49 protein-coding genes, 1 tRNA gene and 2 pseudogenes (1 of these 52 only partly in view) are annotated in these 56,769 nt (G+C 73.1%); 29 read left to right on the forward strand and 23 right to left on the reverse strand.

The features are described 5' to 3' along the window. Window positions 1-8: 8 nt before the first annotated feature. Genes ACZ4W9_RS07185 through ACZ4W9_RS07195 form a run of 3 tightly spaced genes read right to left on the reverse strand, consistent with a single transcriptional unit; the run spans window position 9 to window position 2,865 of the window. On the reverse strand, window positions 9-917 hold the full coding sequence (locus ACZ4W9_RS07185; protein WP_467933771.1) for a LysR family transcriptional regulator: 909 nt from the start codon (window positions 915-917) through the stop codon (window positions 9-11). Between the two features lie 23 nt (window positions 918-940). Next, on the reverse strand, window positions 941-1,876 hold the full coding sequence (locus ACZ4W9_RS07190; protein WP_467933773.1) for a DMT family transporter: 936 nt from the start codon (window positions 1,874-1,876) through the stop codon (window positions 941-943). A gap of 41 nt (window positions 1,877-1,917) precedes the next feature. Next, window positions 1,918-2,865 carry an EamA family transporter gene (locus tag ACZ4W9_RS07195; protein WP_467933774.1) on the reverse strand — a complete coding sequence of 316 codons (948 nt, stop codon included), beginning with the start codon at window positions 2,863-2,865 and terminating at the stop codon, window positions 1,918-1,920. Between the two features lie 148 nt (window positions 2,866-3,013). Here ACZ4W9_RS07195 and ACZ4W9_RS07200 point away from each other — a divergent pair, with 148 nt between their 5' ends. Continuing rightward, on the forward strand, window positions 3,014-3,514 hold the full coding sequence (locus ACZ4W9_RS07200; protein WP_467933775.1) for a MarR family winged helix-turn-helix transcriptional regulator: 501 nt from the start codon (window positions 3,014-3,016) through the stop codon (window positions 3,512-3,514). Between the two features lie 184 nt (window positions 3,515-3,698). Here the strand turns inward: ACZ4W9_RS07200 and ACZ4W9_RS07205 are convergent, their stop codons facing one another. From ACZ4W9_RS07205 to ACZ4W9_RS07215, 3 genes are all read right to left on the reverse strand, one after another. Beyond that, window positions 3,699-3,980: a hypothetical protein gene (locus ACZ4W9_RS07205; RefSeq protein ID WP_467933776.1), complete on the reverse strand. Its 282-nt coding sequence runs from the start codon at window positions 3,978-3,980 to the stop codon at window positions 3,699-3,701. A gap of 109 nt (window positions 3,981-4,089) precedes the next feature. Next, window positions 4,090-6,195, reverse strand: coding sequence for a 4-alpha-glucanotransferase (gene malQ / locus ACZ4W9_RS07210; protein ID WP_467933778.1), 2,106 nt, complete (start codon window positions 6,193-6,195; stop codon window positions 4,090-4,092). After that, window positions 6,196-6,435 carry a hypothetical protein gene (locus ACZ4W9_RS07215; RefSeq protein WP_467933779.1) on the reverse strand — a complete coding sequence of 80 codons (240 nt, stop codon included), beginning with the start codon at window positions 6,433-6,435 and terminating at the stop codon, window positions 6,196-6,198. It abuts the gene before it with no gap. A 136-nt stretch (window positions 6,436-6,571) separates the two neighbouring features. Between ACZ4W9_RS07215 and ACZ4W9_RS07220 the strand changes: the two genes are divergently transcribed. Continuing rightward, the gene (locus ACZ4W9_RS07220; protein WP_467933780.1) at window positions 6,572-6,994 is read left to right on the forward strand and encodes a hypothetical protein; all 423 of its coding nucleotides are present in this window, start codon (window positions 6,572-6,574) and stop codon (window positions 6,992-6,994) included. 69 nt (window positions 6,995-7,063) lie between these two features. Here ACZ4W9_RS07220 and ACZ4W9_RS07225 read toward each other — a convergent pair whose 3' ends face one another. Continuing rightward, window positions 7,064-7,600: an HNH endonuclease gene (locus ACZ4W9_RS07225; RefSeq protein WP_318203521.1), complete on the reverse strand. Its 537-nt coding sequence runs from the start codon at window positions 7,598-7,600 to the stop codon at window positions 7,064-7,066. Between the two features lie 313 nt (window positions 7,601-7,913). Here ACZ4W9_RS07225 and ACZ4W9_RS07230 point away from each other — a divergent pair, with 313 nt between their 5' ends. The 14 genes from ACZ4W9_RS07230 to ACZ4W9_RS07295 all read left to right on the forward strand — a co-directional run bounded on the left by ACZ4W9_RS07230 (window position 7,914) and on the right by ACZ4W9_RS07295 (window position 27,149). Continuing rightward, window positions 7,914-9,026 carry a mechanosensitive ion channel family protein gene (locus ACZ4W9_RS07230; RefSeq protein ID WP_467933782.1) on the forward strand — a complete coding sequence of 371 codons (1,113 nt, stop codon included), beginning with the start codon at window positions 7,914-7,916 and terminating at the stop codon, window positions 9,024-9,026. A gap of 403 nt (window positions 9,027-9,429) precedes the next feature. Beyond that, window positions 9,430-10,641: an ROK family transcriptional regulator gene (locus ACZ4W9_RS07235; protein ID WP_467933783.1), complete on the forward strand. Its 1,212-nt coding sequence runs from the start codon at window positions 9,430-9,432 to the stop codon at window positions 10,639-10,641. 63 nt (window positions 10,642-10,704) lie between these two features. After that, window positions 10,705-12,051, forward strand: coding sequence for an ABC transporter substrate-binding protein (locus tag ACZ4W9_RS07240; protein ID WP_467933784.1), 1,347 nt, complete (start codon window positions 10,705-10,707; stop codon window positions 12,049-12,051). Beyond that, complete coding sequence (locus tag ACZ4W9_RS07245) at window positions 12,048-12,989, forward strand: carbohydrate ABC transporter permease (protein ID WP_467933786.1); 942 nt, start codon at window positions 12,048-12,050, stop codon at window positions 12,987-12,989. Before ACZ4W9_RS07240 ends, ACZ4W9_RS07245 begins: the two co-directional genes overlap by 4 nt. 3 nt (window positions 12,990-12,992) lie before the next feature. Beyond that, on the forward strand, window positions 12,993-13,826 hold the full coding sequence (locus tag ACZ4W9_RS07250) for a carbohydrate ABC transporter permease (protein WP_467933787.1): 834 nt from the start codon (window positions 12,993-12,995) through the stop codon (window positions 13,824-13,826). A gap of 7 nt (window positions 13,827-13,833) precedes the next feature. Then, a complete protein-coding gene (locus ACZ4W9_RS07255) occupies window positions 13,834-15,099 on the forward strand; it encodes a 6-phospho-beta-glucosidase (protein WP_467933789.1) in 1,266 nt (421 codons plus the stop codon). Further along, a complete protein-coding gene (locus ACZ4W9_RS07260; protein ID WP_467933790.1) occupies window positions 15,090-16,082 on the forward strand; it encodes an N-acetylglucosamine kinase in 993 nt (330 codons plus the stop codon). The genes ACZ4W9_RS07255 and ACZ4W9_RS07260 overlap by 10 nt, the downstream gene beginning before the upstream one ends. Window positions 16,083-16,262: 180 nt before the next feature. Continuing rightward, window positions 16,263-17,705, forward strand: coding sequence for a hypothetical protein (locus ACZ4W9_RS07265; protein ID WP_467933791.1), 1,443 nt, complete (start codon window positions 16,263-16,265; stop codon window positions 17,703-17,705). A 14-nt stretch (window positions 17,706-17,719) separates the two neighbouring features. Beyond that, a complete protein-coding gene (locus tag ACZ4W9_RS07270) occupies window positions 17,720-18,751 on the forward strand; it encodes a glutamate ABC transporter substrate-binding protein (RefSeq protein WP_467933793.1) in 1,032 nt (343 codons plus the stop codon). Between the two features lie 41 nt (window positions 18,752-18,792). Next, a complete protein-coding gene (locus tag ACZ4W9_RS07275; RefSeq protein WP_467933794.1) occupies window positions 18,793-20,073 on the forward strand; it encodes a hypothetical protein in 1,281 nt (426 codons plus the stop codon). After that, window positions 20,070-22,544: a serine/threonine-protein kinase gene (locus ACZ4W9_RS07280; RefSeq protein WP_467933795.1), complete on the forward strand. Its 2,475-nt coding sequence runs from the start codon at window positions 20,070-20,072 to the stop codon at window positions 22,542-22,544. The genes ACZ4W9_RS07275 and ACZ4W9_RS07280 overlap by 4 nt, the downstream gene beginning before the upstream one ends. Before the next feature lie 4 nt (window positions 22,545-22,548). Next, window positions 22,549-23,850, forward strand: a complete 1,302-nt coding sequence (locus ACZ4W9_RS07285) for a PP2C family serine/threonine-protein phosphatase (RefSeq protein WP_467933797.1) — start codon at window positions 22,549-22,551, stop codon at window positions 23,848-23,850. Between the two features lie 115 nt (window positions 23,851-23,965). Next, window positions 23,966-25,297 carry a vWA domain-containing protein gene (locus tag ACZ4W9_RS07290; RefSeq protein ID WP_467933798.1) on the forward strand — a complete coding sequence of 444 codons (1,332 nt, stop codon included), beginning with the start codon at window positions 23,966-23,968 and terminating at the stop codon, window positions 25,295-25,297. 58 nt (window positions 25,298-25,355) lie between these two features. After that, window positions 25,356-27,149: an FHA domain-containing protein gene (locus tag ACZ4W9_RS07295; protein ID WP_467933800.1), complete on the forward strand. Its 1,794-nt coding sequence runs from the start codon at window positions 25,356-25,358 to the stop codon at window positions 27,147-27,149. 3 nt (window positions 27,150-27,152) lie between these two features. Here the strand turns inward: ACZ4W9_RS07295 and ACZ4W9_RS07300 are convergent, their stop codons facing one another. Next, window positions 27,153-28,130 carry a methyltransferase domain-containing protein gene (locus ACZ4W9_RS07300; protein WP_467933801.1) on the reverse strand — a complete coding sequence of 326 codons (978 nt, stop codon included), beginning with the start codon at window positions 28,128-28,130 and terminating at the stop codon, window positions 27,153-27,155. An 85-nt stretch (window positions 28,131-28,215) separates the two neighbouring features. On the opposite strand from ACZ4W9_RS07300, the gene ACZ4W9_RS07305 reads away from it, so the two are divergent. Beyond that, window positions 28,216-28,620: a globin gene (locus ACZ4W9_RS07305; RefSeq protein ID WP_467933802.1), complete on the forward strand. Its 405-nt coding sequence runs from the start codon at window positions 28,216-28,218 to the stop codon at window positions 28,618-28,620. Window positions 28,621-28,644: 24 nt separating this feature from the next. Here ACZ4W9_RS07305 and ACZ4W9_RS07310 read toward each other — a convergent pair whose 3' ends face one another. From ACZ4W9_RS07310 to ettA, 3 genes are read right to left on the reverse strand one after another with little or no spacing between them, the layout of a single operon-like run. After that, window positions 28,645-29,325, reverse strand: coding sequence for a DUF8185 domain-containing protein (locus ACZ4W9_RS07310; RefSeq protein WP_467933803.1), 681 nt, complete (start codon window positions 29,323-29,325; stop codon window positions 28,645-28,647). Continuing rightward, a complete protein-coding gene (locus tag ACZ4W9_RS07315) occupies window positions 29,322-29,753 on the reverse strand; it encodes an acyl-CoA thioesterase (RefSeq protein ID WP_467933804.1) in 432 nt (143 codons plus the stop codon). Before ACZ4W9_RS07315 ends, ACZ4W9_RS07310 begins: the two co-directional genes overlap by 4 nt. 6 nt (window positions 29,754-29,759) lie before the next feature. Next, complete coding sequence (gene ettA, locus ACZ4W9_RS07320; protein WP_467933806.1) at window positions 29,760-31,424, reverse strand: energy-dependent translational throttle protein EttA; 1,665 nt, start codon at window positions 31,422-31,424, stop codon at window positions 29,760-29,762. 1,095 nt (window positions 31,425-32,519) lie between these two features. On the opposite strand from ettA, the gene ACZ4W9_RS07325 reads away from it, so the two are divergent. From ACZ4W9_RS07325 to ACZ4W9_RS07340, 4 genes are all read left to right on the forward strand, one after another. Beyond that, entirely contained in the window at window positions 32,520-33,806 is a 1,287-nt protein-coding gene (locus ACZ4W9_RS07325) for an AlbA family DNA-binding domain-containing protein (protein ID WP_467933807.1), read from the forward strand. Between the two features lie 380 nt (window positions 33,807-34,186). Next, window positions 34,187-35,017, forward strand: coding sequence for a hypothetical protein (locus tag ACZ4W9_RS07330; RefSeq protein WP_467933808.1), 831 nt, complete (start codon window positions 34,187-34,189; stop codon window positions 35,015-35,017). Then, window positions 35,014-35,244 (forward strand): hypothetical protein, encoded by a 231-nt coding sequence (locus tag ACZ4W9_RS07335; RefSeq protein ID WP_467933810.1) that lies wholly within the window; start codon window positions 35,014-35,016, stop codon window positions 35,242-35,244. The genes ACZ4W9_RS07330 and ACZ4W9_RS07335 overlap by 4 nt, the downstream gene beginning before the upstream one ends. A gap of 433 nt (window positions 35,245-35,677) precedes the next feature. Further along, window positions 35,678-36,490, forward strand: coding sequence for an IS5 family transposase (locus tag ACZ4W9_RS07340; protein ID WP_467933811.1), 813 nt, complete (start codon window positions 35,678-35,680; stop codon window positions 36,488-36,490). On the opposite strand, the gene ACZ4W9_RS07345 is transcribed toward ACZ4W9_RS07340, so the two are convergent. Both ACZ4W9_RS07345 and ACZ4W9_RS07350 read right to left on the reverse strand, forming a co-directional pair. Continuing rightward, the gene (locus ACZ4W9_RS07345) at window positions 36,426-36,959 is read right to left on the reverse strand and encodes a hypothetical protein (protein ID WP_467933812.1); all 534 of its coding nucleotides are present in this window, start codon (window positions 36,957-36,959) and stop codon (window positions 36,426-36,428) included. The two genes, ACZ4W9_RS07340 and ACZ4W9_RS07345, sit on opposite strands and share 65 nt — an antisense overlap. A gap of 221 nt (window positions 36,960-37,180) precedes the next feature. Beyond that, window positions 37,181-37,747, reverse strand: a complete 567-nt coding sequence (locus tag ACZ4W9_RS07350) for a Uma2 family endonuclease (protein ID WP_467933814.1) — start codon at window positions 37,745-37,747, stop codon at window positions 37,181-37,183. 487 nt (window positions 37,748-38,234) lie between these two features. Here ACZ4W9_RS07350 and ACZ4W9_RS07355 point away from each other — a divergent pair, with 487 nt between their 5' ends. After that, window positions 38,235-38,909, forward strand: coding sequence for a lytic polysaccharide monooxygenase auxiliary activity family 9 protein (locus ACZ4W9_RS07355; protein WP_467933815.1), 675 nt, complete (start codon window positions 38,235-38,237; stop codon window positions 38,907-38,909). 203 nt (window positions 38,910-39,112) lie between these two features. Beyond that, entirely contained in the window at window positions 39,113-40,306 is a 1,194-nt protein-coding gene (locus ACZ4W9_RS07360; RefSeq protein WP_467933816.1) for a cellulose-binding domain-containing protein, read from the forward strand. A 253-nt stretch (window positions 40,307-40,559) separates the two neighbouring features. On the opposite strand, the gene ACZ4W9_RS07365 is transcribed toward ACZ4W9_RS07360, so the two are convergent. The 4 genes from ACZ4W9_RS07365 to ACZ4W9_RS07380 form a co-directional block, all read right to left on the reverse strand. After that, the gene (locus ACZ4W9_RS07365; protein ID WP_467933947.1) at window positions 40,560-41,888 is read right to left on the reverse strand and encodes a TQXA domain-containing protein; all 1,329 of its coding nucleotides are present in this window, start codon (window positions 41,886-41,888) and stop codon (window positions 40,560-40,562) included. Window positions 41,889-42,249: 361 nt separating this feature from the next. Then, window positions 42,250-42,726 (reverse strand): single-stranded DNA-binding protein, encoded by a 477-nt coding sequence (locus tag ACZ4W9_RS07370; protein WP_467933818.1) that lies wholly within the window; start codon window positions 42,724-42,726, stop codon window positions 42,250-42,252. A 290-nt stretch (window positions 42,727-43,016) separates the two neighbouring features. Beyond that, on the reverse strand, window positions 43,017-45,530 hold the full coding sequence (locus tag ACZ4W9_RS07375; protein WP_467933819.1) for a GTPase: 2,514 nt from the start codon (window positions 45,528-45,530) through the stop codon (window positions 43,017-43,019). Window positions 45,531-45,533: 3 nt separating this feature from the next. Beyond that, a complete protein-coding gene (locus ACZ4W9_RS07380; protein WP_467933820.1) occupies window positions 45,534-47,132 on the reverse strand; it encodes a dynamin family protein in 1,599 nt (532 codons plus the stop codon). A gap of 330 nt (window positions 47,133-47,462) precedes the next feature. On the opposite strand from ACZ4W9_RS07380, the gene ACZ4W9_RS07385 reads away from it, so the two are divergent. Continuing rightward, a tRNA-Arg gene (locus ACZ4W9_RS07385) sits at window positions 47,463-47,538 on the forward strand. A 240-nt stretch (window positions 47,539-47,778) separates the two neighbouring features. On the opposite strand, the pseudogene ACZ4W9_RS07390 reads toward ACZ4W9_RS07385, so the two are convergent. Then, a pseudogene (locus tag ACZ4W9_RS07390) lies at window positions 47,779-48,212 on the reverse strand (transposase); the annotation flags it as partial. A 128-nt stretch (window positions 48,213-48,340) separates the two neighbouring features. Beyond that, on the reverse strand, window positions 48,341-48,577 hold the full coding sequence (locus tag ACZ4W9_RS07395) for a helix-turn-helix domain-containing protein (RefSeq protein ID WP_467933822.1): 237 nt from the start codon (window positions 48,575-48,577) through the stop codon (window positions 48,341-48,343). A 137-nt stretch (window positions 48,578-48,714) separates the two neighbouring features. Between ACZ4W9_RS07395 and ACZ4W9_RS07400 the strand changes: the two are divergent. The 4 genes and pseudogenes from ACZ4W9_RS07400 to ACZ4W9_RS07415 all read left to right on the forward strand — a co-directional run. After that, window positions 48,715-49,011 (forward strand): annotated as a pseudogene (locus ACZ4W9_RS07400) (MFS transporter); the annotation flags it as partial. Between the two features lie 1,438 nt (window positions 49,012-50,449). Continuing rightward, window positions 50,450-50,590 (forward strand): hypothetical protein, encoded by a 141-nt coding sequence (locus ACZ4W9_RS07405; protein WP_467933824.1) that lies wholly within the window; start codon window positions 50,450-50,452, stop codon window positions 50,588-50,590. After that, window positions 50,577-51,224 (forward strand): class F sortase, encoded by a 648-nt coding sequence (locus ACZ4W9_RS07410; protein ID WP_467933825.1) that lies wholly within the window; start codon window positions 50,577-50,579, stop codon window positions 51,222-51,224. The genes ACZ4W9_RS07405 and ACZ4W9_RS07410 overlap by 14 nt, the downstream gene beginning before the upstream one ends. Window positions 51,225-51,559: 335 nt before the next feature. Further along, window positions 51,560-51,727: a DUF317 domain-containing protein gene (locus ACZ4W9_RS07415; protein ID WP_467933948.1), complete on the forward strand. Its 168-nt coding sequence runs from the start codon at window positions 51,560-51,562 to the stop codon at window positions 51,725-51,727. Between the two features lie 614 nt (window positions 51,728-52,341). On the opposite strand, the gene ACZ4W9_RS07420 is transcribed toward ACZ4W9_RS07415, so the two are convergent. Then, complete coding sequence (locus ACZ4W9_RS07420; RefSeq protein ID WP_467933827.1) at window positions 52,342-52,611, reverse strand: hypothetical protein; 270 nt, start codon at window positions 52,609-52,611, stop codon at window positions 52,342-52,344. A 790-nt stretch (window positions 52,612-53,401) separates the two neighbouring features. Beyond that, window positions 53,402-53,683: a hypothetical protein gene (locus ACZ4W9_RS07425; RefSeq protein WP_467933828.1), complete on the reverse strand. Its 282-nt coding sequence runs from the start codon at window positions 53,681-53,683 to the stop codon at window positions 53,402-53,404. A gap of 794 nt (window positions 53,684-54,477) precedes the next feature. Here ACZ4W9_RS07425 and ACZ4W9_RS07430 point away from each other — a divergent pair. After that, the gene (locus ACZ4W9_RS07430) at window positions 54,478-54,768 is read left to right on the forward strand and encodes a hypothetical protein (RefSeq protein WP_467933829.1); all 291 of its coding nucleotides are present in this window, start codon (window positions 54,478-54,480) and stop codon (window positions 54,766-54,768) included. A 677-nt stretch (window positions 54,769-55,445) separates the two neighbouring features. Here ACZ4W9_RS07430 and ACZ4W9_RS07435 read toward each other — a convergent pair. Beyond that, window positions 55,446-56,312 carry a tyrosinase family protein gene (locus ACZ4W9_RS07435; protein ID WP_467933831.1) on the reverse strand — a complete coding sequence of 289 codons (867 nt, stop codon included), beginning with the start codon at window positions 56,310-56,312 and terminating at the stop codon, window positions 55,446-55,448. Continuing rightward, window positions 56,296-56,769, reverse strand: partial view of a tyrosinase family oxidase copper chaperone gene (locus tag ACZ4W9_RS07440; protein WP_467933832.1) — the 3' portion only. Its footprint extends 33 nt past the window's final position; only the last 474 of its 507 coding nucleotides appear in the window; its start codon lies off the right edge, out of view; its stop codon occupies window positions 56,296-56,298. Before ACZ4W9_RS07440 ends, ACZ4W9_RS07435 begins: the two co-directional genes overlap by 17 nt.

Raw genomic sequence — 56,769 nt, forward strand, 5'->3', positions numbered from 1 at the left:
TCGGGAGTTCAGCCCCGGCCGACCCGTCCGGCCGCCGCCGTCAGGGCGTTCAGGGTGTGGGTGAGGGCCCTGGAGGAGGTGGCGCCCTTGCGGACCGAGGCCGTGACGTGGCGGACCGGGCGGTTCGCGGTCAGTTCGCGGAGGGTCACGGCGGTGCGGGGGTCCGCCGCCGTCCTCGGGACGAGGGCGACGCCCATGCCCGCCTCCACCATGGCGAGGATCGCGGTCCAGCCGGAGGCCGAGTGGCCCTGGCGGGGGCTGAAGCCGGCCGCCTCGCAGGCACGGCGGGTGATGTCGGACCAGGGGCCGCTGCCGCCGTAGATCCAGGGTTCGGCGGCGAGGTCGGTGAGGGTCAGGCCGGGGGCCTCGGCGAGCGGGTGGTCCACGGGGAGGGCCACGTCCAGCGGGTCGGCGAGCAGCGGGACGTGGGTGAAGCGGGGGTCCGGGGCGCTCGGGGCCTTAGCCGCGAGGGACACGGCGAGGTCGACGTCCCCGGCGGCCAGCAGCCGGTACGCCTCGGCGGCCTCGGTCTCCCGGACGCGGACGCCCACTTGGGGGTGGGTGTCCCTGAGGGCCCGTACGGCGGGGACGACCAGGGCGGGGACGGCGGTCGGGATGGCGCCGACGCGGACCTCGCCGGCGTCGCCGTGCGCGTAGGCCGCCAGGGCCGCGTCCGCCCGCTCCAGCTGCTCGAACACCGGCTCCGTGTGGGCCAGCACCAGCCGGGCCGCGTCGGTGAGCCGGACCCGGCGGCCCCGCGCCTCCAGCAGGTCCACGCCGAGCTGGGCGGCGAGGCCGGTGAGCTGCTGGGACACCGCCGACGGGGTCATGTGCAGGGCCGCGGCCGTCGCGGTGACCGTGCCCCGTTCGCGCAGGGTGCGCAGAATCCGCAGCTTCCTCAGGTCCCACTCGCTCATGCGGCGGACGCTACACGGCGCCCTCAGCGGCGGGAGCCCGCGCCCAGCACCACCCCGGTCAGGATCAGCGCCAGGCACAACAGGCCCGTCGGGCCGGTGTGTTCGCCGAGCAGCGCCCAGGACAGCGCGGCGACACAGACCGGCTGGAGGTAGTAGACGATGCCGGCGCGGGTGGCGCCGATCAGGGCGACGGCCTTGTTCCAGGCGAAGAAGGCCAGCGCGGAGGAGGCCACGCCGACGTAGAGCAGGGGCAGGACCGTGCCGGGCACGGGGCGGAAGCCGCCCTGCACGGCGAGGCTCGCGGCCTGCGCGGGCAGCAGCAGCACCGCGCCGGCGAGGAACGTGGTGAACAGGAAGGCCGTGGGGTCGAGTTCGGCCGGCCGGCGGCGCAGCAGGGCGCTGTAGCCCGCGAAGCAGCAGGCGGCGGCCGGCATCCACAGGGTGCCCGGGGAGAAGTCCGCGCCGCCGCCGGCGACCAGCAGCACCACGCCCGCGCAGGCCAGGAGCAGCCCGGTGGTGCGCCGGGCGCCCAGCCGTACGCCGCCCAGCCGCTCGAACACGGCCATGAGCACCGGCGAGGCGGCCATGATCATGCCCATGGTGGCGGCCGGGGTGGTCAGGCCGGCCTGGTTGACGAGGGTGTTGTAGAGGGCGACGCCGAGGAGGGAGGCGAGCAGGACGTAGCGGGCGTGCAGCCGGAGGAGGTGGCGTTGCCGCCAGGCCCGCCGTGCGCCGAAGGGGGCGACGGCGAGCAGGGCGATCACCCACCGCCAGAAGGCGTGCTGGAGGGGCGGGACGCTGTCGTGCAGGCCGCGTGCGGTGACGAAGCTGCCGGACCAGACGACCGTGGCGAGCGCCGCGCAGGCGAGGCCGAGGAGCGGGGCGGCGGCCTGCCGGGAGCGGGGGGCGCGGGGCGCGGGGGCGGTGACGGGGGTGGTCTGGTGCGCGGCTGCGGGCACAGGGGGCCTTTCCGGGCGGGTCGGCGGGAGGAGGGGCGGTCCTACCGTCGCAGGGCCGGAACCATCAGGTCCATCGAATCTTTACGATCGTTCTTTTCAGTTTTCCTGAACAGACGGGGAGTTCCGCCGCCGCCCAGCTGTCCCGCCACCATCGCTCCGAACGCCAGCGCCATGCCCGCCGTCTGCACCGGGGTCAGCGCCTGGCCGAGGGCCGCCCAGCCGACGACCGCGGCGGTCAGCGGGGAGAGCGGGCCGAGGAATCCGGCCCGGGTGGCGGTGAGCCGGCCGATCCCGCGGAACCAGAGCCAGTAGGCGAGGGCGGTGTTGGCCAGGGCGAGGTAGAGGTAGCCGCCGACGGCCCGGCCGTCGAGGGCGGGCGGGGCGCCCTCGGCCAGCAGCGCGAGCGGCGCGATGAGCAGGCCGCCCGCGGTGAGCTGCCAGCCGGTGAGCGCCAGCGGCCCCACCCCCGCCGGGCGGCCCCAGCGCTTGGTCAGCACGGTGCCGGCCGCCATGGACACGGTGGAGGCGAGGGCCGCGAGGACGCCGACGAGGTCCAGCGCGCCGGCCCCCTTCAGCACGACGAGACTGACGCCGAGCGCGGCCACCAGCCCGGTGAGCAGCGTGCGCGGGGCCGGCCGCTGCCCGAGGAGCAGCGCCGAGAGGCCGACGACGAAGAGCGGACCGGCGGAGCCGACGACGGCGGCCATCCCGCCGGGCAGCCGGTAGGCCGCGACGAACAGGAGCGGGAAGAAGGCGCCGATGTTCAGCGCGCCGAGGACGGCCGCCTTCGCCCACCAGGTGCCGCGCGGCAGGACCCGGGTGGCGGCGAGCAGCAGCAGACCGGCGGGCAGGGCCCGCAGCAGAGCCGTGAACAGGGGGCGGTCCGGCGGCAGGAACTCGGTGGTGACCGCGTAGGTGGTGCCCCAGGAGACGGGGGCGAGCGCGGTGGCGGCTATGACGGCGGTCGTGCCGGGGGTGCGGAGGGCCATGGCGGGCCTTTCGGGAGGTCACGGCGCGGTGGCCGCGCGTGGACGAACCATCGGGCAGCTTGGGTAGCTGGTAAGTAGCTTAGCTCTAAGTTACTTAGTTGCAAGTGGCTTTCTTGCGGGCAAGCGGAAAGGGGCCGATACTCGGCCCATGCACGCACAGCCAGCCGACCCGGTCGACGCGATCATCGAACAGTGGGCGCGGGTGCGCCCGGAGCTGGACACCCGGGCGATGGAGGTGTTCGGCCGGATCTTCCGGATCTCCCGCGCGATGGGCGACCGGATGGAACGGGCGTACCGGCCCTACGGCATCACCCGGGGCGAGTTCGACGTCCTGGCCACCCTGCGCCGCTCCGGCGAGCCGTACACCCTGTCGCCGCGCGAGCTGTCGGCCACGCTCATGCTGACCACCGGCGGGACCACCGGCCGCCTGGACAAGCTGGAGCGCGCCGGGCTGCTGCGCCGCTCCCCCGACCCGCACGACCGGCGCGGTCTGAAGGTCACCCTCACCGAGGAGGGGCTGCGGCTGGTCGACGAGGCGGTGGACGCGGGCCTCGCCGAGGAGAGCGCGGCGCTGGCCGCCCTGGACCCGCAGCAGGCCGGCCACCTGGCCGGCCTGCTGCGCGAACTGCTCGCCACGACGGCCGAGTAGCCGGACCGGCCGCCTCCCGGGCGGCGGCCGGGCAGCCGGCCGCCGACCCGCGCGGGCGCCGGGGCGCCGGTCACCCCGGTACCGCGTACGCGAAAACGCCGGGGGCGCCGGTCTCACCCGGGTACGGCGTACGCGCGTAACCACGGGAGGACGGGCGCCCCCGGCGAACGAACCGGCGGGGCGGTCAGGCCTTGGCCCCGGCCCCGGGCTTCACGTTGATGTTGGACGAGGTGGTGTCCTTCCTGGCCCGCGACCTGTCCAGCACCATGACCAGGCCGGCGATCACCACGAACAGCACCAGCGGGAGGAAGACGTACAGGCCCAGCGTCTGGATGACGCTCAGGCCCGGGCCGGGGTCGTCACCGTCGTCGCGGGTCAGCGCGAGCGCGGGGGACGACATGAGCAGCATCATCAGCGTCGTACCGGCGGCCAGGGCGCCGGCGCGCAGGGCGTTGTTCTTGTCCACGCATTCAAGTTAGCGAACCGGGCCGAAGGCCGCGCGCCCGGGGTGCCTTACCGGCACGGGGTACGGGGACGGCGGCGTCCTCGTACCCCGCCCGGCGCGCCGCCGGACGTCAGCCCCGCCCCCGGTCCTCCGGCGTGCCGCCCTCCCTCAGCACGCCGAGCAATCCCAGCAGCCGCGGTGAGGCGACCAGTTCCTCCAGCGGGACCGGGCGGCCCTCGGAGTCGGCGAGCGGGAGACGCCAGTTCGGGTATTCGTCCCAGGTGCCGGGCAGGTTCTGCGGGCGGCGGTCGCCGGCGCCGTCCGGGAGCCAGACGCCGATCAGCCGGGCGGGGGTGCGCAGCAGGAAGCGGTGGACGGCGCGGATCTCCTCCTCCTCGTCGGAGCCGGGCGGCCCGGCCGCCGTCAGGTCCAGCAGGCCGAGGCTGCCCAGCAGGGCCAGCCACTCGGCCGCGTCGGCGCCGGCCTCGGCCCGTTCCTCGGCGGCCGGGCGGGTGAGCAGGCCGAGGCGGTCGCGCAGTTCGACGTGGTCGCCGGTGAGCCGGGCGGCGGTGGGCGGCAGATCGTGGGTGGTGGCGGTGGCCAGGCAGTCGACCCGCCAGCGCTCCGGCGGCAGCGGACGGCCGTCGCCCTCCCAGTCCCGTTCGAACCAGAGCACGGAGGTGCCGAGCACCCCGCGCCGCTGGAGCGCCTCGCGCACACCGGGCTCGACGGTGCCCAGGTCCTCGCCGATCACCACCGCCCCGGCGCGGGTGGCCTCCAGCGCGAGGACGGCGAGCATGGCGTCGGCGTCGTAGTGCACGTAGGTGCCCTCGGTGGGCGGGCTGCCCTCGGGGACCCACCACAGCCGGAACAGGCCCATGACGTGGTCGATGCGCAGGGCGCCGGCGTAGCGGAACAGGGCGCGCAGCAGCTCGCGGTAGGGCGCGTAACCGGTCTCCGCCAGCCGGTCGGGACGCCAGGGCGGCAGGCCCCAGTCCTGGCCGCGGGCGTTGAAGGCGTCCGGTGGGGCGCCCACGGACATGCCGGCGGCGAACACGTCCTGCTGGGCCCAGGCGTCGGCGCCGGCCGGGTGCACGCCGACGGCGAGGTCGTGCACGATCCCCACGGACATGCCGGCCTCCCGGGCGGCGCGCTGGGCGGCCCGGAGCTGGCCGTCGGTGAGCCAGGCCAGCCGGGCGTGGAACTCCACCCGGGCGGCGAGCGCGGACCTCGCCCGCGCGGTGCCGGCCGAGCGGGGGTCGCGCAGTGCGGCGGGCCAGGCACGCCAGTCGGGGCCGTGGACCTCGGCGAGGGCGCACCAGGTGGCGTGGTCGACGAGGGCCCGGCCGTGGGCGGCGCGGAAGGCGTCGTAGGCGGTCTGCCGGCCGGGAGCCAGGGGCACCTCCAGGACCGTCTCCAGCGCCTCCCGTTTCAGTTCCCACACGGCGTCCCGGTCGATGAGGGCGCCCTTGTCCAGCACGGTGGCGCGCAACCGCCCGGCCCGTTCCAGCAGCGCGCCGAGCCGCTCGCGGTCCCCGGCGTACGCGAACTCGGGGACGTCCTCGACCCGCAGGTGCACGGGGTCGGGGAAGCGGCGGGAGGAGGGGCGGTACGGGGACGGGTCGGTGGGGGCGCCGGGCACGGCCGCGTGCAACGGGTTGACCTGCACGAACCCGGCACCCGCGGTGCGTGACGCCCAGCCGGCCAGCTCGGCGAGGTCGGCGAGGTCGCCCATGCCCCAGGAGCGGTGGGACAGCAGGGAGTACAGCTGGACGAGGAGTCCGTACGAGCGGCCGGGCGGGGCGGGCAGCCGGTCGGGGGCGACGACGAGGTGGGCCTCGCCGGTGCGGCCGTCGGGGGTGGTGGCGGTCAGCCGGTGGACGCCGGGCGGGAGGTCCGCGAGGTCCTCCCGCTCCCGCCCGTCCTCCGCCCGGACGCGCAGCCGGGTGCCGGCGGGCAGGGCGGCGAGGGCGGCGGGCGGCTCGGCACCGGCCCAGCGGACCACGGTCGGCGGCAGCAGCCGCTCGCGCAGTGCGCGTTCCCGCTCGGCGAGGGCGGCGCGTACGGCGTCCGGGCCGGACGCGTCGACGCCCAGGGCGGCGAGGGCGGCGGTCACGGCGGCGGCGGGGACCGGGACCGTACGGTCCGGGGCGGGGCGGTAGGAGGTGGCGACCCCGTGCAGCCCGGCGAGCCGGGTGAGGTCGTCCGCCGGGTGTTCCTCGGACGCCGCGGCCATCTACAGCCCCGGCGCGCAGAAGTCCGGGACCGGGTCCGCCTCGCTGGTGAGCGGGGCGGCCTCGGCGAGCGGGGGCTCACTGGTCAGCGGCTCGGCGTCGGGCAGCGGCGGCTCGCTGGTCAGCGGGGTCTGCGCGCACGCGCTCTCCGCGCTGAAGACGCACACCGGGGCCTGGTCGGGCGGGGCGGACGGTGCCGCCACGGGTTTGGACGGGGCCGGGATCCTGAGGCGAGCGGCCACGGGGGCCTCCTTGTCGGTGCGGGTGCGAGGGCTCGGACGGGTTACGGCAGGCCTACCCCGTGAGCCCACGGCCACGCGCCCCGAATGACCGGCGCCCGGGTGATCCGGCCGCGGGCCGGTGATCGATAGAGGGGGTGTGAGACTGTTCCGCCCCATGGGGGGCCAGCGGGAGAAGGACGACGGACCCGGCGGGGACACGGCCCTGCTCCGGGCCGTCGCCCGGGGCGACGCGACGCCCCCGGTGGCCCCGGCCGTGCTCGGCCACGCCGGGACGTTCGGCCCGCCCGCCGTGCTCCGCAACACCCTCGGCTGCACGGGGGTCACCGCGACGGCGGCCGTGCTGCTGGGCGCCCGCCTGAGCTGGCTCCCCGCGTTCGCCTACGTCACCGCCGTCTACCTGGGCTCCGGCACCGCCCACGGCCGGGCGGCCACGGTCTGGGCCTGGCCGATGCAGCCGGGCGCGGAGCCGGGCGCCTGGGCGGCGGCGGTGACGGTGTTCGTCCTGGGCACGGCGCTGTACGCGGTCAGGGGCGCGCGTCCGGAGGGGCCCCGCGGCTGATCCGCCGGGCCGCCCGCCGACGAGCCACCGCCGCCGCGTTCCGTCGGCGCGAAACACAGGGGCCCGGATCTAGGCGGACACACCGTCGATCCGGGCCAGGGCGTCATCGGCGCCGTACGGTTGCAAGTACGGCAGCCAGCGCGGGTCCCGGTGCCCGGTGCCGATGATGCGCCAGGCCAGCCCGCTCGGCGGAGCCGGCTTGTGCCTCAGCCGCCAGCCCAGCTCGACGAGGTGGCGGTCGGCCTTGACGTGGTTGCAGCGGCGGCAGGAGGCCACCACGTTGTCCCAGACGTGCTTGCCCCCGCGGCTGCGCGGGATGACGTGGTCGACGCTGGTCGCGACGCCACCGCAGTACATGCACCGGCCCCCGTCGCGGGCGAAGAGCGCACGGCGGGTCAGCGGGACGGGCCCTCGGTAGGGAACCCGGACGAATCGTTTGAGCCGGACCACGCTGGGTGCGGGGAGGGTGACGGTCGCGCTGTGCATATAGGCGCCGGATTCCTCGAGGGAGACGGCCTTGTTCTCCAGGACGAGGACGAGCGCGCGGCGGAGCGGTACGACGCCGAGCGGCTCGTACGACGCGTTGAGGACCAGGACATGCGGCACGGGTGCCTCCTTGGGCGTCGGCGGCGCGTGGCTCGCGCCGGGACGATCTGCAGTCAGTCTCCCCTCATGCCTGGTGGAAGCGCCACCATGTCCCGGTAACGGGCTGGGAGTGTTTTCGACCACATCTGATTCATCCCCCGTTCCACGACCTGTTCAAGCCCGCGTGAGCCGTGTCTCTCCTGCGCGCCGGTCCCACGGAACGGCACGGGACACCCGGGATGCCCCGTTAGTGTGGTGGTTCCGTCCGCCCGGTGACCTTTCCGTGACCTTGCCCCCGCCGGTCCGGACCGCGCAGCACCTGGAGGTACCTGCCGTGTCGTCCCTGCCCGCCCTCCTCGTGGCCGCCGGCGCGTCGCCGTCCCCGTCGCCCTCGCCGTCGCAGTCGACGACCCCGGCCGTGCCGACGCTCCAGGACGCCCAGGAGAGCGCGACGAACGCGGCGAGCTGGGTCGAGCAGAACTGGTCGACGTGGCTCGCGATGGGCCTGAGGATCCTGCTGATCGTGGTCGTGGCCGTGGCGCTGCGGGCGGCGGTGCGGCGGGCGATCACCCAGCTGATCGACCGGATGGGCCGTACCGCGCAGGCCGTGGACGGCACCGCGCTCGGCGGGCTGCTGGTCAACGCGGAGCGGCGGCGGCAGCGTTCGGCGGCCATCGGCTCGGTGCTGCGCTCGGTGGCGAGCTTCCTCATCCTCGGCACGGCCGCGCTGATGGTGCTGTCCACCTTCGAGATCAACCTGGCGCCGCTGCTGGCGTCGGCCGGTGTCGCGGGTGTGGCGATCGGTTTCGGCGCGCGCAACCTGGTCACCGACTTCCTGTCCGGCGTGTTCATGATCCTGGAGGACCAGTACGGCGTCGGTGACGTGATCGACGCGGGCGTGGCCACCGGCGAGGTGATCGAGGTCGGGCTGCGGGTGACCAAGCTGCGCGGCGACGGCGGGGAGATCTGGTACGTCCGCAACGGCGAGGTGAAGCGGATCGGGAACCTGTCGCAGGGCTGGGCGACGGCCGGGGTCGACGTGACCGTCCGGGCGAGCGAGGACCTGGACCGGGTCAGGGCCACGCTGGACGAGGTCGCCCAGAAGATGACCAGGGAAGAGCCCTGGAACGAGCTGCTGTGGGGCCCGGTGCAGGTCCTCGGCCTGGACTCGGTGCTGATCGACTCCATGGTGGTCCGGGTGTCGGCGAAGACCATGCCGGGCAAGTCGGTGACGGTGGAGCGGGAGCTGCGCTGGCGGATCAAGCGGGCGTTCGACGCGGCGAGCATCCGGATCGTGGGCGGCGCGACGGCGGTCGAGGACGCCGAGGACACCCCGGACCCGACGGCGACGGTGGCGGCCCCGTCGGTGTACTCCAACGCGGACTCGCCGCAGTCGGCGGCGGCGTCCCCGATCGTCACCCAGCGGCCGGCACCGCCGGCGAAATAGCGGAACGGTTCAGCACACTGGTGCGAGTGAACAGATGGGGCATTCCGGCGCGGGGGCGCACGGAATGCCCCATCTTTTGGCTGGAGCCCCCGACGCGGGCTTGGCCCCGAGGTCGCCCTCGGCGACCCGCTTCCCCCTCCCGGCGCCGTACCCCGCCCCGGACACCGCCCCCTTCGCCTAGCGCCGAGCCCCGGCCCCCGCGGCCCCCGGACGACGACAACGTTGCCCGGGGGCCGCTGTCCGTCGACGCCTATTGACGCCCCCTTCGTCCTCGGCTTACGTTCCTCCCACCCGAACAGGAAACTTTCCTAACAGTGATCTCCGGGCGCCCGTCGATCACGACTGGACGCCGCGCCCGGGGCCCTGAAAAGCTGGGCGGCCGGAAAGGCAGGTGTGGACCCCCATGGCAGGAACCGCCGGTACGCCGGGCACCCCGCGCGTCCTGCGCGCCATGAACGACCGCGCCGCCCTGGACCTGCTGCTGGCGCACGGCCCGCTCTCGCGCACCCGGATCGGCAAGCTCACCGGCCTGTCCAAGCCCACCGCCTCCCAGCTGCTGGCCCGTCTGGAGGCGGCCGGACTGGTCCGGGTCACCGGCACCAGCGAGGGCCGGCCGGGCCCGGGCGCCCAGCTGTACGCGATCGATCCGGCCGTGGCGTACGCCGCCGGGGTCGACGTCACCCCGCACCGCATCCGGGCCGCCGTCGCCGACATCACCGGCCGCACGGTCGGCGCGTACGAGCTGCCCACCCCCGGCCGGCGGCCCGCCCAGCCGGTCGTGCGGCAGGTGACCGACGCCCTCGACGGCGCGGTCAAGGCGGCCGGGCTCGCCCGGTCCGACGTGCACCGGCTGGTCGTCGGCACCCCCGGCGCCTTCGATCCGGGCACCGGGCGGCTGCGCTACGCCTCCCACCTGCCCGGCTGGCACTCCCCCACGCTGCTCGACGACCTCGCGGCGGCGCTGCCGATGCCGGTGGAGTACGAGAACGACGTCAACCTCGCCGCCGTGGCCGAACAGCGGCTCGGCGCGGCCCGCGGCCACGAGGACTTCGTCCTGCTGTGGAACCAGGAGGGCCTGGGCGCCGCCCTGGTGCTGGGCGGCCGGCTGCACCGGGGCTGGACCGGCGGCGCCGGCGAGGTCGGCTTCCTGCCGGTGCCGGGCGCCCCGCTGGTACGCCGGGTCACCCGGGCGGGCAGCGGCGGCTACCAGGAGCTGGCCGGTTCCCAGGCGCTGCCGGGGCTGGCCCGGGAACTGGGCATATCCCCCGTGCCCCCGGGGCCGTACACCGAGGCCGCCACCCGGCTCGTGGCGCACGCCGCCGACCACGCCGACGGCCCCCACCGGGAGCTGCTGCGGACCTACGCCACCCGGCTGGCCACCGGTCTCGCCTCGCTCGTCTCCGTCCTCGACCCCGAACTCGTCGTCCTCGGCGGCTCCGCGCTGACGGCCGGCGGCGAGGTGCTGCGGGCCCTCGTCCAGGCCGAACTGGCGGAGCTGGCCGCCACCCGGCCCCGGCTCGTCGTCGGCGAGGTCCGCGAACACCCCGTACTGCGCGGCGCGCTGGAGTCCGCGCTCGCCGCCACCCGCGACGAGGTCTTCGACACCTCGCGCTGAGCGCCCCCCACCCTTCCCCCCTCTTCTCCGACTTCCCCGACCCGTCCCCTGGGAGACCCCGTCATGCCCATACCCCTACCCCAAGCCGCCCGAAAAGCGGCTTTCGCCCTGATAGTTCCCGCGGTGCTGCTCACCGCCGGGTGTACCGGCCGGTCCGTCGGGAGCGCCACCGACGACCCCTCGAAGGAGGCCACGATCACCTTCTGGCACGCCTGGAGCGCGCCGAACGAGGTGCGGGCCGTGAAGTCGCTGGTCGCCGGGTTCGAGCGGGCGCACCCCAACCTCCACGTGAAGGTCGTCGGGAACATGACCGACGACAAGATCAACCAGGCACTGCGGGCGGGCGGCGACCGGGCCCCGGACGTGATCTCCTCGTTCACCACCAACAGCGTGGGCAGGTTCTGCTCCTCGGGCGCGCTGGTGGACCTGAACCCCTTCTTCGCCAAGTCCGGGATCGACCCGGAGAAGACGTTTCCGAAGCCCATGGCGGAGTACACCGCGTTCGAGGGCGAGCGCTGCGCGGTCCCGCTGCTCGGCGACGCGTACGGGCTGTACTACAACAAGACGGCGTTCGAGAAGGCCGGCATCGCGCGCCCGCCGCGCACGTGGTCCGAGTTCCTCGCCGACGCCCGGAAGCTGACGATCCGTTCGGGCGACGGCTACCGGCAGCTCGGGTTCATGCCGAACTACCACGGCTGGGAGTCCACCACCGAGCACTACCTCGGCCAGTTCTCGCCGACGTACTTCGGCAAGGACGGCAGGTCCCGCGTCGCGAAGGACCCCGCCTTCGCGAAGGCGTTCACCCTCCAGCGGAAGCTGGTGGACGAACTCGGCGGATTCCGCAGGCTGGAGCGGTACCGGGCCACCCTCGGCGACGAGTGGGGCCCCAAGCACCCCTTCCACACCGGCCAGGTCGCCATGCAGATGGACGGCGAATGGCGGCTCGGGATGGCCGAGGAGGCGAAGCCGGACTTCGAGATCGGGGTGGCCCCGCTGCCCGTCCCGGACGACCAGGCCGGCCAGTACGGCAAGGGCTACGTCACCGGCACCGTCGCGGGCATCGCCGCCACCAGCCACAAGCAGAACGCGGCCTGGGAGTTCGTCAAGTACGTCACCACGGACACGGACGCGGTGACCGGCTTCGCCAACGACATCCACAACGTGCCCTCCACGCTCGCCGCGCTGAAGTCCCCGAAGCTGAGGTACGACCCGCGGTTCAAGACGTTCCTGGACATCGCCGCCCACCCGCACTCCACCTCGGCGCCCGCCTCCGTCAACGGCGGGGTGTACCTGGTGACGATCCAGCAGTTCGGCTACGACTACGAGAGCGGCAAGGCCACCGACCTGAAGGCCGGGCTCAAGAAGGCGGCCGCGCAGATCGACACCGACATCGTGCAGGCGCGGCCGTGAGCGCCGGCACCCTGGCGGCCAAGCGCCGCCGCTCGGCCCTGCGCACGCTCGCCTTCATGGCGCCCTGGCTCGTCGGCTTCGCGGTCTTCTTCGCCTACCCGCTGCTCTCGACCGTCTACTTCTCCTTCATGCACTACGACGGCTTCCGGCCGCCGGAGTGGACCGGCGCGAGGAACTGGGTCTACGTCTTCGAGCACTACCCGCTGTTCTGGCCCGCGCTGCGCAACACCCTGTGGCTGGTCGTGATCATGGTGAGCCTGCGCGTGGTCTTCGGGCTGGGCGTCGGACTGCTCATCACCAGGATCAAGACGGCGACGGGCGCCTTCCGCACCCTGTTCTACCTGCCCTACCTCGCCCCTCCGGTCGCGGCCACCATGGCCTTCGCGTTCCTGCTCAACCCCGGCACCGGCCCGGTGAACTCCCTGCTGGAGAAGGCCGGCCTGCCCGCGCCGGGCTGGTTCGGCGACCCGGCCTGGTCCAAGCCGGCGCTGACCCTGCTGGCGCTGTGGGGCATCGGCGACCTGATGGTCATCTTCATGGCCGCGTTGCTCGACGTACCGGCGGAGCAGTACGAGGCGGCCGAGCTGGACGGGGCCTCGGCCTGGCAGCGGTTCCGGTACGTGACGCTGCCGAACATCTCCCCCATCGTGCTGTTCGCGGTGGTCACGGGCGTGATCCAGACCATGCAGTACTACACCCAGCCGCTGGTCGCCGGAAAGGTCGCCTCCGGGGTGATCCAGGGCGCCGGCACCCAGTTCGAGCCCGGCTACCCCGACAAGTCGACGCTCACCCTTCCCCAGCTCGTCTACAACCTCGGCTTCCAGCGCTTCGACTACGGCTCGGCGTGCGTGGTGGCGCTGGTGCTGTTCGCCCTGTCGATGGCGTTCACCGCGCTGCTGATGCGGCGCCGCGGCGGCCTGATCCAGGCAGGTGACTGACGTATGACCCGCCGCAAGGCACATCTGGAGTGGATAGCCGTCCACTCCCTGGGCGTGGCGACCGCGCTGTTCTTCGTCCTCCCCTTCGTCTTCGTGGTCCTGACCTCGCTGATGAGCGACAGCCAGGCGCTCAGCCGGGACCTGGTCCCGCACACCTGGGAGTGGGGCAACTACCGGAAGGTGTTCGACACCCCCGGCTTCCTCACCTGGTGGCGCAACACGCTGCTCTACGCCGGCCTGGGCACCGTCCTCACCGTGGTGTCCTCGCTGCCGGTGGCCTACGCGCTCGCCAAGTTCCGCTTCCGGGGCCGCAGGCTGTCGCTGATGCTGGTGGTCTCGATGATGATGCTGCCGCCCCAGGTGGTCATCATCCCGATGTACCTGTTCTGGGCCAGGCAGCTGGACCTGTCCGGCACGCTGTGGCCGCTGATCCTCCCCATGGCCTGCGGGGACGCGTTCTCCATCTTCCTGCTGCGCCAGTTCCTGACGACGATCCCGAACGAGTACCTGGACGCGGCCAAGGTCGACGGCTGCGGCGAACTGCGCACCCTGCTGCGCGTGGTGCTGCCCATGGCCAGGCCGGGCATCGCGGCCGTGGCCCTCTTCCAGTTCTTCTACGCCTGGAACGACTACTTCGGCCCGCAGATCTACGCGTCCGAGAACCCCGGCGCCTGGACCCTGTCCTACGGACTGGAGTCCTTCAAGGGCGCCCACCACACCGACTGGAACCTCACCATGGCCGCGACCGTGCTGGTCATGGCCCCCGTCATCCTCGTGTTCTTCCTCGCCCAGAAGGCGTTCGTCGAAGGCGTGACGCTCACCGGAGTAAAGGGTTGATCTGACTGTGAAACTCACCGTGGTCGGCGGCGGCTCGACCTACACCCCCGAACTCGTCGACGGCTTCGCCCGCCTGCGCGACACCCTGCCCGTCGAGGAACTGGTGCTGGTCGACCCGGCCGCGGACCGGCTGGAGCTGGTCGGCGGGCTGGCCCGGCGGATCTTCGCCCGGCAGGGTCACGGCGGCCGGATCGTCACCACCTCCGACCTGGACGCGGGGGTCGACGGCGCCGACGCCGTCCTGCTCCAGCTGCGCGTCGGCGGCCAGGCGGCCCGCGAGAAGGACGAGACCTGGCCGCTGGAGTGCGGCTGCGTCGGCCAGGAGACCACCGGCGCGGGCGGCCTGGCCAAGGCCCTGCGCACGGTCCCGGTCGTGCTCGACATCGCCGAACGGGTCCGCCGGGCCAACCCGCGCGCCTGGATCATCGACTTCACCAACCCGGTCGGCATCGTCACCCGCGCCCTGCTGCGGGAAGGGCACCGGGCGGTCGGCCTGTGCAACGTGGCGATCGGCTTCCAGCGCAAGTTCGCCGCGCTGCTGGGCACGACCCCGGCCGACGTGCACCTGGCCCACGTGGGTCTGAACCACCTCACCTGGGAAACGGGTGTGCGGCTGGGCGGACCGGACGGCGAGGACGTCCTGCCCCGGCTGCTGACCGAGCACGGCGAGGCCATCGCCGCCGACGTCCGCCTGCCCCGTCCCCTGCTGGAGGGCCTCGGCGTGGTCCCCTCCTACTACCTGCGCTACTACTACGCCCACGACGAGGTCGTCCGCGAGCTGCGCACCAAGCCCTCCCGTGCCGCCGAAGTGGCCGCGATGGAACGGGAGTTGCTGGAGATGTACGGCGACCCGGCCCTGGACGAGAAGCCGGCGCTGCTGGCCAGGCGGGGCGGCGCCTTCTACTCGGAGGCGGCCGTGGACCTCGCGGCGGCCCTGCTGGGCGGTGGAGGCAGCCCGTACCAGGTGGTGAACACGCTCAACCGGGGCACGCTGCCGTTCCTGCCGGACGACGCGGTGATCGAGGTGCAGGCGGCGGTCGGCCCGGCGGGCCCGGTCCCGCTGCCCGTACCGGCGCTCGACCCGCTGTTCTCGGGCCTGGTCGCGAACGTGACGGCGTACGAGGACCTGGCCCTGGACGCGGCGCTGCGCGGCGGCCGGGACCGGGTGTTCCGCGCGCTGCTGGCGCACCCCCTGATCGGGCAGCACGCGTACGCCGACGCCCTCACCGACCGGCTGGTCGCACACAACCGGGAGCACCTCGCGTGGGCCTGACCGCATCCCAGTCCCCGAGGGTTCTCGCCATCGACGCGGGCAACAGCAAGACCGACGTGGCCGTGGTCGGCGCCGACGGCGAGGTGCTGGCCACGGCCCGCGGCGGCGGCTTCCGCCCGCCCGCGGTGGGCGTGGCGGCGGCCGTGGACGCGCTGGCCGGGCCGGTCGCGCGCGCCTTCGCGGACGCGGGCGTCACGTCCGTCTCGCACGTGTCGGCGTGCCTGGCCAACGCCGATCTGCCGGTGGAGGAGGAGCGGCTGGCGAGCGCGCTGCGCGCCCGGGCGTGGGGCGCGTCGGTGGAGGTGCGCAACGACACCTTCGCGATCCTGCGGGCGGGCGTCGCCGAGCCGCGCGGGGTGGCCGTGGTGTGCGGGGCCGGCATCAACTGCGTGGGCATGCGCCCCGACGGGCGCACCGCCCGGTTCCCGGCCATCGGCCGGATCTCCGGTGACTGGGGCGGCGGCTGGGGCCTGGCGGAGGAGGCGCTGTGGCACGCGGCCCGCGCGGAGGACGGCCGCGGCGAGCCGACCGCGCTGGCGCGCACCCTGCCCGCGCACTTCGGGCTGCCCACCATGTACGCGCTCATCGAGGCCCTGCACCTGGAGCACATCGCCCCCCAGCGGCGGCACGAGCTGGCGCCGGTGCTGTTCGCCACCGCGGCGGACGGCGACCGGGTGGCGGACGCGCTGGTCACGCGGCTCGCGGAGGAGGTCACGGTGATGGTCACGGTCGCGCTGTCCCGGCTGGACCTGCTGGACGAACGGACGCCGGTCCTGCTCGGCGGCAGCGTCCTCACCGCCGGCCACCGCCGGCTGGACGACGCCGTGCGCGCCCTGCTGGCCGCGCGCGCCCCCAAGGCCGACGTCCGGGTGGTCACGGCCCGCCCGGTCCTCGGCGCGGTCCTGCTGGGCCTGGACCACCTGGGCGCGGGGGCGCGGGCGGGCGAACGGGCGCGCGGCTACTGGGAAACGCAACGCCCCTGATCGGTCCCCCGGGGGAACCGATCCACCGTCACCGCCGTGTTCCCTAACGGGGGGTGGTGCGTCCGCCGGCTCGCGCCCCCGGGGCCGCCGCGATCCGATCAAGATCCAGTGAAGCCCGGTGCGGAGGAGAGGGCGGGCGGTGATACTGGGCGGCGAACGGATGACCATGGGGGAGGTCGAGTGACACACCCGCCGAAGAGCAGCGCGCCACCGCCGGCCGGGCCCGCCGGGCCCGCCGGTGTCCCCCGCATCCCCGCCCAGCCCCGGGGCGGGACCGCGCCCGCCGCCGCTCCTCCCCCGCCGCCCGCGCGGCGCACCGCCTTCGCCGAGGGCGCCGAGCGGGTACGGGCCGCCGCGACCACCGAGCCGGGGCGGCTCAGGATCATCGGTGCCGCACTGGCCCTGCTGGTCCTCGCGTTCGGCGCGGTGACCGCCTGGCAGACGAGCACCCGCGCGGCCGCCGCCGACGACGTGCTGCGCCGCAGCCAGCCGCTCAGCTTCGGCGCGGCCGGCATCTACCGCTCGCTGGCCGACGCCAACACCGCGGCCTCCAGCGGGTTCCTGGCCGGCGGGCAGGAGAACCCCACGTCCCGGCGGCAGTACGAGAAGGACGTCCGGGAGGCCGCCGGCGGACTCGTCACCGCCGCCGCCAACGCCGAACCGGGCTCGGCGGCCGAGGCGACCGTCACCCGGCTGAACCGGCTGCTGCCCGAGTACAAGGGTCTCGTCGAACGGGCCCGGACGTACAACCGGCAGGGCTACCCGGTGGGCGGCGCCTATCTGCGGTACGCCAACGAGAAGATGCAGAAGCAGATGCTCCCGGCCGCCGAGGCGCTCTACACCACGGAGAACCGCCGGCTCGACGCCGACTACGGCGACGCGACGCCGTACCCGTGGGCGGCGATCGCGCTCGGCGCGCTCGCCCTGGCCGCGCTCGGCTGGGCCCAGCACCGCCTGTACCGGCGCACCCACCGCGTCCTCAACCGCGGCCTGGTCGCCGCGAGCGCCGCGACCGCGGCGGCGCTGCTGTGGCTGGTCGTGGGCCACGCGGTGGCCCGCTCGGGGCTCGACGGCTCCTACGAGCACGGCATCCGGTCGCTCAACGTACTGCACGACGCCCGGATCGCCGCCCTGAAGGCGCGCGGCAACGAGAACCTGGGCCTGGTGGCGCGCGGCGCGGAGACCGTCACCGTGGCCGGACAGACGTACGACGCGTACTCCTACGACTTCGACAAGGACATGGCGGTGCTCGGCAAGGCGCTGACCGAGGCGGCGCGGCTCGCCGACGACCCGGAGGGCACCGCCCCGGTCGAGGCCGCACAGGGCGACACGGCGGTCTGGCAGCGGCGCCACGCCGCGGCCCGCACCGAGGACGAGAACGGCAACTACCAGCAGGCACTGGACAAGGTGATCGGCGCGAAGGGCGCGACCGCCGCGTGCTTCGACGGCGTCGACCGCGGCCTGGAACGGGCCATCGCGCACGAGCGCGCCGAGTTCGGGCGGGCCGCCGAAGACGGACGGGACGCGCTGGCCTGGCTGCCGGGGGGCGCCGCCGCCCTCGCGGTGCTGGGCGCGGCGGGCGCCGTCGCCGGCATAGGCCGCAGGCTTTCGGAGTACCGGTGACAGGGGGCGGGGCGATGAACGCGAACCGTGCGCGGACCTCCCTGCGGGGCTGGGGCGGAGTCGCCACGATGGCGGTGCTGTGCGCGCTGGCGCTGGGGTTCGTCCTGCTGCTGCCGTGCACCCAGCGGGCGCCGGCCGAGCCGCACCGGGCGGGGCAGAAGGTCGCCGCCGGGGAACAGGCCCGCACCGGCGACTGCGTGGACGCCGAGGCGCACGAGCGGACGCTCGCCCCGGCCGGCGCGGACGGCCCGGCGATCGACGCCATCCGGGCCCGCACGGGCGCCAGGCGCAAGCTGATCGTCGGCGTGGACCAGAACAGCTACCGCTGGGGCTACCGCAACCCGAACACCGAGGGCGCCCGGCTGGAGGGCTTCGACATCGACCTCGTGCACCGCATCGCCGAGGACATCCTCGGCGACCGGGACGCGGTGCAGTTCAAGGCGATCCCGACCAACCAGCGCATCACGGCGATCCAGGACGGCCGCGTGGACATGGTCGTCCGCACGATGACGATCACCTGCGACCGGCTGCGCCAGGTCGCCTTCTCCGCGCCCTACTTCCGCACCGGCCAGCAGGTCCTCGCCCCCAAGTCCTCGACGGTCACGGGCTACGACGGCTCGCTCGCGCACAAGAAGGTGTGCACGGCCGCCGGTTCGACCGCCCACGCCAAGCTGGACGCCGACCGCGAGGCGGGCCGGCTGCCCGCCTCCGCCGACATCTCCACCACCGTGCCCAGCCAGCTGGACTGCCTGGTGCGGCTGCAACTCGGCGAGGTGGACGCCGTGGTGACCGACGGCGCGCTGGCCGCGAGCCAGGCCGCCCAGGACCCGACCGTGGAACTCAAGGGCAAGCCGTTCACGACCGAGTACTACGGCGTGGCGATGAAGAAGGACGCCGACGATCTGGTACGCCGGGTCAACCGCGTCCTGGTGGGCTATCGCGCGAACGGCTGGCAGCAGTCGTACGACGACTGGCTGTCGGCGACACTGGGCAGGGACCCGGCCGCGTCGAAGCCGCCCGCGCCGCGCTACCTGCGCGGCGGTTGAGCCGCACCCGACCGGAACAGACTGCGAGCGAGAGGTGATCGATGGGCGTCACGGACCCCGCCGGGCCGGTGATGGACCGGGACGAGGCGGACCGTGCGCTGGCGCGGCTCGGCCGGGAGCACGAGGCGATCGAGACCTCCCTGCTCGCCCTCCAGGACCACGCGGGCCGCAGACTCCTCGAAGGCGCCGGGCTGACCGGCGTCACCCGGGAACGCTGGCAGGCCACGGAGGCCCGGATCACCCGGCTGTGGGCCTGCTTCGACGCCTACACCGCCGCGCTGCGGAGCGCCCGTGAGATCCGGGCCCGGCGCCGCTGGTCCAGCCGCGAGGACCTGGCGGAGCTGACCGGGCTGCTGCGCGGGGAGTCGGTGACCCTCCCCGGCGGCGAAAGCGGCCGGCTCAGCGAGACGTTCACGCTGCCGGCGCTGGTGGACCGGATGAACGAGCTGTACGCGACCAGCCTGGACGTGATCGTCGCCGCCGACGCGGTGTGGTCGGCGCTGCCCGCGCGGATCGACCTGCTGGCCGCGGAACTCCAGCGCACCCGGCAGCTCGCGCACTCCGTCGGGGTGCGCCCGGGCGAGCACCCGGCCGGCGACGACCTGGAGCGGATCACCCGCACCCTGACCCGGCTGCGCGAGGACGTCGTCGCCGACCCGCTCGCGTTCTGGGTGCCCACCGACGGCAGTTCGGCGCCCGGCGGCGGACGTCCCGACACGACGGTGTACGACCGCGCGGCCCGCGCCCTGGAGGAGGTGCGCCGGGAGATCGAGGCGGTGCTGACCGTACGCCAGGACGCCGAGGCGCGGCTGATCCGGCTGCGGGACGTGCTCTCCCGCGCGGACCGCACGCTCGCCGAGGCCCGGACCGCGCGCGGCGAGGTGCTGGCGAAGATCGCCGCCACCGAGGTGCCGGTGGTCGGCGGCCCGCCCACCGCGCTCCAGGAACAGCTGGCGACCGCCGCCGAGTACCGCAGGCAGGGCCGCTGGCACCGGCTCTCCCCGCTGCTGGAGTCGCTGGAGGAGAAGGCCGAGGAGGAACTGCTGCGCGCCCGCGAGTCGTTGACCGCGGTCACCGCGCCGCTCGCGGTCCGCGCCGAGCTGCGCGGCCGGCTCGACGCCTACAAGGCGAAGGTCGCCCGGCACGGCCTGGCGGAGGACCCGCTGCTGGTGGAGCGCTACGACGCGGCCCGCCGCATGCTGTGGAGCGCGCCCTGCGACCTGCGCGTGGCCGAACAGGCGGTGCTGCGCTACCAGCGGGCGGCGGCCGAACTGCTCGGTGGCGCGGGCGCGCCGGAGGACCGCGAGGGGGACGGGTCATGAGTCAGCCGGGGCAGACCTGCCAGCGGCCGGGGTGCGGCGGCGCCTACGAGGACGTCGGCGGCGGGCTGTACTGCGACACCTGCGGTCTGGCGCCGGTGGTGTCGGCCGGGCCTGCCCCCTCGGGAGCGGGGATGGTGGGCTCGCAGGCCACCGGGATCGCCCGGGGGGCCGCCGACGGCGGCGGTGCGGGCAGCGCGCGGACGTCGTCGCAGTCCTCGCGCTCGCGCCGCTCGGTGTCCGGGCGGCTGTCCCGTTCGGTGTCGGGGAGCTCCACGGGCCGCTCGGTGTCGGTGCGCAGCTCCGGCTCCTCCTCCGCCGCCTCGGCGCGCGGGCGGCTGGGCGCCGGGCTGGTGACCGTGCCGCAGGTGCCGCGGCCCGACCCGCGCGCGATGGTGCTGGAACGCCCTCAGGTGCCCGAGCGCAAGCGGTTCTGCTCCCGGTCGGACTGCGGGGCGCCGGTGGGCCGGGCGCGCGGCGACCGGCCGGGCCGTACGGAAGGTTTCTGCACCAAGTGCGGGCACCCGTACTCCTTCGTGCCCAAGCTGCGCGCCGGGGACGTCGTGCACGGCCAGTACGAGGTCGCGGGCTGCCTCGCGCACGGCGGGCTGGGCTGGATCTACCTCGCCGTGGACCGGGCCGTCTCCGACCGCTGGGTGGTGCTCAAGGGCCTGCTGGACACCGGCGACCAGGACGCGATGGCCGCGGCGATCTCCGAGCGGCGCTTCCTCGCCGAGATCGAGCACGCCAACATCGTGCGGATCTACAACTTCGTGGAACACCTGGACCAGCGCACCGGCTCCCTCGACGGCTACATCGTCATGGAGTACGTCGGCGGCAAGTCCCTGAAGGAGATCGCCAACGCCCGCCGGGCCGCCGACGGCCGCCGCGACCCGCTGCCGGTGGAACAGGCGTGCGCCTACGGCATCGAGGCCCTGGAGGCGCTCGGCCACCTGCACAGCCGGAACCTGCTGTACTGCGACTTCAAGGTCGACAACGCCATCCAGACCGAGGACCAGCTCAAGCTGATCGACATGGGCGCCGTCCGCCGCATGGACGACGAGGAGTCGGCGATCTACGGCACGGTCGGCTACCAGGCCCCCGAGGTCGCCGAGACCGGCCCGTCGGTGGCCAGCGACCTGTACACGGTGGGCCGCACCCTGGCGGTGCTCACCTTCGACTTCCAGGGCTACACCACCGTCTACGCCGACTCGCTGCCCGACCCGGACACCCTCGAGGTGTTCCGCCGCTACGAGTCCTTCCACCGGCTCCTGGTGCGCGCCACCGACCCCGACCCGGGCCGCCGGTTCGGCTCGGCCGAGGAGATGGCCGAGCAGCTGACCGGCGTGCTGCGCGAGGTCGTCGCGCTGCAGACCGGGCAGCCCCGCCCGGCGCTGTCCACCCTGTTCGGGCCCGAGGTGCGGGTCACGGACACCGAGCTGTTCCCGCGCCTGGACGGCGACGTGTCCCGGCTGGGGGCGCGCGCGGTCCGCACCGGGCGGGCCACCGTGCCCGCGCCGCCCCCGGCGGCGCTCGTCCGGCGGGTGGACACCCGGGCCGCGGCGCTCGCCCTGCCCCTCCCCCTGGTCGACCCCGGCGACCCGGGCGCCGGTTTCCTCGCGGGCCTGCCGGCCTCCGTCCCGGCCGAGCTGATCGGCGCGCTGGCCGCGGCGCCCGCGCGGACCGTGGAGACCCGGCTGCGGCAGATCCGCGCCCGGCTGGAGAGCGGTGACCGGCAGGGCGCGCTGACGAGCCTTGCCCGGCTGGAGGAGGAACGGCCCGACGACTGGCGGGTGGTGTGGCACCGGGGCGTGGCCGCGCTGGTCACCGGGGACTTCGAGGGCGCCGCACTGGCCTTCGACGCGGTCTACGACGCCTTTCCCGGCGAGGCCGCGCCCAAGCTGGCCCTCGGCCTGTGCGCCGAGGTGCTGGGCCAGCTGGACAACGCGGCCGAGTACTACCGGCTGGTGTGGACGACCGACCGGAGCTTCGTGAGCGCCGCGTTCGGGCTGGCCCGGGTGCGGCTCGCGGCCGGCGACCGGGAGGGCGCGGTACGGACGCTGGAGTCGGTCCCGGAGTCCTCCATCCACTACACGGCCGCCCGGGTCGCCGCCGTCCGGGCCCGGCTGCGGGGACGCGTGCCGGGCCCCGGTGACATACCGTTCGTGGACGACCTGACGGCCGCCGCCGGGCAGGTCGAGGCGCTCCAGGCCTACGGTCTGGACCCGGCACGGCGTGAACTGCTGTCGACGGAAGTACTCGGCAGCGCGCTGGACTGGGTACTCTCCGGGGGCCAGGGCGCCGGATCCGCCGCCGCGGGCCGGGTGCTGCTGGGCAGCGGCCTGGACGAGCGGGGACTGCGTTTCGGCCTGGAGCGTGCCTACCGCGCGCTGGCCCGGCTGGCGCCCGGCGGCAAGGAGAGGATCGAGCTGGTGGAACGGGCCAACCGTTACCGCCCCCGGACGTGGGTGTAAGTCGATGTCGCAGATGCCCCGGCAGGCCGCACTGCCGAAGTGCCCGAGCTGCGCGGAGCCGGTGGAGCCGGGTGACCTGTTCTGCGGAGCGTGCGGATACGACCTCTCGGTGGTGCCCGCGCCGCCGCGGGACCATCCGACGCTCCCCCTGACCGGCTCCGCCGCGCCCGGCGCCGGACCGGACCGGCCCGCACCCGCGGGCGCCCCCGCCCCGCCGCCGGCGCCCCCGGCGGGCGCCGGCGCGGGCGGGACACCACCGCACGGGCAGCCGCCCGAGGCCGGACAGCCGGACACCGAGGTCCGGTTCGACCGGCCGGACGAGCCCGAGGAGTACCCGTTGCAGGCACCGGACCCCCGGCCGGCCGCCCCGGCCGCCGCCCCCGCCGCCCCGGCACGGCTGTGCGTGGCCTGCCGCACCGGCCGGGTGGACGGCGACGGCTACTGCGAGAACTGCGGCCACGCCCAGCCCCGCGAACGCGACCACCTGGAGCGGGAGACGGGCCCGGTCGCGGCCGTCAGCGACCGCGGACTGCGCCACCACCGCAACGAGGACGCCTTCGCCGTCGGCCACACCACGCTGCCGGACGGCACCCCGGCGGCGCTGGCGGTCGTCTGCGACGGCGTGTCCTCCGCGACCCGCCCCGACGAGGCCTCCCTGGCCGCCTCCCGGGCGGCCGGCGACACCCTGCTGGCCGAGCTGCCGCGCGGCACCCACCCGCAGACGGCGATGCACGAGGCGATCGTCGCCGCCGCGCACGCCGTCAACGCGCTCGCCGACGAGCCCGCCACGGCCCGCGAGCACGCCCCGCACCAGAACGCGCCGGCCTGCACGATCGTCGGCGCGGTGGTCACCTCCGGGCTGCTGGTCGTCGGCTGGGTCGGCGACAGCCGGGTCTACTGGGTGCCCACCGACCGCGCCGCGCCGCCCGCCCGGCTCACCGAGGACGACTCCTGGGCCGCGCAGATGGTCGCCGCCGGACTGATGAGCGAGGCCGAGGCGTACGCCGACGAGCGCGCCCACGCCATCACCGGCTGGCTCGGCGCGGACGCCTACGAACTGGAGCCGCACACCGCCTCCTTCCGCCCGGACCGGCCCGGCGCGGTGGTGGTGTGCACCGACGGACTGTGGAACTACGCCGAGACGGCCCAGGAGATGTCCGAGGTCGTCCCGCCGGACGCGGCGGCCCGCCCGCTGCACGGCGCCCGGGTGCTGGTCGGGCACGCCCTGGACGGCGGGGGCCACGACAACGTAACAGTGGCGGTACTGCCGTTCCCCGCGCCGCCGCAGGGGGCAGGATCGGCCTGAAGGCCGTGTCCGACGGGACCACGGCACGGGGAAGCACGGGCGGACCGGAGGGGACCGGTGCGCCCACGGCCGGCGCCTCGCCCCGGCGAGGCGCTTGAGGGGGATGCGTCACAGCATGGCCAGTTTCGCGAAGCCGGACGCGCCGCGGTTCTCGGTGGACGTCTATCAGAACGAGTACCTGCCCGAGGGCGGCAGCGAGGTCGACGCCATAGTGACGGTGACCGCGACCGGCGGCGGCACCCTCGGCGGCGCCGCGTCCGCGCCGGTGCACGCGCCCTCCGCCGCGGTGGCGGTCATGGTCGACTGCTCGGGCTCCATGGACTACCCGCCGGCCAAGATGCGCGGTGCCCGGGACGCCACGGCCGCCGCCATCGACACCCTGCGCGACGGCACCCGCTTCGCGGTGATCGGCGGCACCCACGTCGCCGAGGAGATCTACCCGGGCGGCGGGCGGCTCGCGGTCGCCGACGCCACCACCCGCGGGCAGGCCAGGCAGGCGCTGCGCCGGCTGCGCGCGGGCGGCGGCACGGCCATCGGCACCTGGCTGCGGCTCGCCGACCGGCTGCTGTCCTCGGCGGACGTCACGATCCGGCACGGCATCCTGCTCACCGACGGCCGCAACGAACACGAGTCGCCCCAGGACCTGCGGGCCACCCTGGACGCCTGCGCGGGCCGGTTCACCTGCGACGCCCGGGGCGTGGGCACGGACTGGGACGTGAAAGAAGTCACAGGCATCGCCTCGGCGCTGCTCGGCACCGCCGACATCGTCGCCGACCCGGCCCGCCTCGCCGCCGACTTCACGGACATGATGGAGACGGCGATGGGCAAGGAGGTCGCCGACGTCGCGCTGCGGGTGTGGACACCGGTCGGGGCGGCCCTCCGGTTCGTCAAGCAAGTCGCGCCCGCCGTCGAGGACTTGACCGGGCGGCGCACCGAGGCCGGGCCGCGCTCCGGGGACTACCCGACCGGCTCCTGGGGCGACGAGTCCCGCGACTACCACCTGTGCGTGACGGTCCCGCCGGCCGGGCTGGGCCTGGAGATGCTGGCCGCCCGGATCTCCCTGGTGGTCCCGCAACCGGACGGAACGGTACGGAACCTGGGCGCGCAGGGCCTCGTACGGGCCGTGTGGACCGACGACGCGGCCGCCTCCACCGCCATGAGCCCCCAAGTCGCCCACTACACCGGGCAGGCCGAACTGGCACAGGCCATCCAGCAGGGCATCGATCTTCGCAAAGCGGGCGATATCGATGGAGCAACGGCCAAACTGGGCCGGGCCGTTCAGCTCGCGAACGCCTCGGGGAACGCGGATACCGCGAAACTGCTTGCGAAGGTGGTGGACGTGGTCGACGCCGCGACAGGTACTGTGCGGTTGAAGACGAGGGTCGCGGAGGCCGACGAGATGACTCTGGAGACCCGGTCCACAAAGACTGTTCGTGTAAAGAAGTGACCCCGCCGCAACCGGCGGGCACCGAGGACGGACCTTCAGGAGAAGGGGAAGCACCGACATGCCGACCTGCCCGAACGGACACCAGTCGGGTTCCGACGACTGGTGCGAGGTCTGCGGTCACCGCATGGCCGGTGCCGTACCTCCGCCCCCGCCGCCGCCCCCGGGCGCCGGCGGCTACGGCTTCCCGCCGCCCGCGGGTGCCGGCGCCCGGCCCGGCCCGGCCGCGGCCGGCTCCGAGGCGGAGCTGTGCCCGCAGTGCCGCACCCCCCGCGAGGGCGGCGCGCCCTTCTGCGAGGAGTGCCGGTGGAACTTCCTGACCAACACGGCGACCTCGTACACCCCGGCCGCCCCGCGCCCGCCGCAGCCGCGGTTCCAGCCGCCGAGCGCGACGTACGGCGGCGGTGACGGGTACGAGTACCAGGGCTCGCGGCCCTCGCAGGTGAACCGGCCCGCCGAGCCGATCCCGTCCTTCGGCAGCGAGCCGTCGGGCCCGACCCCGTTCGGCGCCGACCGCTCGCCGTCCGCCCCGCCGGCACCCCCCGGCCCCGCGGGCGCGCCCCCCTTCGCCCCCGGCAACCACCGCCCGCCCACGCCCCCGCAGGGCTTCGGCCAGGGACCCGGCGGCCCGGGTGGTCCCGGCGGCCCCGGTGGTCCCGGCGCGGGTGGCGTGCCCGGTCCGGGCGGGTTCCCGGGTCAGGGGCAGGGCAGGGGCCAGGCTCCCGGCGGTCCTGGCGGTCACGGTGGCCCTGGTGGGCCCGGTCCTGGTGGCCCTGGTGCCGGTCGTCCCTCGGGTCCGCCGTCCGGCTTCGGCGGAGGTCCGGGCCAGGGTCCCGGTCCCGGTGGCCCGTCCGGCTTCGGCGGGGGCCCCGGGCAGGGTCCCGGCGCCGGCGGTCCCTCGGGTCCGCCGTCCGGCTTCGGCGGGGGTCCGGGGCAGAGTCAGGGCCAGGGTCCCGGTCCCGGCGGCCCGTCGGGCTTCGGCGGAGGTCCGGGGCAGGGCCCCGGCGGACCCCGGCCCGGCGGCCCGTCCGCTCCGGGCGGCCCGTCCGCTCCGGGCGGCCCGTCCGGCTTCGGCGGCGACCCCTCGCGGTCCGTTCCTCCGCCGCCGGGACCGACCCCGCCCGCCGGTCCCGGCGGTCCCGCGGGTGCTCCGCAGGCGTTCGAGCAGGCCGGGGCCCCGGCCCCGCCCGCGTTCCCGCGCGGGAACCGCCGGCCCCCGGCCGGCGAGGACGACTGGGTGATCTCCCCGCCCTCGTCCGGCGGCCCGGGCCAGGACCCCGGCGGCCAGGGCGGCGGCTACGGCTACCCGCACCCCGGCGCCACCCAGGCACCGCCCGGACCGGGCGGGCACACGGGCCCGGGCGGACCGGGCGGCCCCGGCGGCTTCCCGCAGGCGCCCCAGGGCTCGCAGCCGCCCCAAGCCCCGCAGCAGCCCCAGAACAGGGGACCGGCCACCTGGACCGCGACCATCGGTCCGGACCGCGAGTACTTCATGGCGATGATGCAGCGCTCCGGCCCCGAGGCCGCGGGCCTGAACCTGCCCGCGTACTCGCCCGAGCAGCAGCGCACACTCACCGGCAACCAGGTGACCATCGGGCGCCGCCGGCACTCCACCGGCGACACCCCGGACATCGACCTGTCGGTGCCGCCGGAGGACCCGGGCGTCTCGCACCAGCACGCGATGCTGGTGCAGCAGCAGGACGGCAGCTGGGCGGTCGTCGACCAGAACTCGACCAACGGCACCACGGTCAACATGTCCGAGGAGCCGATCCAGCCGTTCGTGCCGGTCCCGCTCCAGGACGGCGACCGGGTGCACGTGGGCGCCTGGACGACGATCACCGTCCGCCGGGGCTGACGCTCAGCGCAGCGGCCAGGCGTACGGCCCCTCCGGGTCGTCCAGCCAGGCCCAGGCGTGCTCGCCGCGGACCGTGACGCCGTAGCGGCCGTGGCCGGGCTCGCCCTCGCGCTCCCACAGCGCGTAGGCGTCCAGGGGATCGAGGGCGCCCCGGCTCAGCGCGAGCAGGAAGCGGAACGGCTCCTGCTCGCGGGCCCGGGCGGGCAGTCCGGCCAGGCTGACGCTCCCGGGCGGCGCCCCGCCCTGGCCGCGCAACGGTACGAAGAAGACGGCCCCGGGCAGGAAGCGTCCCTCGGCATGGCCGGCGTCCCGCACGGTCAGGGCGAGCAGGCCGGTGCCGAGCGGGGTGAGCACGCGCCCGCCCGGGCGGCACTGGGCGAGCCAGGCGCGCGGCACCGTGCACAGCTCGCAGGTGGCGATGATCCGGTCGTAGGGGGCGCGTTCGGGCACCCCGCGTGCGCCGTCGCCGGTGACGACGACGGGCCGGAAACCGGCCGCCGCGAGGTGCCGCCGGGCCGACTCGGTGATCTCCGGGTCCAGGTCGACGGTGGTCACCAGGTGGTCGGCGCCGAGCCGGTGGGCGAGCAGGGCCGCGTTGTAGCCGGTGCCGGCGCCCACCTCCAGCACCCGGTGGCCGTCCTCGACCCGCAGGGCGACCAGCATCCGGGCCATCAGGGAGGGCTGGCTGCTGGAGGAGACCAGTTCGCCGTCGCGCAGCCGGGTGGCCAGCGGCAGGTCCGCGTAGGCGCCGCGCACCCAGCGCTCCCGGGCCGCCGGTCCGGGGCTCTCGCCCCAGCGGCGTTCGTAGCCGCGCGGCCCGGGGACGTAGTAGTACGGCACGAACAGGTGCCGGGGCACCGCCGCGAACGCCTCCCGCCACACCGGGTCGCCGGCCCAGGCGCCGTCGGCGTCGATCTCCCGCACCAGGTCGGCCCGCGCCGCGTCGGCGAGAGCCTCGGTCTCGGTGTCGTAGGCGCCCATGCGTCCACAGTAGGGGCGGGCGGCCCCCGCCCGGGGCGGTCCTAAGTCTTCGGTCCTGGGTCACCGCGTCTGAGACGATGGACGGGTGAATGAGATTCGGCGCGGCACGCTTCAGGAGCAGACCTTCTACGAGCAGGTCGGCGGGGAGGAGACCTTCCGCCGGCTCGTCCACCGTTTCTACGAGGGGGTCGCCGAGGACCCGCTCCTGCGGCCGATGTACCCGGAGGAGGACCTGGGCCCGGCCGAGGAGCGGCTGGCCCTGTTCCTGATGCAGTACTGGGGCGGCCCCACGACCTACAGCGACAACCGCGGCCACCCCCGGCTGCGCATGCGGCACGCGCCGTTCACCGTGGACCGGGCGGCGCACGACGCCTGGCTGAGGCACATGCGGGCGGCCGTGGACGACCTCGGGCTGTCCGAGGAGCACGAGCGGACGCTGTGGAACTACCTGACGTACGCCGCCGCGTCGATGGTGAACACCCCCGACTGACGCCACGGCGGCCGGGGGCCGGGGTCAGCGGACGCTGACCCCGAGGGCTCCGAGCGGGCCCGTCTGCCGTACGGCCACCGAGCCGTACGGCGTCCGCAGCCGCAGCCAGGACCCCGAGGAGAACAGCCCGGTGTCGCCGGCTCCGGTGCCGGGCCGCAGGAAGCCCAGGGACTGGGCCGCGTGCACGGCCCGCACCGGCAGTCCGGTGTCCCCGATCCGCCGGGACCAGATGTCCCGCCCGATCCGGTCCAGCTCCGCGCGGGTACGGGCCTCGGGTGCCAGTCCCCCGGTGCGGGAGCGGAATTCGGCCACCGCGGCGGCGACGGTGGCGCGCAGCGCGTCCGGCGCGGGCAGCCCCGGCTCGGGCCGCCAGCCGGCGCGCGGGGGCAGCAACCCGGCCCACGGCGGTCCGGTGACCGCGCCCGGCACGGCGGCGGTGGCCGCCCGCTCGTCCACCGACTCCAGGAACTCGCCGGCGGAGACGGTGATGTCGAGGGCCACGTCGAGCCCGTCCTCGTACGGCTTCGCGAGCCGCACCGCGCGGACGGCCAGCACCTCGAAGGAGGGCGGCCGGCCGAAGACGGCGAGCGCGGTGCCGGCCGCCTGGAGGCGCACCGCGGCCCCACGGTCGTAGTGGAGCAGCCGGGAGAGGAAGGCGGCGAGATCCGCCGCCTCCGTCTCGTCGGCCAGGTGCAGCACCGTCATGCGGCGACGGCCTCCCCCTCGGCCTCCGCCGCGCCCTCGCCGCCGTCCGTGTACTCCTGGAGGAAGTCACGCTCCTCCGCGGTGATCCGCCGCGGGCGCTGGGCGGCGAAGTCGAACGGGACGATGACCGTCGAGGCCCGGGCGTAGACGAGATCGCCGTCCTTCACCTCGTAGGCGAGGGTGAAGGAGGCGGCCCTGATCTCGCTGACCCACAGCTCGATGGTCACCGGCTCGTGCCGGTGGAGGAGCTGCCGCTTGTAGTCGATCTCGTGGCGCGCCACCACGGACCCCTGCTTGAAGTCCTTGTCCGGGCGGAACAGGAAGTCGATCCGGGCCTCCTCCAGATAGCGGAGGAACACCACGTTGTTGACGTGGCCGTACGCGTCCATATCCGCCCAGCGCAGCGGGCAGCGGTAGATGTGGCGCAAGACCGATCAGCCCCGGGTCAGCTTCTTGTAGGTGGCCCGGTGCGGACGCGCGGCGTCCGCGCCCAGCCGCTCGATCTTGTTCTTCTCGTACGACTCGAAGTTGCCCTCGAACCAGAACCAGTTCGACTCGCCCTCGTAGGCGAGGATGTGCGTCGCGACGCGGTCGAGGAACCAGCGGTCGTGGGAGACGACGACGGCGCAGCCGGGGAAGTCCAGCAGGGCGTTCTCCAGGCTGGAGAGCGTCTCGACGTCGAGGTCGTTGGTGGGCTCGTCGAGGAGCAGCAGGTTGCCGCCCTGCTTCAGGGTGAGCGCCAGGTTGAGCCGGTTGCGCTCACCGCCGGAGAGGACCCCGGCCGGCTTCTGCTGGTCCGGGCCCTTGAAGCCGAACGCGGAGACGTAGGCGCGGCTCGGCATCTCGACCTGGCCGACGTTGATGTAGTCGAGCCCGTCGGACACGACCTCCCAGAGCGTCTTCTTCGGGTCGATGTTCTCGCGGCTCTGGTCGACGTAGGAGATCTTGACGGTGTCGCCGACCTTGATGTCGCCGGAGTCCGGGGTCTCCAGGCCCTGGATCATCTTGAACAGCGTGGTCTTGCCGGCGCCGTTCGGGCCGATGACACCGACGATGCCGTTGCGCGGCAGCGTGAAGGACAGCCCGTCGACGAGGACCTTGTCCCCGAAGGCCTTGTGCAGGTCGTCGACCTCGACCACGACGTTGCCCAGGCGCGGGCCCGGCGGGATCTGGATCTCCTCGAAGTCCAGCTTCCGCATCTTCTCGGCCTCGGCGGCCATCTCCTCGTACCGCGCGAGACGGGCCTTGGACTTGGCCTGGCGTCCCTTGGCGTTGGAGCGGACCCACTCCAGCTCTTCCTTGAGCCGCTTCTGCCGCTTGGCGTCCTTCTGGCCCTCGACCTTCAGACGGGCGGCCTTGGTCTCCAGGTACTTGGAGTAGTTGCCCTCGTAGCCGTGGAGCCGGCCGCGGTCCACCTCGCAGATCCACCCGGCGACGTTGTCCAGGAAGTACCGGTCGTGGGTGACCGCGACGACGGTGCCCGGGTACTTGGCCAGGTGCTGCTCCAGCCAGTTCACCGACTCGGCGTCGAGGTGGTTGGTGGGCTCGTCGAGGAGCAGCAGGTCGGGCTGCTCCAGCAGCAGCTTGCAGAGCGCGACACGGCGCTTCTCGCCACCGGAGAGGTTGGTGACGGGCCAGTCGCCGGGGGGGCACCCGAGCGCGTCCATGGCCTGCTCGAGCTGGGCGTCGAGGTCCCAGGCGTTGGCGTGGTCCAGCTCCTCCTGGAGCTTGCCCATCTCGTCGAGCAGCGCGTCGGAGTAGTCGGTCGCCATCAGCTCGGCGATCTCGTTGAACCGGTCGAGCTTGCCCTTGATCTCGGCGACACCCTCCTGGACGTTCTCCAGGACGGTCTTGTCCTCGCTCAGCGGGGGCTCCTGGAGCAGGATGCCGACGCTGTAGCCGGGCGAGAGGAAGGCGTCGCCGTTGGACGGCTGCTCCAGCCCCGCCATGATCTTCAGCACGGTCGACTTACCGGCACCGTTCGGGCCGACGACGCCGATCTTCGCCCCGGGGAGGAAGTTCAGGGTGACGTCATCGAGGATCACCTTGTCGCCGTGCGCCTTGCGCGCCTTGCGCATGGTGTAAATGAACTCAGCCAAGAGAAACCGTCCGGCAGCTTGAAATCTGGCAGTGGGCAGATACACCCCATCTTGCCGTACCGCCACCCCTACGGGGAAACCCGTTCCGTCCGGGGGCTCTGACCTGGGGTTTCACTGTGGCGCGCTGCGTCTCGTCTGTCACTGCCGGTCGCCGTCGGTCGGCTTCGGGCGCCCTCGCACGGCCCAGGGACGGCCCGGAGTCGATCACCAGGAACCGGTCATCGGCTGACAGCGGCGCCATCGAACAGGCCGCATGAACCTCAGCCACCGACAGCCAGCCACGACGGCGGACGCGCCGACCGACCAGGCGCGCGTACGTCTCGCCGCGCCCCCACCGGCCTCAGCCACGGTGCAGCCCCGTCGACGGGAGCAGCCACGCCGGCCGGGCCGCGGGGACGAGCCGGAGCCAACCGCACCAGAACCCTCAGCTTGGGAAGCTCGGGTTCTTTGACAGCGGTTGCTGTGCTGACCTGCGGTGGAGTCGTGTTGGAGTCCTGGTCGCACCCGGGAGAGCTTCCCGCTGTTCCCCGTGGTTCCCCGCGCGATCTGGCACGTGTATGGCACGGTCCCTTCGCCTCGAAGGTCCCTTGGCGGAGCAGGGAGCCCCGGAGTGTCTGAGCCTCAGCCGACGACAGTCAGCCACGACGGCGGGTGCGCTGACCGACTTCGCACGCGTGTGCCTCGCCGCGTCCCCGTCGGCCTCAGCCACGCTGCCATGTCGTCGACCAAAGCAAGCCCCGTCGGTAGAAGCGTGGCGGCGGGGGCTTGGCTGAGGGCCTCTTCGTTCCGAAGCAACTTGCGTGGGGCTTCTGCCTTGGGCGGTCGTACCTCCGGCCTTTGTTGACGGCCCGCACGCGTTCGTGCTCGTCCGCCGATGTTCGTCGGCGCTGTCACGCAGTTAGACACTCACCTGGGTGCGGCTCCGGTGCGGGGGATCAGCGGACGTCAGCTCAGTTCCGATCTGGCAGTCGGCCGCAAGCGGTGGGGCAGAGAGTCGCACGCGCGAACAGAGGCCGGCACTGAAGCGCTGGAGGACGTTCCATTCTCGGTCGCCGATGTAATGAAACCGTGTGCGCCGAAGGATGCAGGAACGCCATGCTGGTGACCATGCCGAACCTCGCACATCCCCTGTTTAGCGCCCCCGTCGAGCTGATCGACAGCGAGATGGTCCGCGGCTTCCTGGCGCTGGAGCTGGAGGAGAGTTTCACCCTCGACTACAAACGTAATGTCGATGCAGTGTCCGACACCGTCGCAGCCATGGCCAACAGTTACGGCGGCATCGTCCTCATCGGCGTTGACGCCCACCCCAAGGACAAGAACCTGCCCGGGGAACTGGTCGGAGTCAAGGCGATCGACAAAGACCGGCTGGTCAGCAAGATGGCGACCACCTTCGACCCGCCTGGCTGGACGCCGGACGTCATCCCGGTCACTGTGGACGACCGGCTCCTTCTCGTAGTGCGGATTGACCCGGACAGCGTGCCCCGACCGCTGTTCCACCAGGGAGTCGTCCGAGTCCGTCTGGACGGCCGCAACATTCCTGCTGACCGTCGCCTCGTGTACGCACTCTTCCAGCAGGCCGCCGATCCGGTGCTTGCCTACACTGGTGACCCGCGCTTCCTGCCTGACCACCGCTCGGCCACACGCTTCCAGAGGGATGCGGCCCCGCCCGACCTAGTCATCCGTGCCGCGGTTTCCCGGCCACTGCGAAGGGACGCCGCCCGTCTTCGGCTGCACGGCACAACGGTCGACGCCCTCATGCGGTCGCTAAGTGCGCCCAGCCTCACAGGCGCGTACGAGCTGCCGGAGCGGCTGCACGCGCTTGTGCAGCGGGTACGGACCCACCAGGACCAGCAGCCATGGACGATCGATCCCGAGCACGGGAACGGTCGTCACGTCCGGCTCGCGGCCGGCCATCCCATTCCCGGTCCGCATCAGGCGGGCATACGCCTGGAGTGCAGTGCCACGCTGCCCAACGGCGGCAGCAGCCTGGACGTGCTCTTCGACCTGCTTCTCTGGACCGGTGGCAAGAAGATCGCAAACGACTTGTGGGTGCAAGCGTGCTACGAGGCCGTACGCGCGCTGATCCGGCACGCCCTGCCCACCCTCACCCTGGAGCTGCTCGGCACTGCGTCGATTCCCACGCCACCCATCGAACTGCACATTGCTTCCGGCGTGCAGGGGGATCCGTGGCTAGAGAACACGCTCAGCACCAACCTTCTCGGCGAGCCGACCGGCGCAGGACGCCTCCGCGGCGGCAGCGAGCACCTGAACGAGGAACTCGTGGCCGCTGGCGACCTGCCCAACGCGGTCATCCAAGCCCTGCGCAACATGGCCCTGGATTGGCGCTACCTCCATCCCAACTTCCCGGTCCTGCACGACTGACCAGTAACCGGACTACGGCGCATAAGGGGCGGCGGTGGATAGGAGTGGCGCAGAGGGGCCTCACTGACGATAACGAGGGTGAGTCGAGAGCAGTCGGCTACACCCAGTAGCCGAAGAAGTCAAGGGCTGGGTCTCTGACCTGCGGCCGTGCAATCGATCAACGCTGCGACCTGCGACTTAGCTGTCGGCGGTTGTCAGCGTTGGTCGTCGTTGAGCACCCTCTGACGGCCCTGGGACGGCCCGCAGGCGTGTCGCGCTCGGAGGGTGCTCGCCTTGAGTTGTGTTGAGGCGTGGGCGGTCAGGGGTTCGCGCCTGTTCCGTCGTCTTGATCAAGCAAAACGGCATCCCATCGAAACCCGAAGGGTGTTAGAACCTCGTGTATGTCGCTGCCCTTCAGTAAGTCGCAGATCACTCGCCTTGGCGAGCGTCTGGTTAAGTCCAGTGAGCCGAGTGAGGAAGATCTCGCAGCGCTGGGAGAACTGCTGTTGGCGTATGACGACACGCTCGCTGCCTCCTTGGAGACGGTTCGCGGTCTGGGGTTCGATCCGACAAGCCGGGTCAAGAACACTGGGACGATCTTGGAGAAGCTGGTCAGGCATGGTGGATCGTGGCTCAAGAGCATTCAGGATCTAGCGGGCATGCGGATCGTGCTTGATGGGGATAGAACGGCTCAGGATGGTGCGGTCGACGCCATCGTTCATGCGTTCCGGGCAACTGAGCGTGAGGCGAAGATCGTGGACCGCCGCGCTCAGCCCAGTGCCGGTTACAGGGCAGTGCATGTGATCGTGTACCCGGACGGTGTACCAGTCGAGGTCCAGGTCAGGACGCGGTGGCAGCATGAGTGGGCTGACATGTTCGAGAAGCTGGCTGACCTGATCGGCCGTGGTATCCGCTACGGCGAGCCCCCGGCCCACTGGTGGGACAGCGTGGAGCGTGCGTCCGCGGAGGCGACGCCGGAGAGCCTCGCTCACGCACGAAAGATCTACGATGCGTCGTACCGTCTCCACGAAGCAATGGTCGACAGTGCCATCGCGCTTAGCGGACTCATTGACGCATTGGAGAAGTACGAGGCTTCCTGGGACCAGGAGGAGACGGAGGAGCTGGGGAGGCTTTGGGGTGAGGTTCGCAAGGGGCTGGCCAAGTTCCGACACGACATGAGCGAGATGACACCTGTAGGAGAGCGACGTGATCTTGGTAGCGTGGGTTCATGACTAACGTTCTCGTCGTGTATGACCGCTCTGCCGGTCGCCTGCTCCATGAGCAGGAGTTTGAGCGCCGGCGAGACGCCTTCTCGGCCCGCTTTGCGGCTGAGAGGCAGTACCGCGACCATGAAAACGTCGAGGTAGTCGTCCTGAGTGCCAAAAGCCGGGCTGACCTGCTTCAGACGCATGCGCGCTACTTCCTCAGCTTGGATGAGCTAGCAGCTCGGATGGCCTGAGCTGGTCCTTCTAGGTCGGTGGAGCGGCTTTGGGCTGGAGCTGCTTTGGGGCGAGTGATCATGGCCCCGTAAGCTTCCGGCGCGTCGGGCAGTCTGTGGACCTGCCCGGTAAAGCACGACGTTGGGGCCGTGATCTTCGAGGCTCGCGCCAAAGTGGCTGCCTGACTGCCTGTTCTCTATCCGCTCGCGCGGTCGGACAGGTTCGAACGGGAGCCTGGTTCGGGTGAGTTGTCCGGGGTGGGTGCATGAAGGAAGGGCCTCTTGGTAGCTCGCGGATGTCGAGTCCAGCGAGAAGCAAGAGGCCCTGTTGTCGAAGTGTCGCGTGGTCGTGGTCGCCGAGTCCAGTTCGTCCACTCGTGGGTGTGACTGCCTCGCCCACAGGTTCGGGAACGCGGTCGACCGGCCGCAGCGTCGGCCCCGGTACGGTTCGGACATGAGCGATGCCGAGTGGGCCGTGGTGAGGGACCTGCTGCCGGTTCCGGGCTGGCTTTCGGGCCGCGGCGGGCGGCCGGAGGGCTACTGCCACCGGCAGATGATCGACGCGGTGCGCTACCTCGTCGACAACGGCATCAAGTGGCGGGCGATGCCCGCGGACTTCCCGCCCTGGCCGCGCGTGTACGCCTTCTTCGTCCGCTGGCGGGATGCGGGACTGGTCGCCGAGCTGCACGACCGGCTGCGGGAGTCCGTCCGCCGGGCCGAGGGCCGTGATGTGGAGCCGAGTGCGGCGGTCATCGACTCGCAGTCGGTGAAGGCGGACGCCACTGTCGGCCTCGCCTCACGCGGTTTCGACGCGGGAAAGAAGGTCAACGGACGCAAGCGGCACCTGCTCACCGACACCCTCGGGCTGTTGCTGGACGTGCTGGTCACACCAGCGTCGACCACCGACCGGGACGGCGCCCGCGTCCTGCTGTCGGCGGCCAGGCACCGTTTCGGGCGGCTGGCACGGGTGTGGGCCGATGGCGGCTACACCGGCCACCTCGTCGACTGGAGCGCAGCCCAGCTCGATATCGTCCTCGACGTGGTCCGCCACAGCGACGACACACGAGGGTTCCAGGTGCTGCCCCACCGGTGGGTCGTGGAAAGATCGTTCGCCTGGTTTCTGCGCAGCCGGCGTCTGGTCCGGGACTACGAACGTCGCCCGGACACCGGCAAAGCCGTCGTCCTGTGGTCGATGACCATGCTCATGAGCCGCCGCCTGGCCGCCCGGCATCAGCGTCCTGCTGCGAAGGCGGGACAGGCAGCGTGAAGCTGCCCGGTTTCGCTTCGACCAGCCAGCCTCGTTCCACCAGCCGCTTCAGCCGTGCCCTGGCGCCTTCGACGCGGGAAGCGGACGCACTGTCCCAGCCCAGCACCACCGCCGCCCGCCGGGCACCGAGCCCGTCGCCCCCCGCATCGGCCGCGGCGGCCATCAACGCCTGATAGTCCGGCGACAGCTCCGTCACCTCATTTGCGTGCCGCCGGTGAGGCACCGCCCGGCGCCGTCCGACCACCTTCTTCTGTGACATCCCGCCGGTCGCGTCGGCGGGCGCGTCCTCCTCGGCCAGCGCCTCCAAGTACTGCTCCAGGCCGATCACCCGACGCCGGTGCACCTCCTCGGCGTCCGCCAGAGCCGCCCGCACCCGTTCCAGCTCGGCTTCGAGGTGCTTCACCTGCGCGGCTGCGGCCTTCTGCCGCGTCTCAGCACCGCCCGCACCGACGGCATCCACGACCTCCACGACTCCTCGCCCGGCAACAGATCCAGACTCCCGCAGCAGCAGCTACTCCACGCCTGACCAGCGAAAACAAGCACACGAGGTTCGGAAAGAGAACGGCCTCTTAGGCGTTGTAAGGCCCGCACCACCTCGACTTGCACCGTGCCCTACGCGGTCCGGGCCACTCGGAGGGAGTGCCACCCCCGAATTGGACTGGCCGCACTTCCGGCTGCGAGGGACCCGGTTCAGGCCTGCCCGAGGTCGATCTCCACGGCGAACGGGGCGGTGACCTTCACCACCCCGGTGTACACGTCCCCGTCCCGGTAGGTCTTCGTCGCGGGATCGAGGACATACGTGTAAACGAGGGGCACGCCCGTCGCGGCCTGCTCGATCCGCCAGTAGAAGCCGATCCCCGCCTTCGCGTACTGGTCGACCTTCACGATCCGGTCGGTGGTCTCCGAGCCTGGCGACACCACCTCGGCCACCAGCAGTACGTGCTCGGGCCGGGTGGGGGTGACATCGATCGTGTCCGCGCGGTAGACGATGACGTCCGGACGGCGATTCGTGAGCGGGACGTCCTGCAGCCGGACGTCGAAGTCCGTGTCGGCGTTCCAGTCGGGGCCTGCGGCGGCGTCAAGGGCGTTCGCCAGGACCCGGGCCAGCCGGTTGTGCCGCTTGGACGCGCTAGGGCTCACGACGACCATTCCGTCCACGATCTCAATGCCGACGCACTGTTCCTCGGACCACGACTCGTACTGCTCCGCCGTGATCTGCTCGTGCATCCACGCCGGGGCCACCATCTCGGCAGTCATGACATGCCTCCCGGACACTCTGCCGCGGGCCCGATCCCGCTGGACTCAGCGTACTGTCTGGGCCTCGTCGGGTCGGCCCGGTGAGCCTGGTCGATCTCGGCGCCGCATCTGGACCGCCGCTGCGGTTTGGCAGGCGTCGATCATCAGGGCGGCACCGGGGTGCGTGTGTCCTTCGTAGAGCCGAACGGTTACGGCACCCGCCTCACCCTCAGCGGCCTTCCTGATGTGAGTCCTCCTCCCGACCGAAGCGAATGCGCCACTCGCCGCCCTCAGGGGGTCACCGACGGCTTGCGTGCGTCCGGTGAGGAGCGCGGCGTGAGGTTCAGTGCCATTTGTCGAAGCTTGCCCCAAGGGACGAGCCTTCAGGTTTGGCGGAAACAAGCCGTTGCCCCCTCGTTCCGGGCCGCGCAGCCTTGAGGCGCGGGAGCGCTCCCACGCATCTGGCAACCCGCGCAGCGAAGACGTCCCCCACAGGAAGAAACCCGCAATGCATTGTCATGAGCATGCACCTCACCGCACCGTCCGTCGGCTGACGCTCGTCCTGAGCACCCTCATCGGCGTACTGATCAGCCTGATCACCTGGGGCGGCACCGCCTCCGCGCACGGTTCGGTGATCGACCCCGCTTCCCGCAACTACGGCTGCTGGCAGCGCTGGGGCAGCGACTTCCAGAACCCGGCGATGGCCCAGCAGGACCCCATGTGCTGGCAGGCCTGGCAGGCCAACCCCAACGCGATGTGGAACTGGAACGGCCTGTACCGCAACGGTTCCGCCGGCAACTTCCAGGCCGTCATCCCCAACGGACAGCTGTGCAGCGGCGGCCAGACCGAAAGCGGCCGCTACAACGCCCTCGACGCCGTCGGCCCCTGGAAGACGACCGACATCGGCTCCAACTTCACCGTAAAGCTGAACGACCAGGCCAGCCACGGCGCCGACTACTTCCTGGTCTACGTCACCCGGCAGGGCTTCGACCCCACCACCCAGCCGCTGACCTGGCAGGACCTGCAACTGGTCACCAAGACCGGCAGGTACGCCCCCAGCCAGAACTACTCGATCCCCGTGAGCACCTCCGGCTACACCGGCCGCCACGTCGTCTACACCATCTGGCAGGCCTCGCACATGGACCAGACCTACTTCCTGTGCAGTGACGTGAACTTCCGCTGACCCGGGCCCTCACCGGCCTCCCGCCCACCGGACGCGGCCCGGCGCCGACCGGGCCGCGTCCATCCATCCACTTGGGAGCGCTCCCAGCCCCGAGGGCCCCTCCTCCGTTCCGCTTCTCCCGCCCCCGCCCCCGTCCCCCGCCCCCTCCCGCCCTCCCCCCCACCTCCCCACCTCCCCACCTCCCCACCTCCCCAGGAGGAGCAATGCCCCTATTGCCCGCGCGGTGCCCGCGATGGGTGCGCGGACCCTTGACGGCAGCCGTGGCCCTGATCGGGCTGGCGGTGTCTCTCCTGGTCGCGGCGCCCGCCAGTGGCGCCGGCACCGGAGCCGCCGCCGGATGCAAGGTCGACTACACCGTCAACGAGTGGTCCGGCGGCTACACCGCCCAGGTTCGTGTCACCAACCTCGGCCCTGCCCTGAGCGCCTGGCGGCTCACCTGGACCTACGGCGGCGACCAGCACGTCACCTCCGCCTGGAACGCCACCGTCACCCAGACCGGCCGCTCCGTGACCGCCGTCGGCACGGACTGGAACGCCACCCTGCCGAGCGGCGCCGCCGCCGACTTCGGGGTGCAGGGCACCTGGCAGTCCGCCGACCCCGCGCCCACCGATTTCAGCCTCAACGGCGTCTCCTGCGGCGGTGACGCCACCGAGCCGCCGACCACGCCGCCCACCACACCGGGGACCCCGCCGCCCACCCAGCCGCCGGCCGGCTGCGGCGGCTCCGTCCTGTGCTCCGACTTCGAGGACCAGTCCGGCACCTCCCCGTCCGGCGCCTGGCGCTTCACCGCGCCCGACTGCCAGGGCACGGGCACGGCCACCGTCGACACGGCCGTCGCGCACAGCGGCACCAGGTCGATCCGGGTGGACGGCCGGGCCGGCTACTGCAACCACGCCTTCGTCGCCGCCACCGCCGACCTGTCGACGGCCGGCCCGGTGCTGTACGTCCGTATGTGGGTGCGGCACACCACCGCGCTCCCCTCCTCCCATGTCACCTTCGTCTCGATGCCCGACAGCTCCCAGGGCGGCCGGGCACTCAGGGTCGGCGGTCAGAACGGCGCCCTGCAGTGGAACCGGGAGAGCGACGACGCCACACTCCCCGCGCAGAGCCCGGCCGGGGTGGCGCTGAGCAAGCCGCTGCCGACGGGCAGTTGGCAGTGCCTGCGGTTCGCCATCGACACCTCCGCGCCCAAGCTGGACACCTGGCTGGGCGACCAGCAGGTGCCCGGCCTGCACGCCGACGGCGTACCCACCCAGGAGGTCGACCAGCAGTGGCTCTCGCGGACCACTCCGCCCCGGCCGACCGCCCTGCGGCTGGGCTGGGAGAGCTACGGCACCGGCGACGACACCCTGTGGTTCGACGACGTGGCCGCCGGCTCGTCACCGATCGGCTGCTGAGGGGAGGAGGCACCGGGGTCCCGTACGCACAGGGTCCCCCGCGTCCAGGGTCCCGGCCGCTTCGATCCCGCACCCCGGGATCCCGGCGGCCGGGCTCATGACCACCCGGGCTCATGACCACCCGCGCTCATGACCACTCGGACTCGTGACCACCCGGACTCACGGCCATCCAGGCTCAGGGGGCCGTTTCCCGCCCGGTCCCCCCGGGCCGATATCCCCCGCCGGGCCGGCACCCTCCGCCGGCCCCGCTCCCTCACGCCTCCGGTGTCGTGTCCTTCCTGCGCAGGACGACCAGGACCGCGCCGCCGATCACGACCAGGCCGATGGCCACTCCGGCGATCAGGGGGGTGATGGCGGAGCCGCCGGTCGCGGCCAGGTCGGTGGTGTCCACGGCGTTGCCGCCGACCGAGGCCGGGCCGGGCTCGTTGGGGAGCCGGGCCGTCTGGGTCGTGACCGCGCCCTGGGTCTTGCAGTCCAGGACGCCGGTGAAGCGGCGGCTGGGGCCGTGGGGGCCGGTGATCGTGAAGTCGTAGGCCTGGTCCTCCTGGAGCGGCACGGTCACCGTGCGGGTCGTGCCCGCGGGGATCGTGTGGACGGCGCCCATCAGCTGGAACCTGAACGGCTGGTCGCCCTTGTTCACCGCGGTGATGTCCACCCCGCCCTCGGCGCAGTTCTCGCGCGCCGACACCGCCGGTATCGCGCCCTCGGCGGCCCAGTCGGCCGTCGCGGTGGCGGAGACGGTGGACTCGCTGGAACCGGCCAGGATCTGGGTCTGGCTGCGGCTCTCGGAGGCGAAGGCCCGGCCCACCGGCACGGTCGTGGACGCCTGCACGGTCAGCTCGGCCGTGCCGTCCGCCGCGTCCTCGGGGATGTCGAAGTACAGCGGGCTGCCGTTCCTCGCCGAGGTGATCGGCTTGCCGTTCTTGTCGACGATCCGCACCCCGTTGGTGGCCGCGTCCGCCGACGGGCTCACCGTGACCGCGCTCGCGCCGGTGTGCACGGTGACCGGACCGAGCCGTTGGCCCGGCCGGCCGGCGACCGCGGGCGGGTCCAGGGTGAGCGAGGCCCGTGGTTCGGCGACGCCCCGGGCGCTCTTGTGGAGGTAGTCGGCGAGCTTCTCGGCCTGCGGGTCGAGGGCGTCGACGTCGGCGCCGTCGGAGTAGCGCCAGATGGCCACCTGGGTGCCGGCCGCCGCGTCCTGCTCGGTCAGTCCGCGCGTGCCCGCCTTCCGGCCCAGTGCGGCGAGATCGTTGACCTGGGGGTAGGAGTGCTGGAGTATCCAGCGGATCCGGCCCGCGTCCTTGTTGGTGCCCAGCGAGGTGCCGTTCCAGGACGTCTCCTGGTACCGGGCGTCCCGCTGGGTCGGGTTGTGCAGGTCGACGGAGTACGTCTGGAGGGTGCCGCCGCCGTCCACGGACATCTCGAACAGGCCCGCCGAGACCCGCAGGTCCCCGCCGTCCTCGTGGATCACGGCCTCGCCGTAGGTCTTCAGCCCGTTGTTGGTGGCCGTCGCCCCGCCTCCGGTCCGCGGTGCCTCGGCGGCCACCGCCGTACCGGCGCCGGACAGCACTCCGGCCGCCATGAGGCCGGACACCGTGGCGGCGGCGGCCAGGCGGGCGGTTCCGGTGGACCGGCACAGCCCAGAGAGCGCAGCAAGCACAGAATTCCCCTTCGAGCAGGACCCGTTGGACGTGGGGGACGGTCCCACCAGCAGAAATCGGCAGCCCCTAGGGGCACGCCCGGCATCCTATGGATCACTGGGAGGCCGACCCGTCGGTCTGATCATCCGATGGCCGATCCGATCCGTAATCGTTATCGCCGGGCCCTTCCATGGGCTGGCCATATCGACAAATCCACCGCTCCTGCGGCGTGTTCAGGCAGTGTGGCGAGCGGCGGAAGCGATTCCGGCGGCTTGGCGCACACGTCGGCGGCGGCACATGACGTCACGTCACCGGTAGGGGTTCCGGGGCCTGTTGGCCGGCCTGTTCGTCCCCGGGGTCCGGTGGGCGCGGTGTCTCCCAGTGCGGCTCCGGGCGGGTCGCCGCGGGCGGTGCGTCGGGCCGGGCCGCGCGCTGGAACAGTGCCGTACCGCGCGTCAGGTCGTGGCCCATCGCCACGGCGTCGATGTCGGCGGAGGCCCACGGCTGCTGCCCCTCCCGTGTCTCCGTGCGCACCTTCAGCCGGCCCTGTACGACGACCGGCTGGCCCACCTCCACGCACGCGGCCACGTTGACCGCGAGCTGGCGGTTGGCCCACACCGTGAAGAAGTTGGTGTGCCCGTCCGTCCAGGCGCTCTTCTCCCGGTCCCAGTAGCGCGCGGTCACCGCCAGCCGGAACCGGGCCGACGGACCCGCCGCCGACTCGCGGTAGACCGGCTGGGTCGCCACGTTGCCCACCACACAGACGATGGTCTCGTTCATGTCTCGCTCCCCTCCCCCGCCCGAGCGCTTCCGGCCGGGCGGACACACGTACGGGCCCGTCCCGTACGGCTGCGTCTGCCGTGCCGGCGCGTACGACTGCCGTACGCGCCCGCACGTCCCGCCGATCGCCGCAACCGCCCGCCGCCTGCGCGGCCGGACCGCCGTGCGATCGCCGTGGCCTCAGACTGCCTCCGTCGGGCCGGGCCCGCCGAGCACTGTGGACGGCCGCCCGCCTGTGGATAACTCCGTCACCCGCACGGGTGAAAACCCCCGCCACTCTCCCGGCCCGCTCACACCACCCCGGCCCCGCTCCGGGCGACCCTCCCGTACTGCTCCCGCACCTCCCGGTACCGCAGCAGCTCCGCCGCCACCGGATCGAGCACCCGGGCCCGGCCGCAGCTCGCCGCCGCCTCCCGCAGGCGCCGTTCCGCCTCCTGGCCGTAGCGCCGGGCGGGCCCCCGGGCCGCGATCCGGCACCCCCACTCCACCAGCGGCCCGCCGACGATCCCGCACACCATCAGCAGCACCGGTACGCCCAGGTTGGGCGCCATCAGCCCGGCGATCTGCCCGGCGAGCCACCCGCCGCCCACGATCTGCAGCAGCGTCATCGCCGCCTGGACCAGCACCGCCACCGGCCACCAGCCCGGCCGCGGTGGACGGCCCGGCGGCAGCCCGGCCCGCGCCACCAGGGCGTCCAGCGCCTCCGACAGTCCCTGCGAGCCGCGTACGGCCGCCTCGCGCACCGCCTGCGCCCACGGCGCGGGCAGCCCGGCGGAGGCCCGGTCGGAGACGGTCCGGACCGCCTGTTCCACCCGTTGCCGGGCCGTCGCCTCCTCGTCGGCCTGGGTACGGACCGCGTGCCGGCCCGTCGTGGCCTCGCCGCGGCCCTGGTACCAGCGCCACAGCCGCAGCCAGGGCGTGCCGCAGGCGCGGTTGGCGTTGCGCAGCCACGCCCGTTCGGCGGCCTCGCCCGCCGCGGTGGCGCCCACCGCGTCCGCCAGCCGCGCGGCGAACTCCTCGCGCGCCTCCTCGGTGAGGCCGGCCCGCCGCCCGGTGGCGTACACGGGCCGCAGCCCGGTCGCGGCGGCGTCCAGGTCGGCCGCCACCCGGCGGGCCGCCGCGCCGCGCTCCGCCACGAACTGGCCGAGGGTCTCGCGCAGTTCGCCGACGCCCTCGCCGGTGAGCGCGGACAGCGCGAGCACGGTGGCGCCCGGTTCGCCGTGCTCGCCGAGCGCGATGCCGTCCTCGTCCAGCAGCCGCCGCAGGTCGTCCAGCACCTGGTCGGCGGCGTCCCCGGGCAGCCGGTCCACCTGGTTGAGGACGATGAACATGACCTCCGCGTGCCCGGCCATCGGCCGCAGGTAGCGCTCGTGCAGCATGGCGTCGGCGTACTTCTCGGGGTCGACCACCCAGATCACCGCGTCGACGAGCTTCAGGATCCGGTCGACCTGTTCGCGGTGCTGTACGGCGGCGGAGTCGTGGTCGGGCAGGTCGACCAGGACCAGTCCGCGCAGCTGCCCCTCGTTGTCCGGGCTGTGCAGGGGGCGGCGGCGCAGCCGGCCGGGGATGCCCAGCCGGTCGATGAGGGTCGCCGCGCCGTCGCTCCAGCTGCACGCGATGGGCGCGGCGGTGGTCGGACGGCGTACGCCGGTCTCCGAGATGGGCACGCCAGCGAGCGCGTTGAACAGCTGGGACTTGCCGCTGCCGGTGGCGCCGGCCAGGGCGACGACGGTGTGCCGGCCGGAGAGCTTGCGGCGGGCGGATGCCTCGTGCAGGACCCGGCCCGCCTCGGCGAGCGTGTGACTGTCCAGCCGGGTACGGGAGAGTCCCACGAGTTCGCGCAGGGCGTTCAGCCGGGACCGCAGCGGGCCGTCGTAGGCCAGCGGGACCGGGACGTGCGCGCCCGGCCCGCGGTGCGGCTGCTCCGCCGCGGAGGCGCGCTCGGCGGCGAGGGCGGCGGAGCCGGCCTCGGTGACGCGTCGGGCGATGAGACCGTCGTCCCAGGTCTCCGAGGGGGTGGCGGATTCACCGTCGGTGGCGGCCGGCTTGGGGGGCGTGGTGCCGGCGGCCGCGGAACGGGGCCTCGCGGGGTGCGGGGGGTGCGGGGGGTGGGGTCGGGGCAGCGAGACACCCTGCTCGGCACCACGCCCGCGCGCGGGGCGGTCCCGGTCGGCGGTCCCGCCGGGCTCGGCGCGCCGGTCGCGGTCACGGTCACGGTCCTGTACGGCGTGCCCGTCCCGCTCGCCTTCGGCAACCCGGCCGTGGTCACGCTCCCGGTCCCGGCCGTGGTCACGCTCCCGGTCCCGGCCGTGGTCAGGCTCCCGGTCGCGGTCCTCATGCTCCCGGTCCCGGTCGCGGCTACGGCCGTGCTCGCGGTCGGCGCCACGGCCGTGCTCGCGCTCGGAGCCGTGGCCACGGTCGGGCTCGGTGTCCCGGCCGTGGTCGCGGCCGGTGCCGTCCTGGTGGCCGTGGTCACGGGCGGTGCCGCCCGGCCGGCCTTGGTGCTCCTGCTCCCGGTCGCCGTTCTCGTCCTCCACGCGCGCGTGCGGGGCACCGCCCCCGCCCTCCTCGCCCCCGTCGGCGTCGCCCTGGTCCTCGTGCGCGGGGCGGCCGTCGTCCCCGGCATCCTCCTTCACCGGGCTCAGCCGCGCATGCGCGAGGCCGCCGGCGCGTTCGGTGCCGTCCGCGCCGCCCGCGCCGGCGCGACCGCCGTGCTCCAGGGACCCGGTGTCGCCGCTGCCGCTGTCGGTGCGCCTCATGTGGTCGGTGTGCTCCGTGTGGTCCTGGTCAGTGACGGCGGTCACCGGTCACCTCTCCTTCTGCAGTACGGACAGCGCGGCGATGAGTTCGGCCTGGGGCTCGGGATGGACGTCCAGGGCGTCGAGCGGGGCGAGGCGCCGCTCGCGTTCGGCGTACATGACGCGGTCCACGTGCTCGGCGAGCAGCCGTCCGGCCCGGTCGCGCAGCCGGAGCACGCCGTGCGCGCCGAGCCGCTCGGCGAGCCCCTCGCCGGCGGTACGCGCCCGGCGCCCGCCCAGTACCGCCGTGGCGACGAGGGCGGCGACGACCTCGGGGTCGGGGGCGCCGGTGCGTTCCAGGACCCGTACCTCGTCCTCGGCGTACTCCTCCAGCTCGCGCCGCCAGCGCCGGGCCGCGAGCCCGATGCGGTGCTCGGCGCTCTCCAGGGAGGTGCCGCGGGGGGTCAGCTCGGGGGCGCGGGCGGCGGGTTCGCGCCGCCAGGCGTCGTCCACGCGCTCGTCCGCGGCGGTGACCGCGCACAGCAGCAGGGCGGCCAGGCTCTCCACGAGGGCGTCGAGGAGTTCCCCTGCGGTGCAGTCCAGTGGGAAGGCACGCCAGCGCTTGAGGGCGTCCCCGGCGAGGACGGCGCCGGACTGCAGGCGGCTGCGCACGCGCGCGTGCTCGCTGTCGTAGGCGGCGTCCACGGCGGAGGTGAGCCGCAGGGCCGCCGCGTACTGGGCAGCGGCGGCGCCGGCCAGCTCGGGCATGCGGGCCTTCAGCGAGTCGAGGAGGCCGTAGGCGGTGCGGGCCATGACGTTCTGGCGGGCGGCCGGGTCCTGGGCGTGGTGGACGAGCCAGCTCTTCAGGGGCGCGACGGCGGTGGCGGGCAGCAGTCCGGCGCCCCAGGCGGACTCCGGCAGCTCGGGCACGGTGAAGCGGGGTACGTCGCCGAGCCCGGCCTTGGTGAGCAGGGCGCCGTACTGCCGGGAGACCTCGGAGACGACCTGGTGGGGCACGCGGTCCAGGACGGTGACGAGGGTCGCGTCGTACTCCTTGGCGGTGCGCAGCAGGTGCCAGGGGACGGCGTCGGCGTAGCGGGCGGCCGTGGTGACCATGATCCAGATGTCGGCGGCGCAGATGAGCTGTGCGGCGAGGTGCCGGTTGTCCGCGATCAGGGAGTCGACGTCGGGGGCGTCGAGGAGGGCGAGGCCGCGCGGGAGGGTGTCGGCCGTCTCGACGCGGAGCACGCGCGCGTGGTCGTCGTCGGTGGGCGGGAACTCCTCGGCCGGGTCGCGGTCGGGGGCCCATACGCGGGTGAGGGCGGGGAGCACGCGCATGCCGCTGAACCAGTGATGATCCTCCGGATGGCAGACGAGGACCGGTGTCCGGGTGGTCGGCCGGAGCACGCCCGCCTCGCTCACCCGCCGGCCGACGAGGGAGTTCACCAGCGTCGACTTCCCCGCCCCGGTGGAGCCGCCGATGACGGCGAGCAACGGCGCCTCGGGGTGCCGCAATCGGGGGACGAGATAGTCGTCGAGCTGCGCGAGGAGTTCGTCGCGGTTGGCACGCGCGCGTGGCGCCCCGGCCAGGGGCAGCGGAAAGCGTGCGGCGGCGACACGGTCGCGCAGAGCGGAGAGTGTGTCGAGCAGCTGAGGCCGTACGTCCATGGTCACCACATGCGAAGAATGCCCAATTTTAGGGGAATTCTGAAGCATATAGACATGTCTGCGCGCCGACAGGACACAACGGACGGAGGGGATGAGTGGGGCACTGGCCCAGTCCAGGCATAACGAGTGCACAACACCCGGTGCGTCGGGCGCCAAAAGCGATGCACGATTCGCACCTGCCTGCGATTATCGGGAGCGCTTCACCGAACCTCCACATCGAGCCACGGAGGGGAAGCGACAGGGTCAAGGAACCGGGAGCCCTATCCTTGACCCCGGCAACGTCACGGATCGGCCCCCACCAGGCCACCAGGCACGCAGCCACCCCACCCGGCCCCCGTAGCTCAGTGGATAGAGCAGGCGCCTTCTAAGCGCTTGGCCGCAGGTTCGAGTCCTGCCGGGGGCGCCACTGACACCTCGCGAGGGTCGCATCGTTTTCACCGGCCAGATAGGCCGCGCACTACCTGTGGACATGCGCACAAACACGGTCCGGGAGCGTAGATCGCCAACAGGACCGGCACGCTGCTCCCTGTGCAGTGGCCGAGAACAGTGTTCGACGTCTCGCGATCAGAACCACCCGTGCATCACGCACGCCAACGACCCCACCGATCCTTCCCGGACGATGCCTGCGGTTGGCGAAGACAGAAGATCAGCACGCCAGTTGCAGGAGCCCGTGGTGGAGGCCGGCGCGGCGTTCACAGCGGATGCGTGGGCGTTCGAGCCGGTGGAGCCAGGCGAAGGTGCGCTCGACCACCCGCCGGGTCTTCCCCAGGCCGGAGCCATGGGTCTCATCTCGCCTGGCGATGAGCGGCTTGAGACCGCGCTTCCCCAGCAGGCGACGTACTTGTCGAAGTCGTAGCCTCGATCGGCGAACGTCCGCTCGAGCCGGTTTCGCGGGCGGCCCCGCAATCCCGCGGTCGACCGGTGGAGGTCCGACGCGATCTCCCCTTTGAGCGCCCGGACGTGGGAGCCGCCGACTGCGCAGTCGTCCATGTCCAGCGTGTCTGCAGCGCCCAGTTCAGTCAGCAGGACATGGTGCGGGGACGGCCAGACTCCGGCCTCGGTCCAGTCCCGCAGTCGACGCCGGCTGTGCCGAACTTCTGTCGCGGCGGCAGTAATGGGGCTATGCGGCCCCACGGTTCGTCCGGGACGAGATCGGCAGCCACTGCCGGACTCTGCCTGCGAAGATCGCCGGCAAGCAGTCGCCACGCCTATCTCATTCTGGAACGTTCAGTTAGCCGGGCGAGGGCCGTCTGCACGACGAAGTCCTCGTCGCCAGCACTGAGCAGGCGGGGACGGCCTCCCGCCCATCGAGGGTCCAGGCTGGCCAGGCCGATCTCGTTGAACCGCTGGATCACGTAAGGGACGGTGTCCTCGCCGGCCTGCACGAGCTTTGCGTTCGCCGGCACCCGGGCGCCGCCAGTAATCGGACACACGTATCCGGACATCCAACCGCCGGAGCTACCACCCCGCCAACCTTCCCGGTCTGAGCACAGGCGTCGCCGTACGCCGACTCAGGCCCTGGACCGGCGTCGTCCTCAACTCCCGCAGAGTGACCGGGCGTTCGGCCGGCAGTAAGACAGCCCTGGGGCAGCCGCCGCCGATGACGACAGCGATGCAGGCCGCCGCGCCCGAGGAGACTCGCTCCACCGCGCTCGCCCTGCGGCTGACCGGCAGCCGGCTCGGCCAGGTCGCCGCCCCGACCGCCGCCGGACTGGTCGCCGGGGTGGCGAAGAGGGCGGCGCCGTTCGTGTTGTTCGGCGGGCTGCTGGTCTCCTCGGAGGTCGCGCTGCGCTCGCCCGGACGGACCCGCAAGGGGGACGAACGGGTGACGCGGGAGCGCCGGGAGGGACCGGAATTGCGCCGTATGAGCGATATCTGACGCATGCCCGGCGCCGTTGCCGGGATCCGCGCGGGTCATGGGGCAGTGTCCAGGCGAAAGAGGGATTTGTATGAAAATCATCTGAACCTGGAGGAGCGCAATGCCCACCCCGACACCCCCTCATGCGATCGGCTCCCGCGCGGGTGCCACCGTCGTCCTCACTGCCCTCGCCGCGGCAGGCGCGTGGTGGGTAGCGGCGCCGAACGCGGTGGCTCACGGGGAAAACGGCGACGCCGCCCTCGCCTCTGCGGGCACGACGTGGGCGGATGTGTCACACGGATACGGGGCCCACGGGGCGGGCTATGGGGCGAATGGGGTTGGCCCCGGGGGGGTTGGCCCCGGGGAAGCCGGCGGACGTGGGGTGCCGGGGGCTCCGGGCTTTCCGGGCGTTCCGGGGACTCCCGGCGTTCCGGGGACTCCCGGCGTTCCGGGGACTCCGGGTGCTCCTGGGACTCCGGGCGCACCCGGCGCACCCAGCGTTCCGGGGGCTCCGGGCGCTCCCGGCGCACCCGGCGCTCCAGGCGCACCCAGCGTTCCGGGGACTCCTGGCGCACCCGGTGCTCCGGGGACTCCAGGCGCTCCCGGCATTCCGGGACCCCCCGGCCCACCCGGCGCACCTGGCGCTCCGGGCACTCCGGGCACTCCGGGGACTCCGGGGACTCCAGGGGCTCCGGGGGCTCCGGGGGCTCCCGGTATTCCGGGACCTCCCGGCCCACCCGGCGCACCCGGCGTTCCAGGACCTCCCGGCCCTCCCGGCCCGCCTGGCGCACCCGGCGCACCCGGCGCACCCAGCGTTCCAGGACCTCCCGGCGCTCCGGGCGCTCCGGGCGCTCCCGGCGGCCCGGAGGCACCGGGGGCACCGGGCGCTCCGGGGGGTCCCGGGGGCCCGGGGGCTCCCGGCGGTCCAGGCGCTCCCGGCGCTCCAGGCGCTCCAGGCGGCCCAGGGGGCCCCGGTGCTCCCGGCGGACCAGGCGCTCCAGGCGGCCCAGGCGCTCCGGGGGGGCCCGGTGCTCCCGGCGGCCCAGGCGGCCCAGGCGGCCCAGGCGCTCCAGGCGGCCCAGGCGCCCCAGGGGGCCCCGGTGCTCCCGGCGGGCCAGGCGGGCCAGGCGGCCCAGGCGGCCCAGGGGAGCCAGGCGGCCCAGGGGCCCCGGGGGGCCCAGGGGGCCCCGGTGCTCCCGGCGGGCCAGGCGGCCCAGGCGGCCCAGGGGAGCCAGGCGGCCCAGGCGGCCCAGGCGCTCCGGGGGGCCCCGGGGGCCCGGGTGCTCCCGGTGGGCCAGGCGGCCCAGGCGGCCCAGGGGAGCCAGGTGCTCCCTGCGGCCCGGGGGCTCCGGGACAGGGCGGTGACCACGGCGGCCCGGGGGCTCCGGGGCAGGGCGGTGACCACGGCGGCCCGGGGGCTCGGGGGCAGGGCGGCGACCACTGCGGCCCGAGGGGCGGTGTGCACGCGGGCGGCGGCGGACTCGCCGACACGGCCGCCGCGTACTCCCCGGTGGCCGCCGCGGCGGGCGTGGGCCTGGTCGCCGTCGGTGCCGTTGTGTACGTCCGGGTGATCCGCCGCCGCCCCCATGGCGCCGCGTAGACGGCGCGGGCCCCGGTACCGGTCCCGCGCCTACCGCCTGGTGCGGACGGCCGTGCTGGTGGTGGTCCTGGTGACGGTCGGCTCGCGCTGCGCGGGACAGGACACACCGGCCACGGCCGGCCGGGCGGGCGGCGCTGCCGAGGCGGCGGCCCCGCCCGCCCCGCCACCCCGCCCCCTGCCCCGGTCCCGGCCGACCTCGTTCCGCGTGCGCTCCCTGGGCATCGACGCCCCGGTCGTCCCGCTCCGCCTCAACGCCAACCAGGAGCTGCAGACGCCCCCGGTGGACCGGCCCCGGCTGGTCGGCTGGTACGAGGGCGGGCCCACGCCGGGCGAGGCCGGCACCGCGATCATCGTCGGCCACCGCGACACCCGCAGCGGACCCGCCGTCTTCGCCGGGCTCGCCCAGGTGAAGCCGGGCAAGACGGTCGAGGTGCGGCGGGCGGACGGACGTACCGCCGTCTACTCCGCGGACCGGGTGGAGGTCTTCGACAAGGCCGGCTTCCCCGACAAGGAGGTCTACGGCGCGACCGGGCGCCCCGAGCTGCGGATCATCACCTGCGGCGGCCTGTTCAGCCGGCGCACCGGCTACACCAGCAACGTGGTGGTCTTCGCCCATCTGACCGCGGCGAGATGACCGACGGTCGCGCCCGGCGAACCGGCGTCCGGTGAACCGGCGTCCGGCGGACCGCCGCCGGCAAACCAATGGCCCGGCCGTGCGACGGACTCCGCGTCCGCGCCGGCCGGGCCGTCCGCGATGACGTCCCGGTGGAACCGAAGCGTACGAACGGACCGGTGCCTCCTTCTCAACGGCGCCCGCCTCCCCCCTGACCCACACGGAGTCCGTGCACCACCGCGGATATTCCGGGGCGGCCCGCGCCAGGTCCTGCGCGGCACCGTCCTCCACCTCAGCCTCGACACCACCGGTGGACCCAGTGGTTCCTGCCGGGCGAGCCGATCCTGCTCGGGGCCCTGCCGATCGCCTGCCACGTATCCGCACGCACGGACACGAGCAGTCCGCTCGCGCAGTGGTCCGCGTACCTCACCCCCGGCGTCCCCCGGGAGGCCATCGCCGGCTTCCTCGTCGGGCTCAACGCACGGGACCGCAACACCGCCGGGCGGCAGGGAACTGGTCCTTGAAGCGGTCACCGCACGGCTGGCTTCCCGACATCGGCCAGCCGCATGCCGGAGCGATGGACGCGTCCTTCACCACCCACATCAGCCACCACGGGGAGGGCCGGTCAGGCCATGGCAGTCTTCCGGCCCTGCCGGGCGGCGGCGAAGTCCTTGCGGCAGGGGTGCGGCTCCTCCCGCGGCGCGCTGCAACGGGCGAGACCTCTGGGCCGATGCGCAGACGGCGGCACGGCTCGCCGACCGGCGCCTCGCACCAGTCGCAGCGCACTGACAGCGCGTCGGGCCGGCCCTCGGCAAGGGCCGGCCCGCGGGCCGCGCAGGCGCGGCGGAAGGACGCGAGGTCGCCACGGGTCTCCGGCGGAATGCAGCCTTCTGCAGGCATGTGACCCACGACCGTCAAGGAAACCGGCCACGACAGGACTGGTGCCACGCCCGGCGCGAACGAGATCAACGGCATCGGTGCCGGGGCTCCGTCAGCCCCGGCAAGCCGGGCGGCCGATCTGGTTGTGCGGGACACGGACAGTGCCCGACCTCGTCGTCGCACCATGCCCGCGGCCCACGGCAGCGGTACGGGCCGTTACCGAATAATCGGCCGCCCACCGTGAGGGCAAGACGTGCGGTCAGCTACGCTCGCAATCGGCGGGGAGTACTTCGTTCACCACGTGCACCGCCACAACTTCTTCCTTCTTGACATTGTGCGAGCAGTCGATCGTGTTGTCGGCGGGCCCGACGTTCGGCTGGTCGAGGACCTCGACGACGCCACAGCTAAGGATCTGCCCGCTATCGTCGAAGCCGTGCGTGTCGCCGTCGGCTGCGTGCACAGTGCCGGCGGCGCCACCGGCAACGGAAAGTGTCGTGAAGGCGCAGACCAGGGCACTCTTGAACTTCATTGAGTTTTCTCCATTTCGACCTACGGAAACAGGTCTCGTCGCGGTGGACAAGTCGTTCCGTGATTTGAGGTTGCCAGACGAGCGTGCGGGGATTCCCGCAACGTCAGGAAGCGCCTCACGCAGTAACGGCCGAGACTTCTTCGATACCGACAACACAGGACTCCTGTTGCGGCTTCCTCGATTTTGAGCACTTACTTCTGCGCATCGAGTAGGGTGTCCGCATTCCGTCCAAGTACCCGCGATTGGCCAGGACGGGCAAGGTGGTGGACCGGATGGTATGGGGAGTTTCTGCCCAGGGCTTGCGCCATACGGCGTCACTGCAACGGAACGCGTCCCAGGTAGGTCCGTGGCCGTGTTCGCGATTGAAGTCGTCGACCCAGCTCAACGCATTCTCGCGCCACGCTTCGTCGCCGACTAGATGCTTGGCCCGCGCGTACGCCTCGATGGTACCCACGTGCCATTCTGTATAAATCCGGTAAGAATCCAGGATGACTTCGGCGTCAGCCTCGTCGGGACTCGAGCAGAGGGGGCAGGCAACGGCCGCGGCCACGGCTCGCCGTACTCGGGCCATACGTTGAGGAGTCATCTCTGCGGAACAGGAAGTCACTCTCGTTTCAACGCTTTCCGAAATAACGCATAGCAAGAGAGAGCGCGGAGCGGTCTCCAACCCGGCGGCTGGAGACCGCTCCGATCTGACCGGTGAGCAGCTGGTCGCGCCCGTCCTGGTGATGTCTGAACGACTCAGAACGGTTTGCTGGACCCGCGGGTCAGCGGCAGCCGCGAGTGCCTGCTAGTCGTGCTTCTTGAAGACGTTCGTCTTCGAGAAGCTGTCGTCGTCGTGGACGACGATGAGCTGCTTCTTGTCCTCCTCGTAGTTCTTGGAGCAGTCGATGTTGTTGTTGGCCGAGGACAGGATCGGGATGTCGATCACCTCGACCGTGTCGCAGCTGAGGATCTTCGAGTTGTCGTCACGCAGGAAGTCGTCGGCGTCGGCAGCCGAGGCCGCGGAGGCAGCGCCCCCGGCCACGGCCAGCGCGGTGAGGGTGCAGGCGAGCGCCTTCTTGAGAACCATGTGGGTCTCCTGTGGAGTTGGGTTGGTCGGAGCATGAGAACGGGTGAGTTCCTGAAAGGGCGTCACCCGCACTCAGTGGTACCGCGCTGTCAGCCATGGCGTGGGGCTGTGCTTCCAGCGCGACCAATTAGTGAACGAATCCGCGGCCCGACGGATGTTGCTCCCACCGGGTGAAGCCTCTACCGAGGAACCGCGGACGTTGGCGCCCGACTCTCCGCGCACCGAACAGTCGATGCCGGCCTGCGACACCGATGCGATCGGGAGGTCGAGCACTTGGATGCTCACACAGGAAAAGTTCCGAGTGTTGTCAGCGAACGTCCGGGCTCCCTCATATGCGTGAGCGGTTCCGCCTTGCAGAGCAGTCATGGACACCGCACACAGCGAGCCGAGTCGGGCATTCGACAGGCCGTTGTTCCTGTCCGACCGGTTCCCAGCGGGGGGGGGCTCAGCCCGCACTGTCGCAGGGCAACGGAAGCACGGTGCCGGACGGTATTGCCGCGCGGGACGAGGCATTGCCGCGCAGATCAAGTGTTCGCTGGCCGGGATGACATACCGAGCCGACCCCGCCCTGGTGCGATGAAGACGCAGGGCAGTGGGGCCCCGCACGCCTCCCCGCTTCACTCCGTTGGAGCAAAACCTGCAGATGGCCGCTTCGTTTCTAGGGTGTAGTCGCGCTGCAGACGCTTGGTCATTCGCCCGCACGAATCGCTAGGCGCGGCAGCCGCCGAACGCGCGCCGCTCCCCCCAGAGCCCGTGCTTTCGACTCCCCATCACCCCAACAAAGGAGACTTCTCATGGCTCTCAAGAAGGCGCTCGCCTGCACCCTCACCGCGCTGGCCGTAGCCGGTGGCGCTGCCTCCACGGCCTCGGCTGCTGACAACGACACCCCCAAGTTCGACAACAGCTCGCAGATCCTCAGCTGCGACACGGTCGAGGTGATCGACATCCCGATCCTGTCCTCGGCCAACAACAACATCGACTGCTCCAAGAACTACGAGAAGGAGCAGCAGAAGATCGTCGTCGTGGACGACAACGACACCATCCGCGAGGCCAACTTCTTCCTCGACAAGGACGAGTACCGCTGACGACGGCAGGCAGCTGACGCGGCCTTCCTGACCAGCATTCGTTTTCCTTTCCCAGCGGCTCCCGATCCTTTTTCGGGGGCCGCTCCCTCGTGTTGTGCGCAGCGGGACGACCGTGCAGTGGCCTTGGACGTCTCCGCTGTGGCCCCGGGGCTGTGGTCGGCCGACTGGCCGGTGGCCGACGGACGGTCAGGCCGGGCAAGCCAGGTGTCCAGGTGGCATGTCGGGAAGGTGATCACCGTCTGGTGTCCGTGCCCGTCCCGTGCGGGGCGCTGCGTGGGAAACGCGGCGGCCGGTCTGCCGCCGCGCTCCCCGGAGACAGACGGAGAACGTCTCCCATCGCGAAGGCACCGCTGTCGCTGCCGTCATCGGCGCCGCGGTGATCAGGGGGGCCGGGCCGGCCCCGGCCGCGGCGGGTGCCCGGGGCGCCCGGCCGTCGGACCGCCCGGCGCTCCGGCCGGCAACCCGCTTCAGGTACCGGCGTACATCCCGGCCAACCCGTGCGGACTCTCGGCGTCATCAGTTCGCCGAACCCGGCCCCCGGTGACGCCCGCCCCGCCGGCAGCGGTGAAGGAACGCCCGGCGACAACGGCCGCGGCGGCTGGTCGGACCGGCACATCCGGTCGCGAGGCCCGGAACTCCGGGCGCAGGACTTCGTGCCGCGACCGCGGCACACGGGGTCACGCGTACCGGTAGATGCGGCTCATGTCCTCCAACTGGTCCGGGGTCTCGCTCCACGGCGGCAGCTTCTGGTGCCGGGCCACGACCCGTCCGTGCTGGGCGTCGCCGGCGCCGGGCGGCTTGGCCGGCAGGTAACGGTGGCTGCGGTGGGCCCGCTGCCAGCGGTACCACTGGAGGTCCAGGAAGGCATGGTGCAGCCAGAACACCGGGTCGTTGACGGACGCGCCGCCGAGCATCGCGCCGCCGACCCAGCGGTGCACCCGGTTGTGGTTGCGCCAGGAGGCACTGCCGCTGCCGGTCCCCCAGCCCTCCAGCTTGTTGCGGAAGCCCTTGCGGACGGTCGAGTCCCAGGGCCACGCGTCGTAGACGGGATCATCGAGCGCCGACTGCAGCTCGCTTTTGGTGGGCAGTTGGAGGGGAGCCGCCGCGCGCCCCAGGTCCCGGGTGAGAAACCTGCCGTCGGTGACGCCCTCCTTGAGGGTCCAGTGGCCCGCCGAATAGGCGAACGGGCCTGTCATCACCTGCCGGTCCGATCTCCGGCCGTTCCCGCCGAGAAGGTCTTTCGTCCACGGCACGGAGGTCGTCGTACGATCCCGGGTCCAGTCCCAGTACGGCACCGTCACCGAGGAGTCGACCCGGCGCAGGGCCCGCTCCAGTTCGAGCACGAACCTGCGGTGCCAGGGCAGGAAGGACGGCGCCATGTGCGCGCTGCGCAGCCCGTGCTCGCCGTCCGGGTTGAAGTAGTCGAGGTGCATGCGCACGAACTCGTCGTACTCACCCCGTCGCTTGAGCGCCAGCAGCGCGTTCACGAACCGGCGCCGCTCCCCGGCGGTGAGGGTGCGGACGTTCTTACGCACGTACGTCATGGTGTCCCCCCGTGTGAGCGTGGCCGCCCGGGTGCGCGCCGGAGGATCCGCCGTCGGACCGGTCCGGTGCCAGGTCGCGGAGGCGCCGGCCGGGACCGACCTCGTCCACGGCCGCCCGGGTCGCCTCCAGCGGGGTCCGGTACGACGTGTAATGGTCGACCATGCTCAGCCAGGTGCCGTCCGCCCGGCGCATCAGGTGCAGCGGACGTCCGTCGACAGTGATCCGCCATGCGCCGCCCGCCGCCCCACGCCCCACCGCAGGCATGAGGACGCCCTGGATACGGCGGCCCCGGTAGACCTCGTCGAAGGAGCCACCGTCCGCTTCCCCGGTCGGGGGCACGGGCCGGGAGGCGGCGAGGACCGGGGTCAGCGCCAGCGCGGCGGTGACGGCCAGCAGCCCCCGCCCCACCTCCCTGCGGGTCGGTCTGGCCGCCTCTGTCCCGGCCTGTTGCCGGGC

This window comes from Streptomyces sp. NPDC029296 (genome assembly GCF_055569255.1).

Bases quoted from the DNA above. Each gene is read 5' to 3' on its own strand.
- ACZ4W9_RS07185 (WP_467933771.1), bottom strand. From the start codon at position 917: ATGAGCGAGTGGGACCTGAGGAAGCTGCGGATTCTGCGCACCCTGCGC.
- ACZ4W9_RS07195 (WP_467933774.1), bottom strand. From the start codon at position 2,865: ATGGCCCTCCGCACCCCCGGCACGACCGCCGTCATAGCCGCCACCGCG.
- ACZ4W9_RS07200 (WP_467933775.1), top strand. From the start codon at position 3,014: ATGCACGCACAGCCAGCCGACCCGGTCGACGCGATCATCGAACAGTGG.
- malQ (WP_467933778.1), bottom strand. From the start codon at position 6,195: ATGGCCGCGGCGTCCGAGGAACACCCGGCGGACGACCTCACCCGGCTC.
- ACZ4W9_RS07235 (WP_467933783.1), top strand. From the start codon at position 9,430: ATGGCAGGAACCGCCGGTACGCCGGGCACCCCGCGCGTCCTGCGCGCC.
- ACZ4W9_RS07240 (WP_467933784.1), top strand. From the start codon at position 10,705: ATGCCCATACCCCTACCCCAAGCCGCCCGAAAAGCGGCTTTCGCCCTG.
- ACZ4W9_RS07250 (WP_467933787.1), top strand. From the start codon at position 12,993: ATGACCCGCCGCAAGGCACATCTGGAGTGGATAGCCGTCCACTCCCTG.
- ACZ4W9_RS07270 (WP_467933793.1), top strand. From the start codon at position 17,720: ATGAACGCGAACCGTGCGCGGACCTCCCTGCGGGGCTGGGGCGGAGTC.
- ACZ4W9_RS07275 (WP_467933794.1), top strand. From the start codon at position 18,793: ATGGGCGTCACGGACCCCGCCGGGCCGGTGATGGACCGGGACGAGGCG.
- ACZ4W9_RS07280 (WP_467933795.1), top strand. From the start codon at position 20,070: ATGAGTCAGCCGGGGCAGACCTGCCAGCGGCCGGGGTGCGGCGGCGCC.
- ACZ4W9_RS07285 (WP_467933797.1), top strand. From the start codon at position 22,549: ATGTCGCAGATGCCCCGGCAGGCCGCACTGCCGAAGTGCCCGAGCTGC.
- ACZ4W9_RS07290 (WP_467933798.1), top strand. From the start codon at position 23,966: ATGGCCAGTTTCGCGAAGCCGGACGCGCCGCGGTTCTCGGTGGACGTC.
- ACZ4W9_RS07295 (WP_467933800.1), top strand. From the start codon at position 25,356: ATGCCGACCTGCCCGAACGGACACCAGTCGGGTTCCGACGACTGGTGC.
- ACZ4W9_RS07300 (WP_467933801.1), bottom strand. From the start codon at position 28,130: ATGGGCGCCTACGACACCGAGACCGAGGCTCTCGCCGACGCGGCGCGG.
- ACZ4W9_RS07310 (WP_467933803.1), bottom strand. From the start codon at position 29,325: ATGACGGTGCTGCACCTGGCCGACGAGACGGAGGCGGCGGATCTCGCC.
- ACZ4W9_RS07325 (WP_467933807.1), top strand. From the start codon at position 32,520: ATGCTGGTGACCATGCCGAACCTCGCACATCCCCTGTTTAGCGCCCCC.
- ACZ4W9_RS07330 (WP_467933808.1), top strand. From the start codon at position 34,187: ATGTCGCTGCCCTTCAGTAAGTCGCAGATCACTCGCCTTGGCGAGCGT.
- ACZ4W9_RS07335 (WP_467933810.1), top strand. From the start codon at position 35,014: ATGACTAACGTTCTCGTCGTGTATGACCGCTCTGCCGGTCGCCTGCTC.
- ACZ4W9_RS07340 (WP_467933811.1), top strand. From the start codon at position 35,678: ATGAGCGATGCCGAGTGGGCCGTGGTGAGGGACCTGCTGCCGGTTCCG.
- ACZ4W9_RS07350 (WP_467933814.1), bottom strand. From the start codon at position 37,747: ATGACTGCCGAGATGGTGGCCCCGGCGTGGATGCACGAGCAGATCACG.
- ACZ4W9_RS07355 (WP_467933815.1), top strand. From the start codon at position 38,235: ATGCATTGTCATGAGCATGCACCTCACCGCACCGTCCGTCGGCTGACG.
- ACZ4W9_RS07360 (WP_467933816.1), top strand. From the start codon at position 39,113: ATGCCCCTATTGCCCGCGCGGTGCCCGCGATGGGTGCGCGGACCCTTG.
- ACZ4W9_RS07365 (WP_467933947.1), bottom strand. From the start codon at position 41,888: ATGGCGGCCGGAGTGCTGTCCGGCGCCGGTACGGCGGTGGCCGCCGAG.
- ACZ4W9_RS07370 (WP_467933818.1), bottom strand. From the start codon at position 42,726: ATGAACGAGACCATCGTCTGTGTGGTGGGCAACGTGGCGACCCAGCCG.
- ACZ4W9_RS07380 (WP_467933820.1), bottom strand. From the start codon at position 47,132: ATGGACGTACGGCCTCAGCTGCTCGACACACTCTCCGCTCTGCGCGAC.
- ACZ4W9_RS07395 (WP_467933822.1), bottom strand. From the start codon at position 48,577: ATGTCCGGATACGTGTGTCCGATTACTGGCGGCGCCCGGGTGCCGGCG.
- ACZ4W9_RS07410 (WP_467933825.1), top strand. From the start codon at position 50,577: ATGGCGCCGCGTAGACGGCGCGGGCCCCGGTACCGGTCCCGCGCCTAC.
- ACZ4W9_RS07420 (WP_467933827.1), bottom strand. From the start codon at position 52,611: ATGAAGTTCAAGAGTGCCCTGGTCTGCGCCTTCACGACACTTTCCGTT.
- ACZ4W9_RS07425 (WP_467933828.1), bottom strand. From the start codon at position 53,683: ATGGTTCTCAAGAAGGCGCTCGCCTGCACCCTCACCGCGCTGGCCGTG.
- ACZ4W9_RS07430 (WP_467933829.1), top strand. From the start codon at position 54,478: ATGGCTCTCAAGAAGGCGCTCGCCTGCACCCTCACCGCGCTGGCCGTA.
- ACZ4W9_RS07435 (WP_467933831.1), bottom strand. From the start codon at position 56,312: ATGACGTACGTGCGTAAGAACGTCCGCACCCTCACCGCCGGGGAGCGG.